The 56,644-nt window shown below is 63.4% G+C and carries 48 protein-coding genes and 4 pseudogenes (1 of these 52 cut by a window edge); 25 read left to right on the top strand and 27 right to left on the bottom strand.

Annotation, left to right across the window (positions count from 1 at the left end; all coding sequences use genetic code 11):
* The 4 genes from ACOQFS_RS13510 to ACOQFS_RS13495 all read right to left on the bottom strand — a co-directional run.
* On the bottom strand, positions 1–311 hold the 5' portion of the coding sequence (locus tag ACOQFS_RS13510) for a 50S ribosome-binding protein YggL (RefSeq protein WP_066784845.1). The gene continues 43 nt to the left of window position 1, outside the view; 311 of the gene's 354 nt are visible here — the first part of the coding sequence; the start codon lies at positions 309–311; its stop codon lies beyond the left edge, outside the window.
* Between the two features lie 110 nt (positions 312–421).
* The gene (locus tag ACOQFS_RS13505; protein WP_066784842.1) at positions 422–811 is read right to left on the bottom strand and encodes a hypothetical protein; all 390 of its coding nucleotides are present in this window, start codon (positions 809–811) and stop codon (positions 422–424) included.
* An 881-nt stretch (positions 812–1,692) separates the two neighbouring features.
* Positions 1,693–3,300, bottom strand: a complete 1,608-nt coding sequence (locus tag ACOQFS_RS13500; protein ID WP_260668947.1) for a hypothetical protein — start codon at positions 3,298–3,300, stop codon at positions 1,693–1,695.
* A 284-nt stretch (positions 3,301–3,584) separates the two neighbouring features.
* The gene (locus tag ACOQFS_RS13495; protein ID WP_260668948.1) at positions 3,585–5,090 is read right to left on the bottom strand and encodes a hypothetical protein; all 1,506 of its coding nucleotides are present in this window, start codon (positions 5,088–5,090) and stop codon (positions 3,585–3,587) included.
* A gap of 274 nt (positions 5,091–5,364) precedes the next feature.
* Here ACOQFS_RS13495 and ACOQFS_RS13490 point away from each other — a divergent pair, with 274 nt between their 5' ends.
* Positions 5,365–8,199 (top strand): SEC-C metal-binding domain-containing protein, encoded by a 2,835-nt coding sequence (locus ACOQFS_RS13490; RefSeq protein WP_421563352.1) that lies wholly within the window; start codon positions 5,365–5,367, stop codon positions 8,197–8,199.
* 387 nt (positions 8,200–8,586) lie between these two features.
* On the opposite strand, the gene ACOQFS_RS13485 is transcribed toward ACOQFS_RS13490, so the two are convergent.
* Genes ACOQFS_RS13485 through ACOQFS_RS13475 form a run of 3 tightly spaced genes read right to left on the bottom strand, consistent with a single transcriptional unit; the run spans position 8,587 to position 12,856 of the window.
* Positions 8,587–10,269, bottom strand: coding sequence for an AMP-binding protein (locus ACOQFS_RS13485; RefSeq protein WP_067511704.1), 1,683 nt, complete (start codon positions 10,267–10,269; stop codon positions 8,587–8,589).
* Positions 10,270–10,304: 35 nt separating this feature from the next.
* Complete coding sequence (locus ACOQFS_RS13480) at positions 10,305–10,745, bottom strand: nuclear transport factor 2 family protein (RefSeq protein ID WP_007854945.1); 441 nt, start codon at positions 10,743–10,745, stop codon at positions 10,305–10,307.
* Between the two features lie 32 nt (positions 10,746–10,777).
* Complete coding sequence (locus tag ACOQFS_RS13475) at positions 10,778–12,856, bottom strand: NADPH-dependent 2,4-dienoyl-CoA reductase (protein WP_066788834.1); 2,079 nt, start codon at positions 12,854–12,856, stop codon at positions 10,778–10,780.
* A 147-nt stretch (positions 12,857–13,003) separates the two neighbouring features.
* Here ACOQFS_RS13475 and ACOQFS_RS13470 point away from each other — a divergent pair, with 147 nt between their 5' ends.
* Positions 13,004–13,534, top strand: coding sequence for a PadR family transcriptional regulator (locus ACOQFS_RS13470; RefSeq protein WP_066788839.1), 531 nt, complete (start codon positions 13,004–13,006; stop codon positions 13,532–13,534).
* A 450-nt stretch (positions 13,535–13,984) separates the two neighbouring features.
* Here ACOQFS_RS13470 and ACOQFS_RS13465 read toward each other — a convergent pair whose 3' ends face one another.
* From ACOQFS_RS13465 to ACOQFS_RS13415, 11 genes are all read right to left on the bottom strand, one after another.
* Entirely contained in the window at positions 13,985–14,665 is a 681-nt protein-coding gene (locus tag ACOQFS_RS13465; RefSeq protein ID WP_066788831.1) for a TetR/AcrR family transcriptional regulator, read from the bottom strand.
* A 96-nt stretch (positions 14,666–14,761) separates the two neighbouring features.
* Positions 14,762–15,913, bottom strand: a complete 1,152-nt coding sequence (locus ACOQFS_RS13460) for an acyl-CoA dehydrogenase family protein (RefSeq protein ID WP_066788828.1) — start codon at positions 15,911–15,913, stop codon at positions 14,762–14,764.
* A gap of 43 nt (positions 15,914–15,956) precedes the next feature.
* Positions 15,957–16,745 (bottom strand): ABC transporter ATP-binding protein, encoded by a 789-nt coding sequence (locus tag ACOQFS_RS13455; RefSeq protein WP_409886579.1) that lies wholly within the window; start codon positions 16,743–16,745, stop codon positions 15,957–15,959.
* 60 nt (positions 16,746–16,805) lie between these two features.
* Entirely contained in the window at positions 16,806–18,056 is a 1,251-nt protein-coding gene (locus ACOQFS_RS13450) for an ABC transporter substrate-binding protein (RefSeq protein WP_082759273.1), read from the bottom strand.
* A gap of 84 nt (positions 18,057–18,140) precedes the next feature.
* The gene (locus ACOQFS_RS13445; protein WP_260668949.1) at positions 18,141–19,199 is read right to left on the bottom strand and encodes a branched-chain amino acid ABC transporter permease; all 1,059 of its coding nucleotides are present in this window, start codon (positions 19,197–19,199) and stop codon (positions 18,141–18,143) included.
* Positions 19,196–20,080 (bottom strand): branched-chain amino acid ABC transporter permease, encoded by an 885-nt coding sequence (locus ACOQFS_RS13440; protein ID WP_056743883.1) that lies wholly within the window; start codon positions 20,078–20,080, stop codon positions 19,196–19,198. Before ACOQFS_RS13440 ends, ACOQFS_RS13445 begins: the two co-directional genes overlap by 4 nt.
* Positions 20,077–22,044, bottom strand: a complete 1,968-nt coding sequence (locus ACOQFS_RS13435; protein WP_421563351.1) for an AMP-dependent synthetase/ligase — start codon at positions 22,042–22,044, stop codon at positions 20,077–20,079. The genes ACOQFS_RS13440 and ACOQFS_RS13435 overlap by 4 nt, the downstream gene beginning before the upstream one ends.
* Positions 22,041–22,838: an ABC transporter ATP-binding protein gene (locus ACOQFS_RS13430; protein WP_066788815.1), complete on the bottom strand. Its 798-nt coding sequence runs from the start codon at positions 22,836–22,838 to the stop codon at positions 22,041–22,043. The genes ACOQFS_RS13435 and ACOQFS_RS13430 overlap by 4 nt, the downstream gene beginning before the upstream one ends.
* A 112-nt stretch (positions 22,839–22,950) precedes the next feature.
* A complete protein-coding gene (locus tag ACOQFS_RS13425; protein ID WP_056642823.1) occupies positions 22,951–23,712 on the bottom strand; it encodes an SDR family NAD(P)-dependent oxidoreductase in 762 nt (253 codons plus the stop codon).
* A gap of 33 nt (positions 23,713–23,745) precedes the next feature.
* Positions 23,746–24,984 (bottom strand): thiolase family protein, encoded by a 1,239-nt coding sequence (locus ACOQFS_RS13420; protein ID WP_066788812.1) that lies wholly within the window; start codon positions 24,982–24,984, stop codon positions 23,746–23,748.
* A gap of 129 nt (positions 24,985–25,113) precedes the next feature.
* The gene (locus ACOQFS_RS13415) at positions 25,114–26,163 is read right to left on the bottom strand and encodes a CaiB/BaiF CoA transferase family protein (RefSeq protein ID WP_421563350.1); all 1,050 of its coding nucleotides are present in this window, start codon (positions 26,161–26,163) and stop codon (positions 25,114–25,116) included.
* Positions 26,164–26,270: 107 nt separating this feature from the next.
* Here ACOQFS_RS13415 and ACOQFS_RS13410 point away from each other — a divergent pair, with 107 nt between their 5' ends.
* The 3 genes from ACOQFS_RS13410 to ACOQFS_RS13400 all read left to right on the top strand — a co-directional run bounded on the left by ACOQFS_RS13410 (position 26,271) and on the right by ACOQFS_RS13400 (position 29,489).
* The gene (locus tag ACOQFS_RS13410; protein ID WP_304305519.1) at positions 26,271–27,083 is read left to right on the top strand and encodes an enoyl-CoA hydratase/isomerase family protein; all 813 of its coding nucleotides are present in this window, start codon (positions 26,271–26,273) and stop codon (positions 27,081–27,083) included.
* A 12-nt stretch (positions 27,084–27,095) separates the two neighbouring features.
* Positions 27,096–28,319 (top strand): phenylacetate--CoA ligase family protein, encoded by a 1,224-nt coding sequence (locus tag ACOQFS_RS13405; RefSeq protein ID WP_066788308.1) that lies wholly within the window; start codon positions 27,096–27,098, stop codon positions 28,317–28,319.
* Positions 28,320–28,388: 69 nt separating this feature from the next.
* Positions 28,389–29,489 carry an MBL fold metallo-hydrolase gene (locus ACOQFS_RS13400; protein ID WP_066788307.1) on the top strand — a complete coding sequence of 367 codons (1,101 nt, stop codon included), beginning with the start codon at positions 28,389–28,391 and terminating at the stop codon, positions 29,487–29,489.
* Positions 29,490–29,800: 311 nt separating this feature from the next.
* Here ACOQFS_RS13400 and ACOQFS_RS13395 read toward each other — a convergent pair whose 3' ends face one another.
* Together ACOQFS_RS13395 and ACOQFS_RS13390 are read right to left on the bottom strand one after the other, a co-directional pair.
* Complete coding sequence (locus ACOQFS_RS13395) at positions 29,801–31,099, bottom strand: Y-family DNA polymerase (protein ID WP_260668950.1); 1,299 nt, start codon at positions 31,097–31,099, stop codon at positions 29,801–29,803.
* A 20-nt stretch (positions 31,100–31,119) separates the two neighbouring features.
* Positions 31,120–31,566, bottom strand: a complete 447-nt coding sequence (locus ACOQFS_RS13390; RefSeq protein WP_057228325.1) for a LexA family protein — start codon at positions 31,564–31,566, stop codon at positions 31,120–31,122.
* Between the two features lie 36 nt (positions 31,567–31,602).
* Here ACOQFS_RS13390 and ACOQFS_RS13385 point away from each other — a divergent pair, with 36 nt between their 5' ends.
* From ACOQFS_RS13385 to ACOQFS_RS13365, 5 genes and pseudogenes are all read left to right on the top strand, one after another.
* A complete protein-coding gene (locus ACOQFS_RS13385) occupies positions 31,603–32,301 on the top strand; it encodes an SOS response-associated peptidase (RefSeq protein ID WP_066786906.1) in 699 nt (232 codons plus the stop codon).
* A 188-nt stretch (positions 32,302–32,489) separates the two neighbouring features.
* Positions 32,490–32,939 (top strand): HNH endonuclease, encoded by a 450-nt coding sequence (locus tag ACOQFS_RS13380; RefSeq protein WP_082759142.1) that lies wholly within the window; start codon positions 32,490–32,492, stop codon positions 32,937–32,939.
* Between the two features lie 412 nt (positions 32,940–33,351).
* Positions 33,352–34,032, top strand: coding sequence for a DNA/RNA non-specific endonuclease (locus tag ACOQFS_RS13375; RefSeq protein WP_260669001.1), 681 nt, complete (start codon positions 33,352–33,354; stop codon positions 34,030–34,032).
* Positions 34,033–34,075: 43 nt separating this feature from the next.
* Positions 34,076–34,414: pseudogene (locus tag ACOQFS_RS13370) on the top strand (HU family DNA-binding protein); the annotation flags it as partial.
* 107 nt (positions 34,415–34,521) lie between these two features.
* Positions 34,522–34,635, top strand: a pseudogene (locus ACOQFS_RS13365) (IS5/IS1182 family transposase); the annotation flags it as partial.
* A 253-nt stretch (positions 34,636–34,888) separates the two neighbouring features.
* Here the strand turns inward: ACOQFS_RS13365 and ACOQFS_RS13360 are convergent.
* A pseudogene (locus tag ACOQFS_RS13360) lies at positions 34,889–35,692 on the bottom strand (MFS transporter); the annotation flags it as partial.
* Between the two features lie 198 nt (positions 35,693–35,890).
* Here ACOQFS_RS13360 and fosX point away from each other — a divergent pair.
* Positions 35,891–36,307 (top strand): FosX/FosE/FosI family fosfomycin resistance hydrolase, encoded by a 417-nt coding sequence (gene fosX, locus ACOQFS_RS13355; protein WP_421563349.1) that lies wholly within the window; start codon positions 35,891–35,893, stop codon positions 36,305–36,307.
* A gap of 172 nt (positions 36,308–36,479) precedes the next feature.
* On the opposite strand, the gene ACOQFS_RS13350 is transcribed toward fosX, so the two are convergent.
* Positions 36,480–37,421, bottom strand: coding sequence for a GSU2403 family nucleotidyltransferase fold protein (locus ACOQFS_RS13350; RefSeq protein WP_421563348.1), 942 nt, complete (start codon positions 37,419–37,421; stop codon positions 36,480–36,482).
* Between the two features lie 196 nt (positions 37,422–37,617).
* Here ACOQFS_RS13350 and ACOQFS_RS13345 point away from each other — a divergent pair, with 196 nt between their 5' ends.
* Positions 37,618–39,039, top strand: a complete 1,422-nt coding sequence (locus tag ACOQFS_RS13345) for a DUF2130 domain-containing protein (RefSeq protein ID WP_421563347.1) — start codon at positions 37,618–37,620, stop codon at positions 39,037–39,039.
* A gap of 123 nt (positions 39,040–39,162) precedes the next feature.
* Here ACOQFS_RS13345 and ACOQFS_RS13340 read toward each other — a convergent pair whose 3' ends face one another.
* Positions 39,163–39,783, bottom strand: coding sequence for a flavin reductase family protein (locus tag ACOQFS_RS13340; protein WP_421563346.1), 621 nt, complete (start codon positions 39,781–39,783; stop codon positions 39,163–39,165).
* A gap of 191 nt (positions 39,784–39,974) precedes the next feature.
* On the opposite strand from ACOQFS_RS13340, the gene ACOQFS_RS13335 reads away from it, so the two are divergent.
* A complete protein-coding gene (locus ACOQFS_RS13335; RefSeq protein WP_421563345.1) occupies positions 39,975–40,367 on the top strand; it encodes a VOC family protein in 393 nt (130 codons plus the stop codon).
* Positions 40,368–40,410: 43 nt separating this feature from the next.
* Here ACOQFS_RS13335 and ACOQFS_RS13330 read toward each other — a convergent pair whose 3' ends face one another.
* Positions 40,411–41,175, bottom strand: coding sequence for a hypothetical protein (locus tag ACOQFS_RS13330; RefSeq protein ID WP_421563344.1), 765 nt, complete (start codon positions 41,173–41,175; stop codon positions 40,411–40,413).
* A gap of 72 nt (positions 41,176–41,247) precedes the next feature.
* Positions 41,248–42,519 (bottom strand): helix-turn-helix domain-containing protein, encoded by a 1,272-nt coding sequence (locus ACOQFS_RS13325; RefSeq protein WP_421563343.1) that lies wholly within the window; start codon positions 42,517–42,519, stop codon positions 41,248–41,250.
* A gap of 605 nt (positions 42,520–43,124) precedes the next feature.
* Here ACOQFS_RS13325 and ACOQFS_RS13320 point away from each other — a divergent pair.
* The 11 genes and pseudogenes from ACOQFS_RS13320 (at position 43,125) to ACOQFS_RS13270 (ending at position 54,100) form a co-directional block, all read left to right on the top strand.
* Positions 43,125–44,900, top strand: coding sequence for an N-acetylglutaminylglutamine amidotransferase (locus ACOQFS_RS13320; RefSeq protein ID WP_421563342.1), 1,776 nt, complete (start codon positions 43,125–43,127; stop codon positions 44,898–44,900).
* 11 nt (positions 44,901–44,911) lie between these two features.
* Positions 44,912–46,666, top strand: a complete 1,755-nt coding sequence (gene ngg / locus ACOQFS_RS13315) for an N-acetylglutaminylglutamine synthetase (RefSeq protein ID WP_421563341.1) — start codon at positions 44,912–44,914, stop codon at positions 46,664–46,666.
* Positions 46,663–47,928, top strand: a complete 1,266-nt coding sequence (locus tag ACOQFS_RS13310; protein WP_421563340.1) for an osmoprotectant NAGGN system M42 family peptidase — start codon at positions 46,663–46,665, stop codon at positions 47,926–47,928. The genes ngg and ACOQFS_RS13310 overlap by 4 nt, the downstream gene beginning before the upstream one ends.
* A gap of 87 nt (positions 47,929–48,015) precedes the next feature.
* Positions 48,016–48,621: a methyltransferase domain-containing protein gene (locus tag ACOQFS_RS13305; protein WP_421563339.1), complete on the top strand. Its 606-nt coding sequence runs from the start codon at positions 48,016–48,018 to the stop codon at positions 48,619–48,621.
* A complete protein-coding gene (locus ACOQFS_RS13300) occupies positions 48,614–49,417 on the top strand; it encodes a tRNA-uridine aminocarboxypropyltransferase (protein ID WP_421563338.1) in 804 nt (267 codons plus the stop codon). Before ACOQFS_RS13305 ends, ACOQFS_RS13300 begins: the two co-directional genes overlap by 8 nt.
* A gap of 21 nt (positions 49,418–49,438) precedes the next feature.
* The gene (locus ACOQFS_RS13295; protein WP_409827808.1) at positions 49,439–49,690 is read left to right on the top strand and encodes a hypothetical protein; all 252 of its coding nucleotides are present in this window, start codon (positions 49,439–49,441) and stop codon (positions 49,688–49,690) included.
* 257 nt (positions 49,691–49,947) lie between these two features.
* The gene (locus tag ACOQFS_RS13290; protein WP_421563337.1) at positions 49,948–50,520 is read left to right on the top strand and encodes a DUF1439 domain-containing protein; all 573 of its coding nucleotides are present in this window, start codon (positions 49,948–49,950) and stop codon (positions 50,518–50,520) included.
* 253 nt (positions 50,521–50,773) lie between these two features.
* Positions 50,774–51,290: pseudogene (locus ACOQFS_RS13285) on the top strand (SDR family oxidoreductase); the annotation flags it as partial.
* 190 nt (positions 51,291–51,480) lie between these two features.
* Positions 51,481–52,086: an exopolysaccharide biosynthesis protein gene (locus ACOQFS_RS13280; RefSeq protein ID WP_421563336.1), complete on the top strand. Its 606-nt coding sequence runs from the start codon at positions 51,481–51,483 to the stop codon at positions 52,084–52,086.
* 467 nt (positions 52,087–52,553) lie between these two features.
* A complete protein-coding gene (locus ACOQFS_RS13275) occupies positions 52,554–53,657 on the top strand; it encodes an SDR family oxidoreductase (RefSeq protein WP_421563335.1) in 1,104 nt (367 codons plus the stop codon).
* A gap of 113 nt (positions 53,658–53,770) precedes the next feature.
* Complete coding sequence (locus ACOQFS_RS13270; RefSeq protein WP_421563334.1) at positions 53,771–54,100, top strand: VCBS domain-containing protein; 330 nt, start codon at positions 53,771–53,773, stop codon at positions 54,098–54,100.
* A gap of 37 nt (positions 54,101–54,137) precedes the next feature.
* Here ACOQFS_RS13270 and ACOQFS_RS13265 read toward each other — a convergent pair whose 3' ends face one another.
* Together ACOQFS_RS13265 and ACOQFS_RS13260 are read right to left on the bottom strand one after the other, a co-directional pair.
* Entirely contained in the window at positions 54,138–54,680 is a 543-nt protein-coding gene (locus tag ACOQFS_RS13265) for a hypothetical protein (RefSeq protein WP_421563333.1), read from the bottom strand.
* Between the two features lie 53 nt (positions 54,681–54,733).
* A complete protein-coding gene (locus ACOQFS_RS13260; protein WP_421563332.1) occupies positions 54,734–55,480 on the bottom strand; it encodes an NIPSNAP family protein in 747 nt (248 codons plus the stop codon).
* Positions 55,481–55,609: 129 nt separating this feature from the next.
* Between ACOQFS_RS13260 and ACOQFS_RS13255 the strand changes: the two genes are divergently transcribed.
* Complete coding sequence (locus ACOQFS_RS13255; protein ID WP_421563331.1) at positions 55,610–56,620, top strand: helix-turn-helix transcriptional regulator; 1,011 nt, start codon at positions 55,610–55,612, stop codon at positions 56,618–56,620.
* Positions 56,621–56,644 lie beyond the last annotated feature (24 nt).

Here is a 56,644-nt window from a genome sequence, read left to right as displayed (position 1 = left end):
TTGATCTCGGCGAGATCCGGCCATCGCTCGAGCCAGCTCTCGAAGGCGGCGCGATCAGCGTCCGTGACGCTCCCGCGACGCGCGGCCACGAAGCCGCAATTGACCCCTCCGCCTAGACTCAGCGCTCTGGGCGCGACGAGGTCCTCGAGCAACTGATCGATGAACCGATCCTGCACATCAATCGACGGTGCCACGCGCCAAGTCAACTCGTAGTCGAATCCCAGCACTTGGAACTCGCCGATGTGCAGCTTCTTGCGAAGGCGCCGGGAGCGAGATCGTTTAGGTGGTGGCAGCACAAGTAGGTCAGTCATGGGTATTTCATGTGGGGGGGTATGCCGTACGTTGTGGCGGGATGTCGCACGACAGGTATAGCCCGGGCTCAATCAACCGAAAAGAAATCGGACACTTCTCCTTGGCGATTTCAGAAGCCATCGGGTTGGTCGGATTGCAAGGCGCCATCACCAACCGCCCACTGCAGCTCATCCACCACCCTGCGCATGATCCACACACACTGCGCATCGGTGCACCATCGCTTGGCCAGCAAGCCTTTCAGCGCAGCCTTGACCGTCGTCTCTTGATTGCCTTCGTAGGTCGCCAGCTTCCTCTGGCAGTACGGGACCATCTGCGACACCAGGTCGTCACACATCTGGAAGACCGTCAGAACTTCGCCCGGCGACATGCCCGGTGCATAGAACCTGCCACCTTCCTCGACCAGGTTCATCTTGGGCTGGGCGCCAGAAACAGCTGCCACGGTTGCTGTCACAGGGAAGTCGTCTGGCACCCCTGGATAGTTGGTTCGGTTCATCGTCATATCGGCTCCATATTGACTGATCCCAATGCCCACGTCGAGCTGCTGCAGGGCATGCTCCCTTCAGGGGACTGTTGGCCCTTTGGGGCGGCGCCAGCCGATTGGTTTGTGCCCCCTGGCCAACGGAGCAAAGCCGTTGCGCCGCACTCGCCCAGAGAACAGCCGCCCCTTCCACACTGGCCCCGGCTTCTTGCTGATGACGAACCCTTTTGACTTGCCTCGGGCGGCGACACTCTTGATGATGGAGAAGTACACCCGGGTTCCGACCTTCCAGTCCATCTCCTTCGGCAAAGCGAATCGGTAGTGGCGATCTATGACGGTCGTTCCAGTGGGTTCACTGCGGCGTTTTACGGCTCTTTGATTCAGAGGCATATCTGTCCTTTGGTGGTTTTCCAGTCTGGTTCGTCAGTGCAGAAACCAGATGCACTTGACCACTGAGCCCACGGCAAGGTGACCACGCGTTTCACCTCTACCTGACCGACCAGACCAGCACACGATACCAGTCGTGGTTGCCAAAGCGTCGCAATGACACCTTCACTCTGCCAAACTTCAGGTCTACTGCGAGGCCACTTTGCATAGACGAAGTGCGCTACGCCTCGAAACTGAGTTCGAGGCAGGCGCATGCTTCTCTCCGGTTTTACCCGAGTCGATTTAAGGTCTTAATCAGGCTGGGAGCTGTCGGTTACGAATCGTCGACCTCATCGCGATACAAGCGAGGGTTGGAGGCCCATCAGCGGGCATTCACCGGGGTCAGCGATCGACCCATTGCTGACACTCTTTGGCAGAAGTCATCACCGCAGAGCGGTCGTTGAACAGCGGGTACGTGTTTGCTTCTTGCCCTGTGCTCGGAACTATTCTGATTGCAAGCGCGAAGCGCCATATGCTTACTCGAGTTCAACCTGAGGTCCGTAGCTAACTGCGTCAATGAGTTTCATCGCCTTTCGGGCCGCAGACTGGGCGGGCACTAGGTCATCATCGCGATGAATCCTAACTAACATCTCTCGGTCCTCGGGATCAGACGCCGACTCAGCCAGAAGACGCGTCCAATATCGCTTTGCCTCTTGATTGGGTAAGCCCATGACCGTTTCAAACGCTTGTCCCGCAACCAATTCGCCTTCGGAAACTCGGCGAAGGACGGCCTCGGCTTCAGGTCCAGCGTCTCGTGCCGTTCCACGATTACGCTCAATGGCTGGAGCAATAGCCTGCCGACGGGTACTAGCTTCGGCGTAGGCCGAACGCACAGTAGCCACGATCGGATTATTTAACGCAAGCACTTGCCCACGACGCAGCGCGTCAATCGCCTCAAGCGTAGGAGCCTGCTGCTGCCGAAGATGCCCCCCGCCACCGATAGCGAACGCTCGGCCCAACTGGGCGACAAGCTGCCCCAGGTCATCCACCATTGAGACCAGGAACCAGAATGGACGATTGATCCTAGGTGACGATAGCGCCGTCACGATGAACGGCCACGCCTCATGCGCCGTCAGTCGCTCGCGATTTAACTCTTGAATGAGTTGGTTGGGTCCAAAGACCCACAAGTCGAGCAGGAAGCTCTCGGGCGGCACGTCTAGATGTCCATCGTTCAGACGTCCATTCGCCGTGCCGACGTAAGCGTCGAATTGTCCGAGCACATCACCAAACGCCCGACGTAGGTGGTGGGGCGCTATTGGAAGCGCGTTCGCATCATTGGGCCGCACGGCGACCGGCAAACCCTGGCCACCAGCATTTAGCCGATGGAATCGGACTGGCGCTGCACGTTCCAGCGTCTGAAGTAAGAGGTTGATGTCATCGTTCGTTGGCGCCACAGCAGATCGGTCGAATGCGTCCAACCACTCGGGAGCTGTCGCCGGAACCTCAGGAAGTACAAGAAACAGGGACCGCAGGGCGGCGCTCCGCTCCCCCAGCGTTTCAGCTTCGATGAAGCGCCGAGCCAAGTCATCGACAATGACCTCTGTATCAAGTGTGCTTTCTGGCGAGCGAGGACGTTGTTCAAGATACGGTCGGACGCGGCTCGAACGCGCTAACAGGTCGTAAAAGACAAGCACCTTCTGCGCCTGCACCATGGCGACGGCACGCGATGGACCTTGACCTGCGTGAAGGCCCGCCGCACGTTCGCCAATAATGAGCGTGAATCCTTCTGTGGCTCTGTGGAGTTCCTGGCGGTGAGCAGCAGCGTCTAGAAGACCATAGGTCAGGAACGAAGCCCGCGGCGGAGGGGCTACCAACAGAGATCGAACGTCTTGAAGCACTTCACGCGCAGACTTGAATTGAGTCCGACTCGCCATCAACGCATCTTCGCCCAGCACCTGCACCAATATGGCGGACAGCGCTTGTTCAACCGCAACACCGATAAGCCCCGCCGACGCAGCGAATTGTGCAGCCCCAACGCGAAGCTCTTGACGTGCAGGCAATCCCAATCCGACAAATGCCAGATGCAATGCTTCCTGGCTGGCTTCAATGAGTCGGACACTGCTGGTTCGGAGATATTGCGGCATCAGAGAACTCGTATTTCTATGTTGAGTGATAGCCTAACTGAAGCAGTCACTCGCGAACTTCCCCTTGTGGTCGGGTGCGGGTGCCGCGTCGGCCACCTGCATCGACCAAAAGCGGGCGTTCAGGAGGGCACCTCCTGAGCGGCAGGTGTAGGACAAGCAATTCGGAAAGTCGTCGGGCTCGACCGGCCACAAACAGTCGTTCAGTATCGCGACGCAATACAGACACTCGGGCGACCGGAATAACCCCAGCTACTCGCCAGCCGGCTGCCGGACAGCTATCGGTCTCACGTCCCGACCGCAATATCCCTGAACCGCGAGATTTCGCCGAAGGCCAAAACGTAGGGGTTCTGCGTTGCAACGGGATAGCGGCTCACAACGAAGTGCTTGATTGCGGTAAGGCCCAACTCCCGCAAGAGCGTTTGCTCGCGCGCGCGCTCCTTCGCGAGGGCCTTCCTGTAGGCCAGGTCAAGAGAGCGGTTGTAGCGAACGAACCTCCGTACGTCGGTCTCGATCCGATTCAAGTCAACGAGGTTGTTCTTGCACTGAACGTTGTAGATCACGCCGTCGAGCGTCGCAACGACGTCGAACTCCGCGCGCTCCACTCTCTTGATCTCCGTAACGTCGAATCCTTGGGTCCGCAGAGCTGCTTTGACCGACTTCTCGAAGATGAATCCAGAGCGGATTTGATATCGACGAACGCGGTTCAGACAGACACTCTTCCAGTGGTTCGCGAATCGATTGAGCAGGGTAATCGAAGTGACTAGGTCGCCGCCGACACGCGTGAACGGCGCGTAAGTGCTGGTGTTGTCGACGTAGTCGGCGCCTTGAACGACAAGCGCCCCTATAAGGGCGTCGGGTAGCTTCTGCTCGGAACACAACTCGTCGAAGCGCTTAACTGTCAGCCGAACGAAATACTCGTCCACAACGAGAGAGAGCAAGCTGCGGATGAACGCGGCCAACTGACCAAATGACGTTTTGTGGAGGTTGAACTCCGCATACGCCGCGGCCATGAGCGCGAGATTGTTCTCCAGCTCGGCCTTGGAAAAAATCAGTCGGCGGTTTACTGAAACACGCTTCACCACGCTGAGGTCGACATCGGCCATTTCGGTGATGGCTGTTCGCTCGGGCTCCAGAAACAACGCGTCCAGTCCGTTGAAGCTGTGACTTGCCAAGATTCCCACCGCGTCGACATCTAAGGCGAAGTCCGGGTACACCAGGGCCAGCATCAGGTTGTGATGCATTGACGTTGTCCCCAGGCCGGCGGTCTCAATGAGGTAGAGGAACTGGTTGAGGCCGTCCAGTTCGTGCAGCCGCTGAGTTCCTCGGCAGACACCAGGAATCGTGTGAAGGAAAGCCAGTAGATGCCGACGGCGGGACTGTAGGTAGCCGATGGCCGTACCGACGGTTGCCAATTCCCGAGCTGCAGGCAGCTGATGCATTGCAAACGACAGGGCGATGGCTTGCAGTTGAATAAGCGTCTGCATGAGCCTCTTCGCCACCAATCGGGAGAAGCGTGACTCCAGTCCTGCTTTGATGGATGGCAGTGCCCTGAGGGCTCCGGCCATGTCCAGGAGAGCCAGTCCACCAATCTCGTCGAGGAGCGGCTCGCCACGCAGTTCTCCCGGTAGGTTGATCAGCTCTTCGATGCCACGGAAGGTCGAGAACCAGACCGCGAATGTGCTTCTTGGCTCGAAGGGCGCCAGGGACGATTCGATGCCGGCACGAGAGTGGGCCAGCGCCCGCATGGCCTCGGTCTGCGCAGCCGCTCCCGTCAATCGTTGTCCTGCCATCCGTCGGATCCCTGGGTAAGGCGCTGAATCGTTGCCCCGCGCTGTCTTGGTGTTGAAGTCGCCCAATATAGAGTAGAGCCGCCCGGGAAGTTGGCTTTCGAGCGCATCGGTCCGGCGTTGGTTGAGGTACGGCTGGGCGGCGAGCCCCAAAATGACATGTACGCTCGCTCTGCCGTTAGCCGTGGGCAGGATAGGTGTTGCATCCCAGATGGGGTGATCAGCTACTGCTGGCAAATGCCCCCCGCGAGGACCGAAACCAAGACTTCTTTCCCATATGCCCCACACCCCGACGCTCGATCCAGCCCAGGAGATCCGCATTGCGGCGGTACACCGGGGCTTCCTCTATCAGCATCTCTATGCTGCCGCGTGCCTTCTGACTTCAGAACAGACCGGCGCTACGTCCGTGGTTGTCGAGCGGGACGAAGATATCGAGCTCGTCACACCAGCGGGGCGCTGCTACATCCAGGTCAAGACGCGTAGCCAGCCGATCATGCCGGCCGACATCAACTCGACGATGGAACGATTCGATAGCCTGCGGCAAGAGCACCAGCAGGGCCGTCGGCAGGGGCGCGCAACGTGCGTGGTGGTGGTCAACCGAGCCTTAGGGCCGACATTGGCTGAACAGGTCGAGACAGGAAAGCTGGCGGGCGACGTAGAGATCCTGTGGCCAGGCCGCGTGTGTTCTGGTGACCTCGGGCAACTTCCACCGGCTTGGGCGAATATCGATGAGGCAGTCGCATGGTGCGTCGACCGAGCCACCGCAGTCCCACTTGCGATGCTGGCGCCCGACTCCCTCGTTTGGAAACTGGCCGGCCGCGTCCAGGCTGCGGCCGCCGGGGAAGCGCCCCATGCGGATCACACCTTCTTGGTCGCGGATTTCCCGTCACTGCTGGACCAGATCCTGATCCAACTGCAGGACTTCCCGGCACCGCCCGAGCAGTACCGCCCGCAGGAGAACGAACCTCAAATCGACTCGAGCTCCCGAGTCCGGATCGTTTCCGGCTTCTCGGGCGCCGGGAAGACTGCGTGGGCTTCACAGGCGGCCGCCTTGAGCAGGCACATCTGCGCGTACTTCGATTGCGCCGAGACGCCGGGGGAGGCCCTCGCCCTCTCGCTGGTGCGTGAGCTGGCCGCCAAGTTGGCCGGCGCCGGACCAGATGCGGTGCGCAAGATCTTGCTGCCGGGCGCCACTGGCGTCGAGTCACTTCGCCAGTTGGACATCTATCTCGAGCGCTTGAGGCTCTCGCCGACCGTTGTATTGGACAACGTGCATTGTGTTTCGGCTGATAGCCTCAAGCGCATGATCGATGCCACGTCGGCGCTGAAGTTCGTGCTCCTGGCGCAGCCGCTTGGGACGTTGCCCGAGATCGAAGCCCTTCTGGGATTGACGCGAGAGCCGCTGAAGGGGTGGGGTGTTGACGATGTTGCGGCGGCGGTTGTCGGTTGGGGGTGTCGAGGGGATGCGGTCACCATGGGGCGCCTGAAGATACTGACGGCTGGCATGCCTCTGTTCGTCAGGAGTGCCGTCACGATTGCTCGCGAAGAGTACTCAGGGCGCATCGACCAGATGTGCGACGCCGTCGAAGCGTTAACGAACCTGACCCAGACCGCACAAGAGGTCATCTTGGCGAAGGTGTTCTACGCATTTCACCCCGCCGCACAACAGACGATTGCGGTGCTGAGCCTGTCCGATATTGGCCTGCTACCAGCCGAGATCAACAAGCTGCTGGACGCGGCCCTTGAGATGAACGAGCAAGCGGTTGCTGGAGTGATCCGGTCACTGCGACCCGCTGGGGTGGTGGAGATCTATGGCAACAAGGAGATCCGACTGCATGACGCCATCCGTGTTGTCGGGAGCCAGCACCTGTCGGGCATGCCCGCAGAGGTCGCATCACGGGCTCGTGTTGCCCTCAAGGATCTGATGGTCATGGCGTTCAATCGTGATCGCAACACGGCGCGCTTCTCGCTCTACACGCGGCTGCTGCTGGCCACTGGGGACGTCAAGACGCTGGTGGACCTTATCGGCGAAGAGATGTTCCACGAAATGGGCGTGGCAGTAGAGGTCTGGCACGGTCTGGAGACGCTGGTCGCCAAAAACGAATCAGATCCGGAGCAGCGGTACTGGGCTCTCGATGGTCTGGTCTTCTCGGACATGAAGCTCGGGCACATGGATCGTCTGGCGCCTAGGTTGGAGGCGATGGAGCAATTAATCGATAGCGGCGCGCTCGGTGAGGAGGAAGTTCTGTCCTTCCTGATGAAGCGCATGCTCCATTTCTCGAATCAAGGTGACGAGGAGGGGGTTTGGCGCGCGATTCGCGAGCTGGACAGCCGATTGCCGGACAAGCCTGTCCACCGACGGGTTTCCCTCTACAGCGCGGCAGCGGCGCTCTTTCGCCTTGAGCGCTACGAAAGCGCGATGGGCGTGGTCGATCAGGTGATCGACGAGACGTTCGCGGTTCTCGGCATTCGGCTCGAGCAGGTTGTCGGCGCGAAGCAAGCCGCGCTCTGGGCGCTCATCAACAAGCCGGGACTTGATCACGCGGACATCAAGCGACTCGCGGATGCGCTCGAACTCAAAGCCATGGTGGCCGGCAAGTTGCACGTGCTCGCGCCATTCGCGCGAATCCATGCCATGAAGTTCTACGGTATCGCCGGCGCCATCGACTCGCTGATACGTGTCGGGCAAGACCTCGCTGACGAGTTCGTCGCACGACATGATTTCGTCGGCGCGCGGGAGATTCTTGAGCAACACGTGATGCCAGTGGTCGTGGACAACCAACTGCTGAATCGACACTTGGATGTCCGTGCGCAGTACGCCGTCGTTCTGGCTTACTGCGGCTTGCACGCAGAGGCTGAGAGCGAGATGGAGCGGCTGCAGGTGTACGCGGCCGGCCTAACGCCCCAGGCCCGGATGACCCTCGCGAGCCAACGCCAACTGATCGCGCGGATCAAAGCCAATCCGCTGCAGCAGTGGCGCCCCGGAGTGCGTCCTCTGGCCATCAGACAAGACACGCCGATTTCCGCTGGAGTAAAGATCGGGCGCAATTCGCCCTGTCCCTGTGGTTCAGGCAAGAAGTTCAAGAAGTGCGGCTGTGGTCTGGCCGGATAACTGTGGCGCGCGCACGAGTGCCATCGTCAATCGCCTGACTACAACACTCCCGGTGGCGGATCACCGCTGGTTTCGCCTTCTTCAGTCCGGCCAATATCGACAGCAGGCCGTTCATGACACGGCCTCTACCGACACATACTGACAGACTGACAGTGTGCGCGCCGGGAGAACCGCCGAACAAAGTTGCACCCCACGATGGACCGCTTCCCGCGGGCGCGGAACGCCTGCTATGGGTCGATCGCTGGCGCTATCGAATGACCGCTGTGCGGCTTCCATCGCCGGCCATGTTGCAGTGCGACCTTTCAGGGTTGACCGGCAGCTCCCGCTGCATTGCCGCCGTACCTGTAAATCGAGTCTGCAAGAGCCGCAGCGCGCATCAGACCACGATCACATTGCTTCGCGCAGCGAAGCCCTGAGGATTTTGCCCACCGGCGACTTGGGCAGTTGATCGCGGAAGACGATCTGTCGCGGCACCTTGTAGGCCGTGAGCTGGGTGCGGCAGTGGCGCTCCACGTCCTCGACCGTGAGCGTGGGGTTGCGCGGCACGACGAAGGCGCGTACGGCCTCGCCGGTGGCGGCATCCTGCACACCGATGACGGCGGCCTCGGCGATGCCGGGGTGGGCGGCCAGCACGTCCTCCACCTCGTTGGGGTAGACGTTGAAGCCCGAGACCAAAATCATGTCCTTCTTGCGGTCCACGATACGGATGTAGCCACCCTCTTCCAGCTGCGCGATATCGCCCGTGTGCAGCCAGCCGTCCTTGATCGCACTGGCGCTGTCGGCCTGCGCATGCAGGTAGCCGGCCACGACCTGCGGGCCCCGCACCAGCAGCTCGCCGCGCTCGCCCTGGGGCAGGTCGCGCCCCTGATCATCCACCACGCGCACGCGGCAACCAGGCATGGGCACACCCACGGTGCCCAGGCGCGGCGTGGCCGAGGGCGGGTTGCACGAGACGATGCAGGACGTCTCTGTCATGCCATAGCCTTCGATGATGGGGCAGACCAGCGCCTGCCAGGCCTGCGCGGTCGATGTACGCAAGGCCGTGCCACCCGAAAACGCGTAGCGCAGCTTCGGTGGGCTGGCCTGGAACCAGGGCTCGGCCATCAGGCCAGCGAACAGCGTGTCCACCCCGGCGGTCCACTGCACGTCGAACTGCTCGAAGGTCTTTTGCAGGTTGGACATGGGGCGCGGGTTGGGCACCAGCAGGTTGCGCGCCCCCACCTGGAAGAACACCAGGAAGTTCACCATGAAAGCGAACACGTGGTACATGGGCAGCCCGGTGAGCATGGTCTCGCCGCGCTGGGGGCCGTCGTAGGCATCCAGAAAATCGCGCGTGATGCGCAGGGTGGCCAGGATGTTGCCGTGCGTGATCACCGCGCCCTTGCTGCGCCCGGTGGTTCCGCCCGTGTACTGATACACCGCCACGGGGTGGCTGCGGTGGTCGACAGGTGCCAGCGCCTTGCCCTGCGCCAGCGCATCGACCATGCGCGGCAGCGGCACCGCGGCGGGGTCGGCAGGCCCCGCCATCTTGGCGCGGATGGCTGAGGCCACGGGTTCCTCAAAAAAGTCCCACAGGCTGGCCGTCAACACCGGCAATCCCAACTCTTCTGCAACAGGCCGCGCCACCGGCAGGAACATGTCGCACACCAACAGCAGCCGCGCGCCGCTGTCTTCGAGCTGCAGGCGCAGCTCGCGCCCGGTGTACAGCGGGTTCACGTTGGTCACGATGACCCCGGCCTTCCACGCACCGAACACCGCGATGGGATAGTGCAGGCTGTTGGGCAACTGCAGCGCGAGCACATCGCCCACCTGCAGGCCCTGCTCGCGCACCAGCCAGACGGCGAAGGCGTCCGACAGGGCATCGATCTCGCGAAAGCTGCGCACCACGTTCGCGCCCGTGGGCAGTACGAATGTGAATGCGGGCTGGTCCCCGTGGTCCGCCGCGGCCTGCGTGGCCAGCTGCGCAGCATTGGCGGGCAGCGCCGCCAAGTCGAGCTGGTAGTTGCGCAGGGCTGGCGGGTAGGAACTCTCCCAAGGCGCGAAAGTTGGCGGTGCGGTGGTGGCGGTCATGGGCTTTGTCTCCTGTCTTTTCTTTTACGAACGCTTCAAGCCTTTGCCTTGAAGGCCGGAAGCTTGTCGCCCAGCCGCGCCCCCATCTCGGCACCCAGGGCCTGCAGGCCGCTCAAAGGGCGCACCATGACTTCGAACTCTGTTATCTGGCCTTGCTCGTTGAAGCGCACCAGGTCGATCCCCTTGAGCTGCTTGTCGCCCACGCGGGCGCTGAACTCCAGCACGATGTTCAGGCCGTCGTCGGTGGCCAGCTGGCGGTGGTAGGTGAAGTCCTCGAACACCTGGATCACCGTGGACAGGGCCAGCATCAGCGCCGGGGCCGAGGTGTAAGCCGTGTTCGCCATGGGCGAGCGGAACACCGCGTCGGGATGCACGATGGAGAGCAGGTTCGACAGGTCGCGGCTGGCCACCATGTGGTGCCAGGTGTCGAGCGAGCGGGCGACGGCGGGGTGGATGTTCTTCGGTGCTTCGGTCATGGTGTGTCTCCTGGGGATAAATCGAAAATCAGTCAGATGGATGCGGCGAGCGTCGTGCCCTGCAGGATGGCGCGCTTGGCGTCGAGTTCGGCCGCCACGTCGGCACCGCCGATGAGGTGGGAGCTCTGGCCCGCGGCCACCAGCGCGTCGTACAGCGCGCGCAGCGGCTCCTGGCCGGCGCAGACTACGATGTGGTCGACGTCGAGCACCTGGGGTGCGCCGCCATCGATGGTGATGTGCAGGCCCGCATCGTCCACGCGCTCATAGGCCACGCCCGAGCTCATGCCCACGTTGCGCGCCTTGAGCGAGGTGCGGTGGATCCAGCCCGTGGTCTTGCCCAGCTGATCGCCGACCTTGCTGCTCTTGCGCTGCAGCAGGTGCACCTGGCGCGCGGGGGCTTCCACCTGTGCAGGGCGCAGACCGCCGGCCTGGGCATAGGCGGGGTCGATGCCCCACTCCTCATTGAACTTGGCAGGTGCCAGCGCGCCGCTCTCGCCTTCGTGCGTGAGGTACTCGCCCACGTCGAAGCCGATGCCGCCCGCGCCGATGATGGCCACGCGCCGGCCCACCGGCTTCTTGTCGCGCAGAACGTCCAGGTAGCTCAGCACCTTGGGGTGGTCGATGCCTTCGATGTCCGGGGTGCGCGGCTTTATGCCTGTGGCCACCACCACCTCGTCATATCCCTGGCCCGCCAGGTCGGCCGCTTCTACTCGGGTGTTCAGGCGCACCTCCACACCGTGCAGCTCCAGCTGGCGGCGGTAGTAGCGCAGGGTTTCGTAGAACTCCTCCTTGCCCGGCACCTGCTTGGCGATGTTGAGCTGGCCGCCGATCTCGCTGCCCGCATCGAACAGCACCACTGCATGGCCGCGTTGGGCGGCCGTGACAGCAAAGCTCAGGCCGGCCGGACCGGCGCCGACCACGGCGATGCGCTTCTTGGCGGCGGTGGGGGCGATGACCAGTTCCGTCTCGTGGCATGCGCGGGGGTTGACCAGGCAACTGGTGATCTTGCCGCCGAAGGTGTGGTCCAGGCAGGCCTGGTTGCAGGCGATGCAGGTGTTGATCTCGTCGGCCCGGCCCTGGCGCGCCTTGCGCACGAAGTCGGCATCGGCCAGCAGGGGCCGCGCCATGGAGACCATGTCGGCAAAGCCCTCGGCCAGAAGGCGCTCGGCCACCTCGGGCGTGTTGATGCGGTTGGAGGTGATGAGCGGTATGCCCACCTGCCCCATCACCTGCTTTGTCACCCACGCATAGGCCGCGCGCGGCACCTTGGTGGCGATGGTGGGGATACGTGCCTCGTGCCAGCCGATGCCGGTGTTCAGGATGGTGGCGCCCGACGCCTCGATGGCCTGGGCCAACTCGATCACCTCGGCCAGCGTGGAGCCGCCCTCCACCAGGTCGAGCATGGACAGGCGGTAGATGATGATGAAGTTCGGCCCCACGCGCTCGCGCGTGCGCCGCACGATCTCCACCGGAAAGCGCATGCGGTGGGCGTAGCTGCCGCCCCAGGCGTCATCGCGGTGGTTGCTGCGCGCAGCGATGAACTCGTTGATCAGGTAGCCCTCGGAGCCCATGACCTCCACCCCGTCGTAGCCCGCGTGCTGGGCCAGCGCGGCGCAGCGCGCGAAGTCTTCGATGGTCTGCTCCACCTCATCAGCGGTGAGCGCATGTGGCACGTGGGGGTTGATGGGTGCGCGCAGCGCGCTCGGGGCCACCAGGTCGCGGTGGTAGGCATAGCGACCGAAGTGCAGGATCTGCATCGCGATCTTGCCGCCCTCAGCATGCACGGCCTGGGTCACCTTGCGGTGCTGCGCGGCCTCGTGCTCGTTGACCAGCATGGCCCCGCCCTGCATGGGCCGACCGCGCTCGTTGGGTGCAATGCCGCCCGTGACGATGAGCCCGACCTCGCCGCGCGCGCGCTCGGCATAGAAAGCTGCCATGCGCTCGAAGCCGTTGGCCACCTCCTCCAGCCCCACGTGCATGGAGCCCATGAGCACGCGGTTCTTCAGCGTGGTGAAGCCCAGGTCCAGCGGGGCATGCAGGTGTGGATAGGGGCTATTGCTGTCAGCCGGAGATTTCAGCGGGGCCGGGGCGGGTTTCAGGATGGCGTTCATCGCAGGTCTCTTTCTTTTTTATGCAACCAGTTGCACAAATATAGCCAGTATCCCGCATTTATGCAACTGGTTGCATAAACAATGAAGAACCCTCCCGATTCAGGCAAGATGGCGGCCTTTGCAGTTTCCTCCCGGCGCACCCTTTCGATGTCCCTGCCCCACGCCCTTCTCACTGCCCTTGTCGAGCACCCCTGCTCGGGCTCGGAGCTCGCCGAGCGCTTTGACAAGTCCATCGGCTACTTCTGGCACGCCACGCACCAGCAGATCTACCGCGAGTTGGCACGGCTGGAGGAAGCAGGATGGATCGAGGCTTTGCCCGCGGAGACGGGCCGCGGCCGAAAGCGCCAGTTCCGCCTGCTGCCTTCAGGTCGCAAGGAACTCCGGCGCTGGATCGCCGAGCAGCAGGACCCCACGCCCCTGCGCGACGAGCTCATGGTGCGCCTGCGCGCCGAGGCTGCGGTTGGCCCCACGGGGCTTGAGAAGGAAATCGCCCGACTGCAGGCGATGCACCAGGCCAAGCTTGACATCTACCAGCGCATTGAACGGCGCGACTTCATCGGCAAGGAGCCTAGTCGCGAACGTCGTTTGCAACACTTGGTGCTAAAGGCTGGGATTCTTCATGAGGAACTCTCGCTGGCGATTGCGAAAGAGGCTCTGGAGATTCTGGAACAGCAGTAGGCAGCTTAGGCAGTCCGAGACCAACGATCCTAGGAAGTGCCATGTCAAGTTGCTGTACGGCATCGAACATTGCCCAAGCTTCGATGTTGCTCAGGCCGGATTGGCTCGTCTTAGTCAGCTAGAAAGTTTCGTTCGAATGCAAACAGAAGTTGACGACATCCAACCCTGAACCTTCAGGCGTGGCGGCTTTAGGCTGGGTGCTGCCGTTCGTACTTGACGGCTGAACGACAGCAAAAGGCTGCGTGCGGTCGTCCAAGTTTTCTTGGTCAATGTCGACTTCCGCCGCAACCTGACCTTTATCGCAATCATCAGGGATCAACCGCTGAGACCCCAGCTAGCGCTGGGCAGCAAGATGCCTATGCCGACAATAAAAGAGTGGCTCGGGGGTCTTATACGCACCTGGTCCAGACGCGACCATATAGTCGCCCGGAATGCGACAAGTAAGCAGATTCACCCTTGATTGGGACGAATACCATGCGCAAGAAAACCGATAAAAATATCGGCCACTTCGTCGCTTCCAAGGCTGCCATCGATATGCATCCATTGGGTAATCGAGCTAACAGCGCCCATGAACCAGAACACCGCCAATTTCACGTTGCACGGGGCAATGGAACCATCCTGAACACCCCCCTCGAGCACTTTGCGCAGCTCTTGATCAAACTTTCGCCGACGCAAAGTGATTTTTTTCTGATCCGCCACAGTCATACCGGAGAAATCCTGGAGGATCGCCGGTGCGCCCATTTCATCCGTTAGCAACGAGATGTAGTTCTTAATGAAGACCGAGATCCGACCGAAACCAGTATTTTCCGAAGCGATCGCGTCTTGCAAGACGCGATCTCCCAAATGCATGGCAAGCTCGTGGCATTCGTAGACAAGTTCCTGCTTGTTCTTGAAGTAGTAGTAAAGGGCAGGCTTGGTGACGTTGAGCGTTTTTGCAATCTCGTCCAAGGAGACATTCTTGTACCCATGGCGGCCAAATGCGCGCGAAGCTTCCGCAATGACAGCTTGCTTTTTGAGCTGGTACTGCTCATCCGCGCCGCTGACCGCATTGTTCCATTTCGCGCCCTTGCCCGATCTCTTTGCAGGATCGCGTGGGCGTGACTTGGGTTTTGCCTCAATTTGCGTACTCATTGATGTTGTATTCCTTGCGGGCATTCGTATCGCTAACTGAGGCAAATGGTTTCGAACTGCTTTCGCCGGTAGGGCTGCGGAGAAAGGCCGTGCTCATCAGCCAGCCAGGATGCTGCGCGCAATGATCAACTTTTGAATGTGACTAGTGCCTTCGTAGATCTTTGTAACGCGCACATCGCGATAATAGCGCTCGACCGGGAAGTCGTTGACATACCCGTAGCCACCATGCACTTGCAGCGCCGCAGAGCAAACCTTTTCAGCCATTTCACTGGCATAGAGTTTAGCAACGGAGGCCTCCTTACTGGTTGGCAGGCCCGCATCCGTAAGACGAGCTGCATACAGCATGTACTGATGCGCCACCTCAACCTGCATGGCCATTTCCGCCAAATCAAAGCTAATGGCCTGCAGTTCGGTGAGTGGCTTGCCATAGGCCTCGCGCTCTTTGGCGTAGCGGATGGCCGCCTCCAACGCTGCACGGGCAATGCCGATGGCCAGGGCGGCGATTGCGATGCGCCCATCGGACAACAGCGATAGTGCTTTGCCATACCCGCGCCCTTCCTCGCCGATCATGTTCTGAACTGGAACACGCATGTTGTCCAGCTGAATCTGAGCCGTGTGGGCCGTGTGCTGGCCCAGCTTCCTTTCGATACGCAAGCATTGGTAGCCTGGATCTTCAGGGTCCGCGATGAACAGGCTGAAGCGGTGACGGGCACCTGGTTCCGCAGTTGCTGCCACGACGAGCGCAAAGCCCGCTTCACTGCCGTTGGAAATCCATTGTTTGCTGCCATTGATCACATAAACGTCGCCGTCCCGCTTAGCCGTGGTCCGGATGGCTGCGGTATCCGAGCCTGCATGGGGCTCTGACAATAAAAAGGCACCAATGCGCTTGCCACTGGCCAGATCCGGCAGATGGCGGGCCATCTGTTGTTCGGTTCCAAAACTACGTAACACGTGCGCAGCTGAGTTGTGGACGTGCATCATGGTGGCGAAGCCACCATCGGCCGCTGCGAATTCTTCAATAGCCAGGCAATACTCCACAAATGAAAGCCCGGAACCGCCGTGTGCTGGCGGGGCGAGCATGCCCATGAAGCCTACGTCGGCAACTGCCTTGATTTCGTCGTGTGGCCAAGCCCCCGTGCGATCACGTTCGGCGGCCGTGCTACCCACCACTTCAGTCGCGACACGCCGGGCAGACTCCCGAATAATGACTTCTTGTTCGCTCAGCAATGCATTGGAAACGATGCTCATAAACCCATCCTTGAAAACTTGGAAAACGGCTGACCCAATGCGGTCAACCCAGCCAGCGCTTGCGGCGGCGGTAATGTTTCATGTCGCGGAAACTCTTGCGCTCCCCATCGACCGTCAGGCCGAGGTAAAACTCCCGTACGTCCTCGTTGGTCTTTAGGCTGCTGGATGGTCCTTCCAGAACGATCCGCCCACTCTCCATCACATAGCCATAGTCGGCCAAGTCGAGGGCAACGCGCGTGTTTTGCTCAACGATTAGCAGCGTCAGGCCGCTCGTTTTGAGGTCATTTAACAAACCATAGACCTCATCGACCATCAACGGGGCCAGGCCGAGTGAGGGCTCGTCAATCATTACCAGTTTGGGCCTGGCCATCAGGGCTCGGCCAATCACTAGCAATTGCTGCTCCCCGCCGGACAAATAACCCGCCGTGCGACTGCGCAAGGCTGCCAGGCGCTTGATGCGGTCGTACACCTCGTCCAGCATTTCCTTGGCCTCGCTGGCGCTGCCCATGTGGCCGCCCACTACCAGGTTCTGCTCCACCGTCATGTGACGCAAAACCTTGCGCCCTTCCATGACGTGCACCAACCCTTTGCGAACGACATCGACTGGGTTCGCACCTGTGATGTCCGCATCATCAAATTTGATACTCCCCGCCGTCACACGACCATCCTCTGTCCTAACCAGGTTGGAGATGGCCTTGAGCGTGGTGCTCTTGCCAGCGCCATTGGCGCCCAGCAAGGTCACGCACTGTCCAGCGGGGACTTTGGCGGTAATGCCTTTGACAGCAAGAATGACGTCGCTGTAGAGGACTTCAACGTTGTTCAGTTCAAGCACGGGTAGCTCCAGATGATGTGGCCTGGGTCTCGGTGGCCCGAGACCCAGGCCGATTTGCAATTACCACTTGTTCAACACAGGAACCGGAACGTTCTGCTCGAGAAGTTTGTACTTTCCCTTTTCGACGGTGCCGATGTTGACGGCTGTGCCCGAGGTCGGGAACGGCGCATCATTGTTGAACTTGATATTGGGCAACAAGCCAAAGCTGCGCTCGGTAGGCATGGGGGTGGACAGCAGTGCAGCGCGAACCTCTTCGCCCGTCACACCGCCAGCACCTTTGACCTTGACAACATTTTCAACGGCACGAACCGTCAACATCGCTTGGCTCATGCCCATAATGCAGGCGGAGTTGTAGGCGGCTTGCAACTTGTATTGGCTGCGCAGTTTCTCGAAGAAGTCCCGTGCCGGTGTTGCGCCTTCGGCGGCCATGGCCATGCCATAGACCTCAAAGTTTCCATCCATTTGGCTCAGGTCACCCAGCGCTTTCCCCGACGAAAGCAACCCGTTATGAGCGCTAACCACTATCGGAATATTGGTTTTTCCAAGGCTTTGCAGGGCGCGCCGTGTCGCCACTACCGATGCTGTATTGTTGAACACCTGCAGTACCGTGGCCCCCTTGCGGACCAGGCGGCTGACCTGCTGGGTAAGGTCGGTCGGCTGTGCTTCGGTATAAATCGTTTCAACGACTTCAATGATCTTCGGATTGTCCTTAGCGAACTTCTCGACACCTTTGTGGATGTCCACGTAGGCCGGCGATACTTCCGATGAAATCACCCCCACCTTGAGAGGAACAGGCGAACCCGACTTCTTCTGCATCCACACATAAAACGCAGCCGCTTCGTGCGGGTAAGTGGCACGGGCATTGAACACCCAGTTATCACCCTTCCAAGCGAATCCATATCCTGCTGTCGACTGGACAAGAGGCACCTTGTCACTAGGCAAGCGCTGCTGCAGTGCATTGGTATCTGCACCGCCCACACCCAGAACAGCCACCGGGTTGAGCTCGGACTTGATGCCTGGCCAGAGGCTGGCCACTTGGGCGACGTCATAGCGGGTGTCGAAATCCTTGATTCGCAATGCCACGCCCTGCGCCTTACCGACCTCTTCGCTCCACCAGTCGAGTACCGCACGGCGGCATCCCGTCATATCTTTCATGATGTCTGCGAAAGGTCCGGTGAAGTCAGCCAGGCCAGCCACGTTGTAAGTAGTCTGAGCTTGTGCCATGCCGCCAAGGCACAAGGTTGACGCCAGCAAAGCGCCGCGTTGCCCCAGCTTGACCATTGCCGACAACTTTGCTCGATTCGTTTTCATAAAAATGTCTCCTTTTGTAGTAGCGCTTTGCATTGGATCAGCCCTTCCCAGCGCCTAAGGTGGCTGCAGAAAACAGGATTGCGGTCAATATGGGTAGGGCCACATGCGATAAGACCGCTTGACGATGTTCCACCGGTGCATCAGACCGCGTGGCTCAAAGATCAGAAAGGCCGCGATGACTCCACCCAGGAAAATATTCATCACTGCGAAAACAACGTCTCCGCTCAGGAAGGAAAAGTTCTCGACCAGTGAAGGGCCCACGATGGTGATCGTCTCCTGGGCAGTACGGATAACAAAAACGCCGATCAGCGCGCCCGTCACCGACCCCATGCCACCCACAATGATCATCGCGATGAACCATATCGAGTGGATCAGGGTGAACTGGTCAATCGCCACGAACCTGACGTAGTAAGCCCAGAGCCCTCCACCGATGCCCGCGTAAAACGCACCCAGCAAGAAGGCAAGTACCTTGGTGCGCACGACATTGATGCCCATCATTCCTGAGGCCACGTCGTCATCACGCACTGCCGCAAAAATTCGACCATGGCGGCTGCGTGCGACGCCGTAGGCGCCCGCAATCATGATGAAGGCCACTACCAGACACAGGTAGTAAATGCGGGTATCGGTGTTGAAAACGAACCCAAGGAACTGTGCTGGTTCCAGAGTGATGCCGTTAGATCCCCCCAGCCATTTGGCAGGCAGGTTGAGCACAAAAAAGTGGAACAAGATCTGCGCAGCAATCGTGGTCAAGGCAAGGTAAAAACCCTTTATGCGCATTGCGGTTAATCCAAACACCAGCCCAAAAAGCGCCGCGCACAGCCCGCCGATGGGCAAAGCCAGCCAGAAAGGCAGGTGGCCTTTCGTCGCTAGGAGCGCTGTTGCATACGCACCAACCCCCATGAACGCAGCTTGGCCCAAATTGATCTGACCCGCTAGACCAGTATTGATCTGCAGCCCCATGACCACCACTGCAGTAATCAGCATAGAGGTCATGATCGCCACCCAGCGGACCTCGCTGATCAGGGGCAGCGCAAACAGCGCGATAACAAACAGGCCCAATGCCACCGCCTGGCTGCGCGTGCGAATTAGTGCTTGGTCTTTGGCGAAAGAAGTCGCGAATACACCTGCGGGATCCATGCTCATACCCTCTCAATGGTTTTCCACCCGAACATGCCGGTGGGACGAATTAACAACACCACCAGCATGATGATGAAAGGAAAGACGGAGCCCAGCGCTCCCCCCACCAGGGGATCGAGATAGGCCGAAGCCAAACCCTGAATCACACCCACCAAAACACCGGCGATCAGCAACCCTGCGAGGGACTCCAACCCAGCCAGCAAGGCCACCGGCAAAGCAGCCAGGCCGATGTCGGAGCTCATCATGTTGATGGAGCGGCCACTCAAATGCACTATCGCCCCCAGTGTGGAAAGCACGGATCCCAGCACCCACGCAAAGGCAATGGAACGCTGCACCGAGATGCCCATGGACATGGCCACCTGGTGGTCTTCCGCCACGGCCGTCATGGTCAAACCAGCCCTTGTCCGGTTGAAAAACCAGGAGAGACCAACGCCGATGAAGATGGTCATAATTCCACCGTAGAGCATCGAACGGGAGACGATGAGATCGCCAACGATGATCGGATCCAGAGGAAAGATGATCGGAAAAGCACGCACCTGTGGGCCAAAAAGCACCAACACAACGCCTCGGATCAGAATCAAGAGACCGATCGTCACCATGACCATCGAGAAGACAGACTCTCCAACCAGACGGGCAAAAAATATCCGCTCAATCATGAAACCAAAAATTGCAGCACTAACGAATGCCACGGGCAATCCGACCCACAGCGGTAGACCCATCTGAATAATCGTCCACCACACCATGTAGCCGCCAAAGACCACCAACTCACCTTGTGCAAAGTTGAACACCTTTGACGCGCGATAGATCACGACGAACCCCATGGCGATCAACGCATACAGAAGCCCTGACAGCGCACCGTTTATCAGGTAATTAATAAAATCGATCATTTCCGTCCTCTGCTTCGGGCTGCGCCCAGGTGGTCTGACCCTGCGGCGTCCGTGTCATGGATGGACACCAGAGCCTCGAAATTGCCGCGCCGACCGTCCTGGTAGGTCACAGGAATATCGATACGCACGGCGTGCGAGCCGTCATATAAACCGTTGATCAGCGTGGCGTATCGCACCTCCAGGAATTCGCGCCGCAGCTTTCTCGAACGTGTTAGCTCGCCCTCGTCCGGATCAAGCTCTTTCGGAAAATTGGCGAATCGCTTGACTCGCGCATGCGCCGGCAAAAACTGGTTCACGCGGGCAATTTCCTGGCCGATCAACTCGGCGATCTCTGGCCGCTGTGACAGATCGGTGAAGGTTGAGAATCCGATCCGCTTGTCTTCTGCCCACCGCGACAGAACAGACATGTCGATATTGATGAGAGCGGCCACGAAGTCCCTTGTCTCGTCTCCCACCGTCATGATGTCCTTGATGAAGGGACTGAACCGAAGGCGTGTCTCGACGAACTGCGGCGGGAAGGTTTCGCCGCTGCGCAAGCGCTTCAAGTCCGACAACCGCTCCAGGAACACGAGCTCGCCTAGCTCCGTTTTCGTTACGGCATCGCCCGTGTAGAACCAGCCATCTTTCACCTTAGACTCTACGGAGCTCTCTCTGCGGTAGTAGCCCAGAAACGGGCTTCCGCCACGGATCTGCAGTTCGCCGTCCGCACTCAAGCGCCATTCCAATGGTGGGCCCGCCTCTGGATGCGCCTTCATCCAGTGTCCTACGGTCTCCAGATCAAATCGGTCACCCTGGTGGCATGTCAGCAACCCGGTTTCGGTGGAGCCATAGATGTTGCGCAGCGGTATACCCATGGCATGGAACATGCGAAACACATCTGGTGCCATGGTGGCACCACCGCAGCTGGCACAGCGCAGCCGGGTCAGGCCGAGCAGATCTCGCAACGGGCGCAGAACCAGTGCATTGGCGATAGGAAACAGCAACCGGTCCAGCAGGCCAACGGGTTTTCCATCCAAGCGCCCCACATTGACGGTGTGACCGATCTTCATGCCCCACTCGTAGACACCTCGTCGAATGGGTCCTGCGTCGAGCATGTGCGCCTGCACAGAGGACGCCATGCTTTCCCACTGGCGCGGAGCAAATGTCATACCTTCCACTGCCAATTCCCGAATGTTGGACAACACCTGCTCCGGGCCCTCAGGGAAGTTCACTACCATGGGCAATCCCAATCCCATGGTGATGCCATATATTTGTTCAGTGGCCCAGGATGGCGCGATGTAACTCAGGTATTCCATACCCGGCCTCACATCCATGGAATCGATCAAGCGCTGCGCGTTGTCGATTAAGAAGCGATGCGTGAGGATGACGCCCTTAGGCTGCCCCGTCGTGCCGGAAGTGTAAGAAAGAACCGCTATGTCATCGGGGGCTCCCGCATCCACTAGCGCGTCGTAAATCTTTCCGTTACGTTGATGGATTTCACGCCCTTGCCGCTGCATGCCATCGAAGGTATGCAGGATGGGGTCGTTATACGACCACATCCCCGTTTCGTCCCAATACACAATGTGGCGCATCTTCAAAGTCTTGTTCCGGACATCCAGGCCCTTGTCAACCTGTTCTTGGTCCTGCGCGAACAAGATGACTGCTTCGCTGTCGTCCAGAAGATAAGCCACCTCCTCCGAAGTGAGGTCCGGGTACATGGATACAACTTTGCATCCCAGTGCATGCGCGGCATACTCGGCCCAGTAATGCTGTGGCTCATTCTCACCAATGATGGCAATGGTCTCGCCCGCTTTGACGCCCGCTTGGTGCATGCCCAGCGCAATCTCTCGAACGTTGCGCTGCACATCCGCAAAGCTGTACTCCCGCCAAATTCCGCGCTGCTTATGGCGCTGGGAAAGACGGCTGGGATTGGCATGCGCATGCTTGCGCAGCAACTGGGGAAGAGTCGCGATTTCGAGTTTCATTGGACGCCCTCTCCAAGGTAGGCTTTAAGCACAGCGGGATTAGCCTGGATTTCCTTGGGCGTTCCATCGGCGATCTTGCGTCCAAAGTCCAGCACAGCGATGCGGTCAGCTAGGTCCATCACCACACCCATGTCGTGCTCCACCAAAACAATAGGAATGCGCTTTGCCTCGCGCACATCCAGAATGAAACGTGCCAGGTCTTCCTTCTCTTCCGTATTCATACCGGCCATAGGCTCATCCATCAGCAGAATCTTCGGGTCTTGGGCCAGTGCGCGCCCCAAGTCCACGCGCTTGCGAAGCCCATAACCGAGGCTGCCCACCGGCACATGCCGGATGGATTCAATTTCAAGAAACTCAATGATTTCTTCCACTACCTCCCGATGCAAAACTTCTTCGCGCTTTGCCGGGCCGAAATGGAAAAACGACTGCACGAGATTGGCCCGCATGTGCATGTGGCGCCCCACCATCAGGTTCTCGATAACGGTCATGCCCGAAAAAATGTGCGTACCTTGAAAAGTGCGCGCCAGGCCCTGTGCCGCCACGTCGTGAACCGCCATGTCGCGCACGTTGCGCCCGGCCAGGGATATCTCGCCTTTCTTGGGGCGGTAGAACCCGCTCAGGCAGTTCATCAGAGAAGACTTTCCCGCTCCGTTCGGCCCGATGATTGCCAGCAGCTCGTCCTTGCGCACATCAATCGAAACATCATTCAGCGCCACAACTCCACCGAACTGCAGCAGCAGATTCTGGGCTGTCAGCACCACGCCTTCCCGCTGGCTTTGAATGGCTGCATTCATTGGCACCTCCACTCTGAATTCTTGGCTTTGTCCATCGAATTTCCTTCATAAGACCTTTGCAGGGTCTACGCATCCATTTGCGGGAATGCTCGCAGCGATCAATGGACCACGACTAACAACGGACACCCGCATCCAGGCTGATCGTGGTGGCATTCAAATAGGCGTTTTCCACAACGTGCCGAACCAGTCCACCGAACTCTTGTGCCTGCCCCATGCGATGAGGAAAGAGGATGACGTTGTCAATAATGTTTTGCGACACCTTCGTTGGCATGCCTGCAGACATGGCGGTCTCAAACAGACCAGGCGCCACGGCCACCACTCGGATTCCGTGTTGCGCAAGATCCCGCGCCACCGGAAGCGTCATTCCAATGACCGCCGCTTTGCTGGCGCTATATGCGGCCTGGCCCACTTGACCCTGCCACGCAGCACCAGATGACGTGTTCACGATGACCCCCCGTTCACCGTCGACATTGGGCTCGTTCTGCGACATGGCCAACGACGCATAGCGCACCACGTTGAAGGTCCCGGTCAGGTTGATGGCGATCACCCGGTTCCAAAGATCCATCGGGAATAACTCGCCCTTTGAAAGCGTCTTGCAGGGACCCAGAATTCCCGCGCAATTTACCGCCACATGCAGCGCACCAAATTCCGCCACTGCCGCGTCTACGCCAGCCTTCACACTGGCCTCGTCCGAAACATCAACCTTCTGGATTCGCACGCGCTCGCCCATCGGCAGCACCTCGCTCGCAAGGCGCTCTTCGTCCAGATCAACCGCCATGACGCTCGCTCCGGCCGCAAGCAATGCCTTGCAAGTGGCGAGCCCCAGGCCTGAAGCAGCTCCTGTGACGAAGGCAATGGTATTTTTGACATCCATACTATTTCTCTTGTCTCTTATTGAGTGCAGCGCTCAGCGCGCCAAGATGGTGATACAGGCAACAGCTTCTTCAATGCCCTCAAGACCGCCACCGTTTTCTGCCAGCGCAATCCTTGCGTCAGTCACCTGCCGCAGTCCGGCTTCCCCGCGAAGCTGAGTTACCAACTCATGGACTTGGGCAATACCGGTGGCCCCAACAGGGTGCCCCTTAGACTCCAGGCCGCCGGACGGATTAACGGGAATGCGGCCACCAATCCGGGTATCACCCCGCTCGGCAATCACACCGCCCATGCCGAACTCACAGAAACCGAGGTTTTCTGTCTGAATGATTTCACCCATGGCCGTGGCATCGTGCACCTCGGCCACCGAGATATCTGCTGGGCCAACACCCGCCAGCTCATACGCCTTGCGCGAAGCCAAAGCCGTGCAGTGGTTGGTGTAGTCGTCCTCGCTCCGGTCAGAACCGCTTTGCACCACGGCCGCCAACACCTTGATGGCACGTTTTTCATCGATGTTGAGGCGTTTGAGCGCCGAGCGTGTGCACAGGACGGCCGCTGCTGCGCCGTCAGACACAGGAGAGCACATGGGCAGGGTCAAGGGATAGGTGATCGGCGGCGCAGCAAGCACTTCCTCGATGCTGTAGGCCATCTGGTACTGCGACAGCGGGTTGTGCATGGAATGCGCATGGTTCTTGGACGACACGGCAGCCAACTGGCGCTGCGTCGTCCCGAAGGTGCGCATGTGCGATCGTGCAAACGCGGCATACACGTCCATGAAAACGCTGTACGGCCTGGGTGAGGTACTCCCCTCAGGCACAGCCACGTCGCGTCCCATCTTCATCAGCTCCGCACGGATCTCTTCTGCACGCGAGAGATCCCAGGCACTGTCAAACACCGAGAACATCTTGAGCTTGTCGGTTGAGAACATCTTCTCTGCACCAACGGCCAAAGCGACATCGCCAGCACCCGACTTGAGGTGATTGCAGGCTAGAACGAACGCCGACGAGCCGCTTGCACAAGCGTTTTCGACGTTCACCACCGGAATGCGCCCGATGCCCATTGCCCGTAGCGCAATTTGCCCACGAATCATGTGCTGGCCATCCATATGCCCTTGGGAAGTGTTGCCAAAAAAGGCGGCTTCCAGGTCTTCCTCTTGCAAACCCGCATCCGCCAAAGCAGCTGCAGTGGCCTCACGCGTGAGCGCCTTAATGTCCTTGTCCAGATGCCGACCAAAGGGCGTCATACCGACACCGACCACATAGATATCTTCCATCTTTCTTCTCCTTGGCAGGTTTCATGCAATCCATGCAACCAAAAAATTACTCTATATAAAGTTGTTTTACTTTAAAGTAAAATTAAAAAAAATTTGCTAGGGAAATCCCTTGGCAATCACATTCGCTGCTCAGCGCAGCGGCAGGAATCGCATGCCCCGCATGGTCTCAATATCGCCCTGCGCAGTCACGCCGTACAGGCCACGGGCCACGTTGTGGGGATGAGAGGCGGCTTCGGCCATGTTGAGCACCGGCGCGAAGCAACTGTCAGTGCCCTCCATCAGTGCATTCCAGTGCACACTGGGTTGCGAAGCAAAGCGCTGCGCGATCCGCGCCTTGAGAGACGGCCACGAAGACTTGTCCATCTGCTGCGCGGGATCCACATCCGTCAGCTCCAACTGCTTCAACAGCAAGGCATAGAACGGGGGCTCGATCGCACCGACCGTGATGTATCGGCCGTCGCTGCACAAGTAACGGTCGTAGAAGGGCGAGTCATGGAAGACACTGGGTTCACTGCCGTCCACGCCACCGCCTTGGCGAATCAGCTGCACAAGCGGCGACAGCATGGCCAACACATCCACGATGGCGCCGTCGACTACGCAACCCTGCCCAGTATTCCGGGCGCCAAGCAACGCCGACACCATTCCAAACCCGAGCCCAAGCGCACCGGCAGCATCCCCGACCACCGTAGGCGGAAGCATGGGGGGGTGTCCCGGCTGCTCGGTGAGCGACATCAGCCCCGTAAGAGCGACATAGTTCATGTCGTGCCCGGCTGCCTGGGCCAGCGGCCCATCCTGCCCCCAGCCTGTCATGCGTCCATACACAAGCCGCGGGTTGCGTTCACCGCATACATCGGGGCCCAGACCCAAGCGCTCCATCACACCCGGGCGGTTGCCTTCAATCACTCCGTCGCTTTGCGCGACCAACTCCAGCGCCTGCGCCTTGTCCTCCGCCCGCTTGAGATTTAACGTGACGCGCCGTTTACCACGAGACAAGAGCGCCCCGTCTTTCGGCGTTAGCTCGTCAGGCAGTGAGCCCGCACCGGGCCGCCCAACCACGGTCACGTCCGCACCCATTTGCATCAGCATGAACCCCGCCAAGGGCCCTGGGCCAATTCCCTCGAACTCAACGATCTTGATTCCAAGAAGCGGAGGCATTGGCGATCGCGTCTGAGTTTTCATCAAAAAATTCCACAAATTTAATTTTTTACTCTAAATTAAAATAATTGACTTGATAGTAATGGAAAACCCCATACCCACGAAAACCGAGGCAAAAGCAGAATCGACCCATGAACACACAAGTCACCAATGAAAGACAGATGTCGACGCCGGTTGTTATTTCAGAGGTCCGAAAAGGCAGCATGTGGATCCGCCTGAACCGGCCTGAGGCAATGAACTCACTGACCCCAGAGGTACTTCGAGGGATAGACCAGGCACTCAACGAAGCACAGAACCGGGCGGACGTGAGGTCCGTCGTCTTGACGGGCACTGGCCGGGCCTTCTGCGCAGGCGCCGACCTAAAGTACGTCAAGACACAAACGGGCGAAACTGGCACCATCGGCTTTCTGGACAGCGTTCTGGTCACCATGAACCGCATCGATCGCTTTCCAAAACCCGTGATCGCAGCCCTGAACGGCATCACCCTGGCGGGCGGACTAGAACTGGTGCTCTGCTGTGACCTCGTGCTGGCGGCACGCAGTGCCAAGATTGGCGACGCGCACGCCAACTACGGTCTACTCCCAGGCGGTGGAGGCTCGGTGCGCCTGCCACGAGTTATTGGCCCCACGCGCGCCAAGTACCTTCTATTCACGGGTGACTTCGTGGACGCAGCAGAACTGGTGGAGGCGGGCCTCGTCAACCAGGTGGTGGACGACGACCAACTCGAAAGCGCGACGCAGGCTGTGGCTGACAAGATCGCCAGCAAGAGCCCTCTGGGCCTGCGCCGCATGAAAGCGCTGATCGACGATGGCTTGCAACAGCCCCTGGACACTGCCTTACGGCTGGAGTTGCTGGCATCCGAAGTGCATGCACATAGCGCCGATCTCCACGAAGGCCTGGCCGCCTTCAACGAGAAGCGCGCCCCGCGCTTCACGGGCCACTGAGCCGGCAACGCCATGCGTACGTCCCCGACCACCAACCGATTCGAAGCGCTGCGCGCTTCGCAGCAATTCGCCTACGACCGCGCCCCCTCCATCCGCGCGGTCTATGAGCTTGCGACAATGACACCGCAAGATCTCCAAGGCCCGGCCGACCTCGCGCGACTCGCCGTCACAAGCAAGGATGCACTGCTTGAGAAGCAGCGCCAGTCACCGCCATTCGGTGGGTTTCTGGCGGCCGACGACGCATCCATCCGTCGGGTCTTTGTCTCACCGGGCCCCGTCTACGAACCCCAGTTGTTCGACGACGACACTGGCCACGGTTTTTCGCATGCATTCCGTCAGGCAGGCATCGGCCCGGGTGACCGCGTTCTCAACACATGGTCCTACCATCTTGTGCCAGCCGGCCTTTTGCTGGATGCGGGCATTGCCGCTACCGGAGCAACGCTCATCCCCTGCGGACCCGGCGGCGCCGAACAACAGGCGCAGCTCATCATGGAACTGGGCATCACCTGCATTTGCGCCTCCACATCCTTCTTCGTGACCTTGGTCGAAACGCTTGAGCGCATGGGCTACGACCTGCCTTCTCAATGGAAGGTCCGCTCCGCAATGCTGGGGGGCGAACTGGGTGACTGGATGGGCAAGCGCCGCAGGCTGGAGGAGAAGTACGCCATCCGCACGTTCTCAGCCTACGCCACCGGCGACTTCGGGCTGATTGCCTACGAGGAACCAGGACAAGTGGGCTACACGGTTCAGCCTGACCGGCTTGTCCAGATCTGCGACCCCCGCACCGGCGCTCCCCTTCCCCTGGGCGAACCAGGTCAAATAGTGGTCACCACGCTGGACAGCGGCTGGCCCCTGGTCCGCTTTGGCACAGGCGATGTGGCGCAAGCGCTGACCCATTCACCGGATGGTCTCGTCGAACGCATCAGCATGTTGCAAGGCCGAGTGGGCCAAGGTGTCAAAGTGCGCGAAATTTTCATCTATCCACGCAACGTGGAAGAACTGCTCATCCGGCTCCCTGCTATCGAACGTGCCCAGGTCATCGTTGGAAAACAACAGCATCGGGAAACCGCGACCTTGCGCGCAGTACTGACGCCAGGGGCCTCTCAGGACGCCACACAAAGTGACTTGATGGAAGTATTCAGGCAACTGACCCGCCTGAAGCTCGACTCAGTCGAGTGGCTAGTCCAGGAAGATATGCCCACTGACGCCCCCTTGTTGGTTGACAACAAGCATTGAAATCCTAAAAAGCGTTTGGTCTGATGCACCAGGTGGCTACACCGTCGCTCACCCCATGAAACGATAGTAATGATTGATCCCGCAGCCAATGCACTGACCTACCCATTCGAGCCACCAACACCACGCCACTGGGTCGAGGTCGCCCCTGGTGTGCGCTGGATCCGGCTGTCCATGCCATTCCGGCTCGACCACATCAATGTATGGGCCATAGACACCCATGATGGCTGGGTACTGGTAGATACCGGCCTGAACACCCCCGACACCGTTGCCGACTGGCTGGCCCTCATGGCGCAGGGGCCGCTGGCACGGCCGCTCCAAGGCGTGTACGCCACACACATGCACCCCGACCACATCGGCCTAGCTGGTTGGTTCACGCGTCGCGTTGGTGTGCCGCTGCACATGAGCCGCCTGGAATACCTGACCTGCCGCGTGATGCATGCCGACACTAACCGCGAGGCCCCGCCCGACGGCGTGCTCTTCAATAGGCGCGCCGGCTGGTCGGAGGCAGCCATTGAAAGCTACCGCAGCCGATTCGGCAGCTTTGGCAAACATATCCACGCTCTGCCCGAGAGCTACCGACGCTTGCAGGACGGCGATCACGTCCAGTTGGGTAAGCATGACTGGCGGATCATCACCACCGGCGGCCACTCACCAGAACATGCTTCTCTGTACTGCCCCGATTTGAAGCTACTGATCGCCGGCGATCAGGTACTGCCGAAGATTTCGTCGAATGTGTCGGTGTTCGCCAGCGAGCCACAGGCCAATCCGCTGAAGGAGTGGTATGGGGCGCTCGACAAGCTGATGAGGGATGTTCCCAACGATGTGTTGGTCCTCCCCTCTCACAACGAGCCCTTTTATGGACTGCATGAACGCCTTGAATCGCTCAGGTTGGGTCAAAATAGTGCTCTGGAGCGGCTGCGTCAGTCACTGTCTACCGGACCTCAACGGATCGTCGATGCGTTCGCTGCCCTCTTTAAGCGCGCCATCGGAGAGCAGGATCCGCAGCAACTGAGCCTGGCAACAGGTGAGGCCGTTGCTTGCATGAACTTTCTCATTGCACAGGGCACCGTAGAGTTCATGATGGACGAAAACGGGGTCGCGTGGCACTCAAAAAAGCTTGAAGGCGCTGTCGCCGAGGTCAAACGTTCTCCACGTGCCAACTTTGACTGACCCCGTCTCGATGGGGCGATAGCTATGGCGTCTGCTCTGAAGTCACCCTGCAATCCGCATGAATGCTGAGGCTTCTTGTGTATGCTCATCTCACGCTCACTGGGCGTACATCATGCTTAGCATGCATCGGCGTTCATCGCAGTCGCCAGGAGGCTGCTCGTAAACGGCCGCTATGAACCGCCCCGGGATTTAGGAACTCGTTTGGAGTCCGTTCAATGACTGCTTCGTGGCGAGTAGCGTGAGTCCGGCCACCGGTTGCCACCGTCCGCAACCGCTGCAGAGCCGACTCGAGCGCGGGAGCTCCCTCACGCTTAGGCCCGTGCCACAGGCACATCCTCCCACCGCGTCGTGTACTGCGGCGTGCGCCTCTCCTGCTTCATCCCCCAGCCCTTGCCCTTGTTGGTGCCGCCCGTGGCACCTGAGTGCACGGTGCCTTTGCCATAGCGCTGGTTGAGCGCATCCAGCGCCGCCATCAGCTGGGTTCGGTCCCGGTGGTCTTCATCCTCCAGATCCAGCTCGCCCTGCAGCACATTGCCCGGCACCAGGTCCAGCAGCATCACCCCGGCCTTGGCCATCTTGTAGCCAGGCTCGTACATGCGGCGCATGCCAGCAACAGCCGCCCACACCAGCTTGCCGGTGTCCGCCGTAGGCCGGCGCAGGGGCACCACCACAGACTTGTTAAAGCGCGGGCCTGGGCGGAAGGGGGATGTGTGGCTGAACACCAGCAGCTGGCTGGCCAAGCTGCCCTGCTTGCGCAGCTTCTCCGCCGCGCGGCTGGCGAACTCGCTCACGGCCTCCACCAGCGGCGGCAGCTCGGTCACCGCCTGGCCGAATGACCGGGTGCAGGCGATTTCCCTCTTGGGCTCGGGCGCATCATCCAGCTCTATGCACTGCATGCCCTGCAACTCCCGCACGGTGCGCTCCAGCACCACGCCCCAGCGCCTGCGCACCATAGCCGGGTCCAGCCGAGCCAGGTCCAGCACCGTCTGCACCCCGCACTGATGCAGCTGCGCGCCGATCTTGCGGCCCACGCCCCAGACTTCTTCCACCAGCGTGCTGGCCAACACATCGTCCAAGTCCTGGGCGGGAAGGGCGGTCAGGTTGCACACCTGGGCCAGCTCTGCGGGATAGCTCCCCGGTTTGCGCTCGGCCGTCTTGGCGATGTGGTTGGCCAGCTTTGCCAGCGTCTTGGTGTGACCGATTCCGATCCCGCAAGGTATGCCAGCCCATTGGTGGATGCGCGCACGGATGGCGTGGCTGCGGGTGGTCAGGTCGCCGCGCATGCCCTGCAGGCCGATGAACGACTCATCGATGCTGTAGATCTCCTGTGAGGGGCCCAGACCCGCCGCGAGGCTCATCATCCGATTGCTCATGTCGCCGTACAGCGTGAAGTTGGCACTCAAGGCCACCAGGCCGTGGGTCTCTTCCATATGCCGTATCTGGAACCACGGCGCCCCCATCTTGATTCCCAGGGCTTTGGCCTCATTGCTGCGGGCGATGGCGCAGCCGTCGTTGTTGCTCAGCACCACCACCGGGCGGCCGTTCAGGCTGGGGCGGAACACCCGCTCGCAGCTCACGTAAAAATTGTTGCCATCCACCAGCGCATACATGCTGGCCTCCGTCCATCAGATCAGGTGAGAAACAGCTTCACGCAACCACTCACCACGCCCCACACCTCAATGGTCTGGCTGTCGCGGGGGATGATGTCGGGATAGGTTGGGTTGGCCGCGCGCAGCTTGATCCGGCCGGCACGCTGGTGCAGATACTTCACGGTGCATTCGCCGTCCACAATGGCCACGACGATGCTGTTGTGCTTGGGCTTGATCGCCCGGTCCACTGCGATGATGCTGCCGTCCTCAATGCCCGCGTCCCTCATCGAGTCGCCACGCACGCGCCAGAAGTAGGTGGCCTGGGGATGCTTCACCAGCAGCTGCATGATGTCCAGCCGCTCCACCACGAAATCGTCAGCTGGCGATGGAAACCCCGCGCGCACGCTCACCCCGCACAAGGGCAAGGCCAGCGACTGCGCCGCCGTGTCGTACGGCACGGGTAGCGGGGAGTTCCAAAGACTGTACATATTTACAGTATAGCTCCCTGCTGCCAGAATGTTGCCATGTGTACCTACTACGAGGTCCCGGGCCGCGAGCAGCTGGTGCTGCACTTTGGCGACGTACCCGAAGAGGAATGGCGCGACAAGATGAGTCCGCTGTACCGAGGGCCGTTCCTGCGGGCAAAGGGGGCGGTAGGGCGCGAGCTGGTGGTGGGCCAGTGGGGCATGATCCCGCCGCACTCCAAAACACACATCCCCACCGGCAAGGACGGCAAGCGCCTGAGCACCGTCAACGCTCGGCGCGAAGGGATGGCCAAGTCATGGACCTACGGCGGTCCTTGGCGCAAGGGGCAGCGCTGCATCATCCCCGCCCAGTTGTATGTCGAACCCTACTGGGGGACCAAGAAGCACATCCCCTGGCAGTTCGAGCGGGCCGATGGCGAGCCCTGGGGCCTGGCGGGCCTGTGGAGCGAGTGGACCGACCCGGCCACGGGTGAGGTGCTGCCCAGCTACACCATGATCACGCAGAACTGCGACGACGTGCCGGTTCTCAACCTGATGCACCGGCCTGACCCCAAGCGCGCGCCCGACAAGCAGGACAAGCGCACGGTGGTGCCGCTGGAAAAGGGGGATTGGGATACCTGGCTGCACGGCACCATCGAGCAGGCAGAGGCGCTGATCAAAGTGCCGCCGCTGGAGCTGTTTGTGCATCGGGCGAAGGACCCGGCACAGCAAGTCGAGTTACCTGTTGAGTCAGCATGACGCATGCGTGCAACAGCCGGTACTTGCGCCGACTGGACGCAGCAATATAAATTATTGGGTGTCCGGGCTAACGCGAACCCGGCCGCGTCCGGGTTACCTGGCGCATAGCCGAGTGGTGCGATGCCCCGGCGCCCGACCTGTCCGGCTATCGGCAACGGGAGTAGCTTCAACACTACCCCTGGTGCCAGATGAACAAGATAGCCAAACTCCGTATCCAGTCCGCGCTCATCCAACAATGCCGTTGTTTCTACTGCGGTTTGGCAATGATCGAACCTGCGTTGCCTGAGTTCACGCCCAAAGAACTCAAGCCTAAATTCCAAAAGTACCTTCGTTGCACGGCTGAGCATCTAACTGCTCGCCAGGATCAAGGGCGCGATTCCGCACAAAACATCGTTGCTGCATGTTGGTGGTGCAACACTCGGCGACACAAAGGGCGTGAGGAGAATGCGCCAAATCCACAGAAATATCGGCAACGGGTGCAAAGCTTGATGAAAAAGGGCCGTTGGCACCCAGTTAGCGCGATAGCTGCCGCTTTCCGAGCCAACGCCTACGGAGTGGGCGAGCCTTCAAAACCAAGGGCAAGCGTGACTTCAGCAAAACTGACGAACCTGCAGGCGTTCCCGCAAGGCGGCTTGTGAATGCCTGCGTATCTGGCAGACCAACTGTTTGAGTTGGATTAAAGCAGTTGCGGGACTTCCATGGCGGTGGCACTTCGCGCGGTGCGGGTGCTGCTGCCATGGGAAGTATTAATTGAATCGCAGGGGCGGGCAGGCAGATCGGGCTCCCTTTGGGGGGCCCTCTCTGTTAGTGGACTCCATCTCTGCAAGCAGCTGTAAAACCCTGCGGGATCCGAGCATTCGGGCCAGAAGCGAGAGGTGAACGGTGCTCCAATCGGGCTCCGTCAAATTCGACTCGAATGCCTCTTCTGTGAATCGCTTCCTCTCTTGGCCAGGCCGTGTGCGCCTGGCAGCTGTGCTGGCCCTGTCTCTCGTCAGCGTTGCTCTCCCGAATCTTTCCTGGGCGCGGTCTCCGCAGTTCGACAGCACAGCCCTGCTCACACCCGAGCCCAGCTCCTTTGCGCAGTGTCCGCAGTTCTTTGCGAACGGCGCGCCACCCGCCATCACGCCCCGGCCGCAGCTGCGCGAGCTTTGCTATGAAGCCTTTGCGGTCCTGCACTCTGGCGCCACAAAGACACCGGTGTTTGTGGCCCAGCGGTTGAACCGCAGGCTCATCGAGGATGCCGATGAGAAGCGGGCCAAGCGGTTCTTTGCAGATGCGCGACTCCCGAGTGGCGAGCGGGCGGAGCTGGAGGATTACAAAAACTCAGGCTATAGCCGTGGGCACATGGCCCCTGCAGGAGATATGCCAACGCCAACGGCCATGGCGCAAAGCTTCAGCTTGGCGAACATGGTTCCCCAAAACGCTCAGCACAACGGGGGCGCCTGGAACAAGATCGAGCAGGACACGCGGCACTATGTGAAGCGGGCCAAGGGAGATGTGTTTGTGATCACGGGGCCGGTGTTCACGGATGCGGGGCCACGTATTGGGGCCAATGGGGTGAAGGTGCCGACCTATCTGTACAAGCTGGTCTATGACGCCACGACCAACAAGGCCTGGGCGCATTGGCAGGAGAATCGCGAGGGCGAGACGGTGGGGCGGCCGATCAGCTACCAGGAGCTGGTGAAGAGAACCGGAGTGGAGTTTTTGCCAAGAAGTGCACTGCAGCATTGAGTGGTAGCAAGAGCCGTGTCAGGGGCGGCGGTATAAATCGGTCCTTTCCAACCTCTACACGCGAGCATCCATGAACCGCGCAGAACTCGTTGAAATCCTGGCTTCCAAGAATGATCTGTCCAAGGCCGCAGCCAATGCGGTGCTGGAAACGCTGATCGACACCATCCAGACCGCCGTCAAGAAGGGCGACGCCGTTCAGCTGGTGGGCTTTGGCACCTTCAAGTCCGCCAAGCGTGCAGCACGCACGGGCAAGAACCCATCGACTGGTGCTGCGCTCAAGATCCCTGCGAGCACGGTGCCGAAGTTTGTGGCGGGTGCGAAGTTCAAGGCGGTGGTGGACCCCAAGGCTGCCAAGCGCAAGGCGGACAAGGCTGGGAAGTAAGTACAGCGTTCTCGGTCGCTACCAAAACAAACCGCCACAGGCTCTTGCCGCTGGCGGTTTTGTTTTTGGGGGGCGCAGAAGGATTGCGACACCGGCTGTGCACCAGATACACCAAGGTGCGCTACCGGGGGCTGAAGAAGAACACGCTGCAGCTCAAGACGCTGTTTGCGCTGTCCAATCTGTGGATGGTGCGCCACCAATTGCTGGGGGCGCAGGGATGAGTGCGCCTGAAAACAGGCAAGGGGCCGCGAAAGCGGTGCAAGCGCCCCGAAATGGGGCCGCAAAACAAGGCTCAAGTGCTGCCAAAACGGCATCCATCGCCTCATCTGAAAACATCGGACTTGTAGCACTCACGAATCCGAGTTATTCAGGACATCCTTAGAGCAACGCGATCCATTCGACGTTGAGAACACCAGAGTACCCCATGGTTGAAGTATTTGAGCAATTCTTCTTGGGAAAAATTTCAAAAATACCGTTGACACATTCCATAACGCCATGCGGCATCGCCATGGCCACGCAGCAGGCCACACCCGCCACACACAGCAGCAACTGCGCATGCAACGGGCGCAGTCCAAACGGGCGGCTGCGGTTAAGCCGCAACGGCAAGGGCGCGGCACCCGACGCGACCGGTGTCATCGCAACCGATGCTGCATCAATCTGCACCATGGGTGCGCGCTGGCGCATGCGCAGTGCCAGCAGCAGCATGCCCACGCCACACACCAGCCCCAGCAGCACATAGGTGTGGCGCCAGCCGATCAGCTCGATACCGTGCTGCACGATGGGCGGCCACAGCGCGCCCGCAATGTAGTTGCCGCTGGCGCAGATCGCCACCGCAATGCCGCGCCGCTTGTTCCACCACAGCGCGGTGTCGGCCATCAGCGGCGCAAACGTGGCCGATGCACCAATCAGCCCCATCAACCCATGGGCCAGCCCAAACCCCCAAATGCTGCCCGACAGCCCCGCCCACACAAAGCCGCCACACACCGCCACCGCCCCCAGGCACAGCACCGGCATCAGCCCATGCCGGTCGGCCATGCGCCCGGTCCAGATGCCGCCCAGCCCCAGGCACACCATCATCATCGTGTAGGGCAGCGACGCATCGGCACGGCCCACGCCAAACTCGGCCTGCACGGCGGGCAGCACCACCGACACCACATACATGCTGCTGTTACCCAGGACGACGAGCCCCAGCGTGGTCAGCAGGCGCCACGCGGCCTGGCGGGAGTCGATGAGGGGTGCGGGGGCGACGGCCGCGAAGGGTGAAGAGGCGCTCGGCATGCGGGGCAATTTACCTGACGGCACCGCAGAGCCTTGCAGGGCCGTGCCAGTGCTCGCAGGTCGCAAGTCGCAAGAATGAGTTTGGTCGATTGATATGATTTTTATAGCATTTAGAGATTACTAGATAAGCGCAAGATTTCAATTTCGTTTCACCCTCTGACCTGCCGCGCTAACGATTGAGCGATTCGACTTCCATCCATGTCCACATCTCCCATCCTCGGCCTAAGTCACCTCACCTTCATCGTCCGCGATGTAGACCGCACTGCCCGCCTGTTCTGCGAAGCCCTGGGCGCACAAGAGGTGTACGACAGCCAGGGCCGCAACTTCTCCCTCTCGCGTGAAAAGTTTGTGCTTCTGGGTGGGCTGTGGCTGGCGTTCATGGAAGGCGAGCCACCATCAGAGCGCAGCTATCGCCATGTCGCCTTTGCCGTGGCCGACGAAGACTTGCCCACCTGCGAGGCGCGGCTGAGGGCGCTGGGGGCCGAGGTGAAGCCGCCCCGCCCACGGGTGGAGGGCGAGGGGCAGTCGCTGTACTTTTACGACTTTGACAACCACCTGTTTGAGCTGCACGCCGGCACGCTGGCGCAGCGGCTGGCGCGGTATGCGCAGGGGTAGGTGTGGTGTGGTGCAGCAGAGGGTTGGCTTGGGAGTGCGGTGTTCTTCGCCGCATTTTGTGCGGTGAATAACGCTGCAAAGCGAGCCAAATGCGGATGTAGAAGCGTTTATTTGCTACGCTTTTCGTAGCTGTTTGCGCTTATCCTGATTGCGCTAGAGGCCGATTTAATACTCAGACCTGCGGCAAATACTGCTCCAGCAGCACCTGCGCCGCATCGGCCTGCAACACATCCCGCCGCCGCTTCAGCGGGTCGCGGTCAGGCTGCCCCGCCATCCACCGCTTGAACGCCACAAACGTGGCCGGGTGCACCGTGTTCATGCGGGCCATGGTGCCGTTGGTGGCGACGATGACGGCAGAGAACCCCGGTGAGTCCAGCAGTACGCTGGCGCGGCGGGCCTGGGCCACCCAGAAGTCATCGTCGGCGTCGCTGAGCTTGATGGGGTGGGGGTCGTCGTCGGTGCGCTCGCGGCGGATGATGTCTACCTCAAAGCCGTCTTTGTTCACTGCGGTGTACTTTTGGCCCTGCCTGATGCGAAAGGTGGGGTCCACTTTTTTCAGCACCCCCAGCATGGAGCTGTCTACCCGGGCGAGCTGGGTGGAGAAGGTGATGCGTTTGCGGGTGTCCCACAGCAGGTCAATGTCGCGGGTGGCGAGGGCGTCGGCCTCCAGCCGCACGCCGGCGGCGGCTTCGTAGGCATACAGGGCATGGGTGCCCACCACGCGGAAGTGCTCGCTCAGGTGGGTGCTGGCCAGGCGGTTGAGCAGCGCCACCACCAGCGGGTCTACCCTGCCGACCCGAAGGGCGCGGTTCATGCGCTGTTGCTGATCTAGCGCGGCTTTCAGGCCGGTGAGCCGCTCGGCGCTGGAATGCTTTCGTTGCATGAATTTGTCGTAGATGGCCTGAGTCTCGGGCGTGCGGGGGCCGAGGCTGGTTTCGGCCCCGGCGGGCGAGGTGCGCACCAGGTATTTCGATTCGGGCGATGACGCTGGCCCCGCGTGCCAGTACATGCCGCCGCGCACCTGGGCGGCTTCTTCGGTGGCTTCGGCCAACGCATCGAACACGGCCACGGCGTCGATGTACTGGCGGGTGATGGCAGGGCTGAGTTCGAGCATTTCGGTCTATTTTGGTATTTTTGTATTTTTTACCGAAAAGCTAATAAAAACAATGCCTTAGATGATTTTTATGTGCTGCCCTCATGGGTTGGCTAGACATCGGGACGCGATGTGCGGTCGCCTTGTTCGCAACGCCCAGCGACGAGCCCGGCGCTATGCTCCCCCCCAACGAAACACGACACACACGCTACCCGCCATGCACGAAATCATCTGCCCCCACTGCAGCAAAGCCTTCAAGATCGACGAGGCGGGGTATGCCGACATCCTCAAGCAGGTGCGCGATGGCGAGTTTGAGCAAGCTTTGCACGAGCGCCTTGAGTTGGCCGAGCGGGAAAAGCGCGACGCGATTGCCCTGGCCAAGGCCGAAGTGACCAACGCGCTGCAAAAGGCGGCGGCGGCCAAAGACACCGAGATTCAGGCACTGAAAGCCCAGCTGGACGCGGGCGAGGTGGAGCGCAAGCTGGCCGTCACCGAAGCCCTGGGCACGGTGAGCAAAGAGCGCGATGCGCTGGCGAACGAGCTGGCCCAGGCGCGCAGCGCGCAGCAGGCTGCCGCCCAGTTGGCCGAAGCCAAGCTGGCCCACGCGCTGCAGGCCGAGGCTGCCAAGAAGGACGCCGAGATTCAAGCCCTGCAAGCCCAACTGGCGGCCAGCGATGTGGCGCGCCAATTGGCGGTGACGGAGGCGGTGAACCAGGCCGTGGGCGTGGTGGCCCAGGAGCGCGATGCCTTGAAGGGCGAGCTCAGCCTCATCACCGTCAAAAACCAGCTGGAAGAGAAAGCCATCAAGGAGCAATTTGCCCTGCAACTGCGCGACCGCGAGGGCGAGATTGAGCGCCTGCGGGACATGAAGGCGCGGCTATCGACCAAGATGGTGGGCGAGACGCTGGAGCAGCACTGCGAGATCGAGTTCAACCGCATCCGTGCGGCGGCCTTCCAGCGCGCGCACTTTGACAAGGACAACGACGCCCGCACAGGCAGCAAGGGCGACTACATCTTTCGCGAGGCGGATGAGCACGGCACCGAGATCGTTTCCATCATGTTTGAGATGAAGAACGAGAGCGACGAGACGGCCACCAAAAAGAAGAACGAAGACTTCTTGAAAGAGCTGGACAAGGACCGCACCGAGAAGGCGTGCGAGTACGCGGTGCTGGTGTCGCTGCTGGAGCCGGAGAGCGAGCTGTACAACAGCGGCATCGTCGATGTGTCGCACCGCTACCCCAAGATGTATGTGGTGCGGCCGCAGTTTTTTGTGCCGCTGATCACGCTGCTGCGCAATGCGGCGTTGAACTCGCTGAAGTACAAGTCCGAGCTGGCGACGGTGCGCTCGCAGAACCTGGACATCACCAAGTTTGAATCGCAGCTGGAGGAGTTCAAGGGCGCGTTTGGGCGCAACTGGCGGCTGGCGTCAGACGGGTTCGAGGAGGCCGTCAAGCGCATTGACGAGGCCATCAAGGACCTGGAGAAAACCAAGGAAGCGCTGCACAAGTCAGCCAACAACCTGCGCCTGGCCAACGACAAGGCCGAAGACCTGACGATCAAGAAGCTGACCCGCGGCAACCCGACGATGGCGGCCAAGTTTGCGGAGGCCAGGCAGGCGGGGCTTTTGGGCGAGGAGTGAGCCGGTGGGTGCCCCTTCGTGTGGGGTGGGAACTCCTGTTTTTATAGCTGTCGGCGCATATCCAGTAAGCGCTGAAGGCTGATTTGGATCGAATTCTGCAGATCCCCAGGCCACTGTGCCAACTCACACCTTCACCGACGCCCCCGTGGCATAGAACTGCCCACCCGCCACGTAGTGCAGCGTGCGCAGGTCATCCGGCGCGGTGTCGAACTCCCAGTGCCCGTTGCGAAACACCCGGTCGTCGGCCCAGGCGGCCACCACTTCACCGATGAAGAGGTCATAGGCCTGCTGGTTGTGCGGCTCGGGGATCACGCGGCACAGCAGCCAGGCGGCGCAGCCTTGCACCAGCGGGGGCGTGGTCTGTGCAGGCTGGCCGGGCGCCGCGAACAGGGCCACGCCATGGCGCTGCAGCTTGTCGGGCACGGTCTTGGCGCTGTCGGTGCCGATGCCTACGGTCATGGCGGCCTGGGGCACGGTGGGCAGTTGCAGGGCAAACATGCCGCTGGCCTCGACCAGCTCGCGCGTGCGCGTGGCCTTGTCCAGCACCACCGTGATCTTGGGCGGCGCAAAGTCCAGCGCGCAGGCCCAGGCGGCGGCCATCACGTTGTGCTGGCCCGCATGCGCGGCCGACACCAGCACGGTGGGGCCGTGGTTGAGCAGGCGGTAGGCCTTGTCGAGCGGGACTGTGGCGATGTGCGGGAGGAGGGCGCTGTCGGGCGGGTGCTGCGGGGTATTGTTGCTCATGATTTGATAGCTCTCAGCGCTTGATGGGTAAGCGCTGGAAGGCATTTTTACCTCAAAGCTTATCCAACGATGCAGGCAAGGCTACGGAAGACGCGGTGTCGCCAGCGCGCATGGCGGGGCGCGGCGCACCGGTAACATGCCCGGGCTAATCAACCAACGCCCCGATCGGGGCACTACGGAGACAAGAAGCTATGTTCAGTCATGTGATGGTCGGCGTGAACGACCTGGAGCGGTCCAAGAAGTTTTATGACGCGCTGCTCGGCGCACTGGGCGTGGCGCCCGGGGTGGCCAACAACAACCGGTACTTCTATCGCAGCCCCACGGGCACCTTCGGCATCACCACGCCCATCAACGGCGAGCCCGCCACCTTTGGCAATGGCGGCACCATCGGCTTTGCCATGCAGTCGCCCGAGCAGGCGGACGTGTTTCATGCCGCGGGCGTGGCCAACGGCGGCACCACCTGCGAAGACCCGCCGGGCTGGCGCGAGGCGTCGGCCGGCGGCAAGCTGTATCTGGCTTACCTGCGCGACCCCGACGGCAACAAGATCTGCGCGCTGCACCGCCCGCCCAAGCCGGCGGCGTGATGGCCGAGGCGGCAGGCGCAGCGCACCCTCACGTTTCTGATCTTCAGGCGGCCCTGCGGGCGCCGGGGCGCAGCACCGCGCGCACCTTGCCGCTGCCTCCGCCGCCGCAGTAGAAGAGGCCTGCCCCGTCGGATTCGAGCCCGCTCACCCCCACGCCTGCGGGCATGTCCAGCTGCTGCAGCACGGCGCCGCTCTGGGGGTCGATGTGGCGCAGGCTGCTTTCGTCACCCTCCCAGGTGCCGTGCCACAGCTCGCCGTCCACCCAGGTCACGCCGGTGACGAAGCGGTTGGATTCGATGGTGCGGCGGATGGCGCCCGTGGCGGGGTCGATCTGGTGGATCTTGCGGTCACGGTACTGGCCCACCCACAGGCTGCCTTCGGCCCAGGTGAGGCCCGAGTCGTTGCCGCCGCCCGGCGCCGGAATGCTGGCCAGCACCTGGCCCGTGGCCGGGTCGATCTTGTCGATGCGCGCCTCGGCGATCTGATAGAAGTGCTTGCCGTCAAACGCCGTGCCGGCGTCGCACACCACGCCCAGCGTGTGGGTGGTGGCGCCGCTGGCGGGGTCAAACCCCACCAGCTGTTCGCCCGTGGCCGCCCACACGCGCTGGCCGTCGTGCGTCACGCCGTGAACGGTGCTGGCGCCGTTGAAGGGGCCGTATTCGCGCACGACCTCGGCGGGGCCGCGCTGTGCGACGGGCAGATGCAGCAGGGATGCGGCCGTGTCGCCCAGCTGGCTGCCACAGGCGGTGTCTCGGGCAGTGTTGCAGGCCGTGTCACGGGCGGATGTTTGCTGTGGGGTGGCAGACATGTCTAACGCTCCAGTCAGGAAGGAATGCCCGTTGCACGCTGAAGATGGGGTGCGGTGGGCGGTGCGGCCACTTTAGGGATTCGGCTGCACGGTGGGGAGTAACAAGATCGTCGTGAATCCCAGCAGTGGCGCGGCCACCCAGCGGCGTGCGCGGGCCTGGCCGGTGGCGCGCACCCGGCCCGTGGCTTCCAGGTCGGCCAGCGCGCGCTGCACGTTGCGCTGGCTTTCGCCCAGCGCCAGCGCCAGGGCCGATGTCGACCAGGCCGCGCCGTCGGCCAGCAGCGCCAGCAGCGCGCCGGGCTCGCCATCCACCGGCGGCACCAACAGCGCCACGGTGCGCCCGCAGTGGGGGCGCAGCACAAACCCGCGCGCCGTCGCCTCCACACCCGCCAGCCCCGCGATGTGCCGGCGCAGGCGCCCTATCTCCACGCGCAGCCGGGCGCGGTGCGTCTCGTCCGGGTGGCGCGTGCGGAACACGGCGGCGATCAGCGCCTCGCGGCCCGCATCGCCGGGCCACGCCTGGGCCAGCGCGCGCACCAGCGCAAACAGCACCGGGCGGCGGGCCAGCGCCAACGCGGCATCGCCCGCCTGCACGGCGTGGCGGCACGCGTCCACCACCAGCGTGTGGGCCGATGCGCGCAGGGCCGCCACTTCCGCCAGCCGCAGCGTCCGTTCGCCCTGCGGCGCCAGCAGGCGCGCTGCAGGCTGGGCCAGCAGCGCGGCTGCCTGGGTTGCCTCCGCCTGCAGGGCAGGCACACCGGCGCGCATGGCGGCCTGGCGGGCCTGCTCCAGGGCGGCGTGGGCGGCGTCGATGTGCAGGGCGCGCAGCGCCAGCTCGGCGCGCGTCAGCGCCTCCACGGCGGCCAACGGTGCGTGCAGTGCGTGCAGCGCGTGCAGTGGGGTGGCCGCGTGGGCGGGTGCCGCGCCCTCGCCAGGCGGGGCCGCCAGCACCTCCGCGGCTTCTGCCAGGCGCCCCAGCAATACCAGCCGCCTCGCGGCCACCAGCCGGGCCTGCTGGGCGTTGGCCAGATCGCCGTGGGCGTGCAGCGTGCGGGCGGCCGCCATCAGCGGCGCCAGCCCCTGGCCGCCCAGGTCGCGCTGGGCCAGGGCCACCTCGGCCTCGGCCACCACGCAGCGGGCGCGGGCCACGCTCTCATGCGCGCCAAAGCCGCGTGCGGCCCGGCGCAACAAGGCGCGGGCGCGCGGGTGTTCGCCCAACTGGGCCATGGCAGTGCCGCGCAGGGCCAGCGCGGGCGGGTCGTCGCGCAAGGCCACGCGCTGCAGGGCAGTGAGCGCGTCGCCCGCCGCCAGCGCCCGGGCGGCGGCGGAGATCAGCGAGTCCATGTGCGGCGATCGTGCAGCCGCCCGGCGGCGCGCCCGTGACGGGCGGCATATTCGGAAACCGCCTTCCATGCACTGCCGACATATCGCCGAAATGCCCGCGAGTAATGCGCTGAAATATGCTTGACCATGGGGAGTTATTCGGGGTGGGTTGACTTGCTAATGCCTGCGGGTTACAATAGCAGCTTCTTTTAACACCTGTGTGCACTCAATAGCTGCCACTAGCTGCCCACAGCGCCGGAGTATCTCTCTTCGGGCTGCCGGGTTTACCAGGGTATTTTCCCTGAATGGCTGGCGCCCTGCCAGTCATGGGGATGGCCTGCATAACTCCCTGCGGTCCGTGATAGCGCGGGCTCGGGCGGTCCGCTGCGTTGCTTTTCTTGCCAATAGCCGGGCTATTGGCTGCAAAAAGACGCCTTGCGGCCCATCCCGATCCGCACTACCACGCACTCGCGAGGATTATGCAGGACATCCCTGGCTTTTTGCGGTTGTGCACCTGCCGCTTTTCCCGCCAGATTAATGCCAAGCCCGATATTCATCGGGCATGCCATTTCACGTCTGGATGATTATTCAACGGGAGACGCGGAACTCACTGGAGGAAATGGCCCATGTGCGGTTTGGCGGGAGAAATTCGATTTGATGGCGTAGCGCTGGATATTGCCGCGCTGGAGCGCATGACGCAACACCAGACCCGCCGGGGCCCCGACAGCTTCGGCATGGTGGCCACGCCCGAGCGCGGCTTTGGCCACCGGCGCCTCAAGATCATGGACCTGACCGACGCCGCGCAGCAGCCCATGGTGGACCCGCTGCTGGGCCTGGGCGTGGTGTTCAACGGCGCCATCTACAACCACGCCGACCTGCGGCGGGAGCTGCAGGCCAAGGGCTACGTCTTCTATTCGCACGGCGACACCGAGGTGCTGCTCAAGGCGTACCACGCCTGGGGCGCCCGGTTCGTGGAGCGGCTCAACGGCATGTTCGCGTTTGCTCTGTGGTCCCGCGACACCGGCCAGGTGCTGCTGGGGCGCGACCGCCTGGGCATCAAGCCGCTGTACTACGCCGAGGTGCCCGGCGGCCTGCGGTTCGCGTCCACCCTGCCCGCGCTGCTGGCGGGCGGCGGCATCGACACCTCCATCGACCCCGTGGGCCTGCACCACTACCTGTCGTTCCATGCCGTGGTGCCGGCCCCTTACACCATGCTCAACGGAGTGCGCAAGCTCGCACCGGGCACGCTGATGCACATCGCGCCGGACGGCCAGCGCACGGAGACCCCCTACTGGTCGCTCAGCTACGCCCGCGATGCCGAGGCCGAAAACCGTTCGTTTGACGACTGGAAGGACATCCTGCTGGATGCCCTGCGCCAGTCGGTGCGCCGCCGCCTGGTGGGCGACGTGCCGGTGGGCGCTCTGCTGTCGGGTGGTGTGGATTCGAGCCTGATCGTGGGCCTGATGGTGGAGGCCGGCGTGCAGGGGCTGCGCACCTACAACGTGGGCTTTGAGGATGTGGGCGGAGAAAAGGGCAACGAGTTCGAATACGCCGACATCGTGGCGCAGCGCTTTGGCACCGTGCACGAACGCATCTTCGTGCCCGAGGCGCAATTGCTGCGCCGCCTGCCCGAAGCGATCCGCGCCATGAGCGAGCCCATGGTCAGCCACGACTGCATCGGGTTCTACCTGCTGTCCGAGGCCGTCTCGCGCCACAGCAAGGTGGTGCAAAGCGGGCAGGGCGCCGACGAGGTGTTTGGCGGCTACCACTGGTATCCGAAGCTGCAGGACAGCACCCAGCCGGTGCCCGACTACCTGGAGGCGTTTCGCGACCGCGACCACGGCGAATACCGCCGCACCGTGCAGGACCGCTACCTCACCAGCGATGCGTCGGCCGCCTTTGTGGACGCGCAGTTTGCCGCGCCGGGCGCGCCCGACCCGGTCGAGAAAGCCCTGCGCATGGACACCACGGTGATGCTGGTGGACGACCCCGTGAAGCGGGTGGACAACATGACCATGGCGTTTGGCCTGGAAGCCCGCGTGCCGTTCCTGGACCATGAACTGGTGGAGCTGGCCGCGCGCATCCCCGCACGCCACAAGCTCGCCGGGGGCGGCAAGGGCATCCTGAAGGAAGCGGCGCGCCAGGTGATCCCCAGCGCCGTGATCGACCGGCCCAAGGGCTACTTTCCGGTGCCGGGCCTGAAGTACCTGCAGGGCGATGTGCTGGCCAATGTGCGCGACGCATTGTGCGGCCGCGCCGCCCGCGAGCGCGGCCTGTTCCGCCAGGACTACGTCGACCAGCTGCTGGCCGACCCGGGCGGCCACATCACGCCCCTGCGCGGCTCCAAGCTCTGGCAGCTGGGCCTGCTGGAGCAATGGCTGCAAACCCACGTACCCGCATGAAGGAGGACGCCGTGAAGACACGCAAGCACGCACAACGCGCCCTGCGCCTCGCCCGCAAGCCCATTCCCCAGGCCGAGGGCTTGCGCACCATGGTGCGCCCCGAATCGGCGGCCAACGCCGTGGTGGACTGCGGCTGGGGACGCCTGATTGCCGGGCACACCTTTGCCGACCCCGCAGACATCGCTGCCGAGCTGCTGCAGGAGCGCCCGGGCGACCGGGACATCGCGTTTTACCTCGACAAGCCGCACGTGGTCGTGGCGCAGGCGCCGCAGCAGCTGTTTGTCGATCCCTCCGAGGCCTTCCGGCTCATGCTCAACAGCTACCAGCCCGCGCGGGCGGTGCGGCGCGGTTTTACCGTGCGGCGCCTGCGCACGCGCTCGGACCTCGCCGCCGTCAACGCCATCTACCGCAGCCGCCGCATGGTGCCCGTGGACCCGCAGCGCGTGTGGGGTTCGCGCGCCGACCGCCGCACCGTGTATGTGCTGGCTGAAGACCGGATCAGCGGCGAGGTGCTGGGCGTGGCCATGGGGCTGGACCATGCCGAGGCCTTTGGCGACGCCAACCCCGGCGCGAGCCTGTGGGCGCTGGCGGTGGCACCGCAGGCCGCGCACCCGGGCATTGGCGAGGCGCTCACGCGGTACCTGGCCGAGTACTTCCATGCGCGGGGGCGGGCCTACATGGACCTGTCGGTGATGCACGACAACCAGTCCGCCATCGCCCTCTACACCAAGCTCGGGTTCCAGAACGTCCAGGTGTTTGCGGTCAAGCACCGCAACGCCATCAACCAGCCGCTGTTCACCGGCCCGCCGCACAGCGACGAGGCGGGGCTGAACCCTTATGCCCGCATCATTCTGGACGAGGCGCAGCGGCGCGGCATTCTGGTCGACGTGATCGATGCGGAGCATGGCTACTTCAAGCTCAGCCACGGCGGGCGCAGCGTGACCTGCCGCGAGTCGCTGACCGAGCTGACCAGCGCGGTGGCCATGAGCCGCTGTGCCGACAAGCACGTGACCGTGCGCCTGCTGCAGCGCGCAGGCCTGCAGGTGCCGCAGCAAGCCCTGGCGGGCGACAGCGAGCACAACGCAGAGTTTTTGCGCCAGCACGGGGCCATCGTCGTCAAGCCGGTGGACAGCGAGCAGGGCAAGGGCATCAGCGTCAACATCACCTCGGCCGACGAGATGGAAGCGGCCATTGAGGCCGCGCACCAGCACGACGACCGCGTGCTGCTGGAGCAGTTCTGCGAAGGGCAGGACCTGCGCGTCGTGGTCATCGACCACCAGGTGGTGGCCGCGGCCATCCGGCGCCCGGCGCAGGTGGTGGGCGATGGCCGATCCACCATCGCCAGCCTGATCGAGAAGCAAAGCCGCAGGCGCGCCGCTGCCACGGGTGGCGAGTCGCGCATCCCCGTGGATGCCGAAACCCGGCGCTGCCTGGCGTCGCAAGGTTTCGCGCTGGGTGACGTGCTGCCGGCAGACCAGGCGCTGGCCGTGCGCAAGACGGCCAACCTGCACACCGGCGGCACGATCCACGACGTGACCGCGCAGCTGCACCCCACGCTGCGATCTGCCGCCGAACACGCCAGCCGGGTGCTCGACATTCCCGTCACCGGGCTGGACTTTCTGGTGCCCGCCGTCGACGGGCCCGACTACGTGATCATTGAAGCCAACGAGCGCCCGGGCCTGGCCAACCACGAGCCACAGCCCACCGTGCAGCGGTTTGTCGACCTGCTGTTCCCGCGCACCCGCCTGGAGGAAACCACGCCATGACCCTGGACCCATCCCTGACCCCTGTTGCAACCCAGAAGGTGCCCGCCGTGCTGGACCCGAATCACCCGGTGGCCCTGCTGCCGCCCATCGACCCGGCGTTTCTGGAGGAAACGCTGCTGCAGCTGATGGCCATCCCCAGCCCCGTGGGGCTGACCGATGGCGTGGTGCGCTATGTGGCGGGGCGGCTGGATGCCATCGGCATTCCGTACGAGATCACGCGCCGCGGCGCCATCCGCGCCACCTTGCGTGGCCGTGAGGCGCGCCCTGCGCGCGCCGTGGTGGCCCACCTCGACACGCTGGGCGCCATGGTGCGCGAGCTCAAGCCCAACGGCCGCCTGGGCGTGGTGCCCATCGGGCACTGGTCGTCGCGGTTTGCCGAGGGCGGGCGCCTCACGGTGTTCACCGACACGGGCCAGCTGCGCGGCACCTGCCTGCCGCTCAAGACCTCGGGCCACGCGTTTGGCGCCGAGGTGGACACGCAGCCCTCGGATTGGGAACACGTGGAAGTGCGGGTGGATGTGGAGTCGCGCACTGCGCAGGACCTGCAGGATGCCGGCATCCATGTGGGCGACTGGATCGCGTTCGACCCGCAGCTGGAGATCCTGCCCAATGGCTACATGACGTCCCGCTATCTGGACGACAAGGCCGCCGTGGCGGCCCTGCTGGCCGCGTGCAAGGCGCTGGTCGACAGCGGCCTGCCGCTGCCGGTGGATGCGCACCCGCTTTTCACCATCACCGAAGAGGTGGGTTCGGGCTCGTCGGCGGCGCTGCATGGCGACATTGCCGAGATGGTGAGCCTGGACATCGCGATTGCCGCGCCCGGGCAGAACACCGACGAGCATGCCGCCACCATCTGCTTTCAGGACATGTCGGGCCCCTTCGACTACCACCTCACGCACAAGCTGGTGGGCCTGGCGCAGCTGCACGGCATCGCCCACCGCAGGGACGTGTTCAAGTTCTACCGTTCCGACTCGGCCGCGGCCGTGGAGGCGGGCAACGACATCCGCACCGCGCTCATCGGCTTTGGCGCCGATGCCTCGCACGCGCACGAGCGCACGCACCGCGACGCGCTGATGGCCCTGGCGCAGCTGAGCGCCGCCTACATGCTGTCGAGCCCCGTGGCTGCGCGCGACCGCAAGTCGATGGGGTCGCTCGAAGGGTTCACCGAGCAGCTGCGCCCTGGCGACATGCTGGTGCCCGTCACGCCGCTGCCCGACCCCGAGGGCTTTCTGGCCGCTGAAAATCCCGCAGAGGGCATCTGAGCCATACTCGCCGCCCGCAGGCAATGCCCTGCGGCGCGGGGCCGCGCGGTGGATGGTCGGCCCGGTGCAGGCAAAAGGATGGAACGCGTGAAATCAGCAAGTGCAGCAATCTTTGACGAGGCGTATTACCAGCGCTTCTACTTCGACAAGAAGACCAGCGTGGTGGACCCGCAGCACATGGAGCGCCTGGGCACCTTTGTGTGCAGCTACCTCAAGTACCTGCGCGTGCCGGTGCACCGCGTGCTGGACGTGGGCTGCGGCATCGGGCTGTGGAAGGACATCGTGGCGCAGCACTTTCCTGCGGCCAGCTACCAGGGCGTGGAGTTCAGCCCCTACCTGTGCGAAAAGTTTGGCTGGCAGCAGGGCTCGGTGGTGGACCATGTGGCCGACGAGCCGTTTGATTTCGTGATCTGCCAGGGCGTGCTGCCCTACCTCAGCCCGCCCGACCTGAAGTCCGCGTTGCACAACCTGGGGCGCCTCTCCAAAGGCGCGCTGTATGTCGAGGCCGTCTCGCGCGAGGACTACGAGCAGGGCATCATCGACGAAGACCTGACCGACAACCGCGTGTTCCGCCACCGGGCGGATCTGTACCGGCGTGGCTTGCAGCAGGGCGCCGTGGAACTGGGCGGCGGCCTGTGGCTGAGCCGCCGGGCCGAGGTGCCGTTGTTTGCGCTGGAGCATGTGGATGGGTGAGCACGCGGCCGCCGCGCCCCACGCCGTGTCGCGCCTGCGCAGCGAGCGCCTGGCCCGCAGTGCCAAGCCCTTTCTGGCGCGCGGCGGCCCCAAGGGCGAGCGCTGCGCGGGCTGCCGCCTGGTGCCCAGCCACTGCATCTGCGCGCTGCGCCCGGTGGTGCCCACTCGGGCAGGCATGTGCCTGCTGATGGCCGACATCGAGCCGCTCAAGCCCAGCAACACCGGCTGGCTGATTGCCGATGTGGTGGCCGACACCTTTGCCTTTGGCTGGGCGCGCACCGAGGTGCAGCCGGGCCTGCTGGCGCTGCTGGCGGACCCGCAGTGGCAGCCGGTTGTGGTGTTCCCCGGCGAGTTTGCAGAGCCCGGGCGCGTGGTCACGCAGGTGGAGAAGGGGGAGGGCAAACGCCCCTTGTTCATCCTGCTGGACGCCACCTGGCCCGAGGCGCGCAAGATGTTCCGCAAAAGCCCATACCTCGACCGCTTTCCGGTGCTGAGCCTGCAAAGCGAGCAGATCTCGCGCTACCAGCTGCGCCGCTCGCGCCGCGACGACCATTTCTGCACCGCCGAAGTCGCCTCGCTGTGCCTGGAGCTGGCGGGCGAGCCGCGCGCGGCCAGCACGCTGGATGCCTACCTCGACGTGTTCACCCACCACTACCTGCAGTCCAAACACCAGCTGCCCGTGGCGGCCGATGACCCCACGCACCTGCGGCTGGAAGTCTGCGCGGCAGCCGATGCTTTTTCTGCTACGCAGACTCCTGGGGCTTGCCGTACAGTAGCGGCCCCGCGCATCCCCTAGCGCATCCGCCCAGCCCCCCCCATGACCAAAGACCTGGCCCGCCAAAGAGAACTTCAACCCATGGCCCTGTGCGAGCCCTGCCAGGGCATCCAGCGCAACTGGCGCAAGGCCCCGGGCCATGCCGAGCTGGTGCAGCGCGGCAGCCGCAAGGAAGACCGCGACCACGGCCCCGTGACCTTCACCCGCTATGTGTGCGACCGCTGTGGCACGGCCTGGGAGTACGAGAACGACAAGACCAACCAGCAGGCGGGCTGGGCGGTCGTGGGGCGTTGAGTAGATCAAAAAAGATAGCTGCCAGCGCTTGATAGGTAAGCGTTGGGGGCGTTTTTGGCTTGATATTTACCGTGTGGCAGGCGGCTGTCAGTAGGACGGCCCCTCTCTCCAGCCCGCTCCCGCGAGGGGAGAGGGAGTGCCGGTGCACTCGGCGGTGGGCGCGGGCGGTACGGCTTGCCTGCGGCCTGCCGACGTCGCGAGGCACCTTTTTCTGCAAAGCGTGTCCCATCGCACTGCGCCACTCCGGACATACCTCCATGCCCCATCGCCGCCAATTCCTGACCGCCGCCGTCCACCGCAGCATCGCCCTCGCGGGCATCGCCCTGTTCATGGGGTGCGGCGCGCTGGCTCAGCCCAGCTACACGGTTCCGCTGGCGCAATTGCAGGAGATGGTGGCCGCCAGGTTCCCGCGCAACGTGCCGGTGCAGGGCCTGTTCGACCTGACCCTGCAGGCGCCCCAGTTGCGCCTGCTGCCCGAGGTGAACCGCCTGGGTGCCACCATGGCCGTGGACGCGGCGGGCGTCGCGCTGCGGCGCAGCCACAGCGGCACCTTTGATGTGGAGTTTGCGCTGCGCTACGAGGCCAGCGACCGCACGCTGCGCGCGCACCAGATCCGGCTGGGGCGGCTGGACTTTCCCACCCTCAAGCCTGCCGTGACCGAGCTGCTCAACGCCTACGGCCCGGTGCTGGCCGAGCAGGCCCTGCGCGAAGTCACGCTGCACCAGCTGCGCCCGCAGGACACGGCGGTGTTCGATGGCCTGGGCCTGCAGCCCGGGCCCGTCACCGTCACGGCCAGGGGGCTGGAGGTGGCGTTTGTGCGCAAGCCGTAGGCGCGCTGCGCGTTCAATGGAACGCTCACTCCGGTTGTTGCAGGTCGCGTTCGTTTTTGATCGCCCTGGTGTTGGCTGTCACTCCCTCTCCCCTTGCGGGAGAGGGCTGGGGAGAGGGGGTGATGAGGCACAACGTCCCGCTCAGGCCCCTCTGCCCGACCCTCTCCCGCAAGGGGAGAGGGAGGCAGGACCGCCCTGCGCTCCTTCGGTTCTGCCGCCACCCGCCGCACCGCAGCAAACCGGCTCGCGGACGGCGTGCAGGGGACTGGGCCGCATCGACATCCTGGAGAACAACGCGATGGTGGCGGCGATGGGCGAGATCGACGGCTTTGCGCTGGCCGACTTCGACCACACGCTGAACGTGAACGTGCGCGCCGTGTTCGTCGCCACGCAGGCCGCCGTGCGCCACATGGCCCAGGGCGGCGCCTGTGGCCGCGTCATCACCATCGGCAGCGCCAACGCCCAGCGCGCGCCGTGGCCCGGCTTCAGCGTCTATGGCATGAGCAAGGCCGCCATCGTGGGCCTGACCAAGGGCCTCGCGCGCGACCTGGGCCGCGCGGCATCACGGTGAACAACGTGCAGCCCGGCCCCGTGAACACCGACATGAACCCGGCAGACGGCGCATGGCGGGCGACATGCACGGCCTGATGGCGCTGGACCGCCATGCCCACCCGGATGAGATCGCGGGCATGGTGGCCTACCTGGCCGGGCCTGAGTCCGGCATGGTGACCGGGGCGAGCTTGCTGATGGATGGCGGCTTCGCGGCCTAGGAGGGGTGTGGCGAGGGCGGGCCCTGCCATGGCGTCCGTCACCGGTGTCAGCGCCTGCCGCACGTACGCTTGGGGTGTCGTCCGCCAGGAGGGGGACAGACGCGGCGGCACGCTGGGGCCTCCCCCGCGGTGCCATCGTTGTGCCGCTGCCATGCGTATTCCGCTGCCACTTGAACCTTCCATCCCGCCCATGTCCGTTGCTGTTGCGCCTGTCCCCGCCCGCCCCGAGTCTCTGGGCGATCTGCTGGATTGTTTTGAGTCGCTCGGCCGCCAGCGTGAGGCGGTGTCCGTGGGCGAATTGATCGACGTGGTCGGCACGCGCAGCTATGGCCCGCTCCTCGTCATTCCGGCGCTCATCGAGCTGTCCCCGCTGGGGGGCATACCCGGTGTGCCCACGGTGCTCGCAGCCATCGTCGCGCTGTTTGCCTTGCAGATGCTGTGGGGGCGCCGCCGCCTCTGGGTGCCCGCCTGGGTGGCTGCGCGCACCCTCGGCGCGCGCCAGGTGCTGCGCGTGGCCCGGGCATTGCGGCCCACGGCGCGTCGCATGGATCAGTGGTTTCACGGCCGCCTGCAGCTGCTGACCCTCGGCCCTGCGGTGCGGGTGGCGGCCCTGGCCTGCCTGGCGCTGGCGGCGCTGGTTCCGCCGCTGGAGTTGCTGCCGTTTGCCAGCTCGGCGCCGATGGCCGCGATCGCGCTGTTTGGTGTGGCGCTGATGGTGCGCGACGGCCTGCTGATGATCGTGGCGTCGGTCCTGGCGTGCGGTGCGGTAGGGCTGTCGGTTTCGCTGATGGTCTAGGGATGTCCTGCACAACTCCCTGCGGTCCGAGATAGCGCGTCTCGGGCGGTCCTCTACGTTGCTTTTTTTGCCAATAGCCGCGCTATTGGCTGCAAAAAGGCGCCTTGCGGCCCATCCCGATCTGCACTATCACGCACTCGCGAGGGTTATGCAGGACATCCCTAGGGGTTTCCGGAAGCCACGCCATGGGCGGGAAAACGACCCCTTGCGGCTCAAACCTGGCGGTCCGACCGGCTGCCGGTGCATCTGCGGCCTTGGGGGGCAATCCGCGTATTGCGGGCCCGTCCTACACCGGCAAGGCGCGGCGGGCACTACAACGGCAGGATGTGCGTGCCTGTGCTGCAGCTGCCGCAGCCGCCCGCCCGCAAATGGTGCCGGCCCGAGCCGGCGGGGCGCATCCCCACTGCCCCGCCATCCCGTTACCCGCTGACCGCTGCCGTACCGGCTTGTGCGTACCCCACACCGTGATGCTGTCCATGTTTCCCACCCGCCACACCCCGACACCGACCACTGCTTCGCCCTCCGACGCGCCCTCCCATGCGGCCTCCAGTGCGCCCCCGTCACCTTTGGTGGTGGTGGTGACGGGCGCCTCCAGCGGCATCGGGCATGCCACTGCGCTTGCGCTGGCGCGCACCGGCGCTCGCCTGGTGCTGGCGGCGCGCAATGCCGACACGCTGGCCCCCGTGGCCAAGGCCTGCCGGGCGGAGGGCGCCAGCGCCGCGCTGGCCGTGCCCACCGACGTGACCGATGCCGACGCCGTGGACCGTCTGGCCCGCACCGCCGTGGGCCACCACGGGCGCATCGACGTGTGGGTGAACTGCGTGGGCGTGGGCGCCCTGGGAGAGTTCCACCAGACACCCGTGGCTGCGCACCGCCGCGTGGTGGAGGCCAATCTGCTGGGGCATCTGTATGGCGCGCACGCAGCGCTGCGCCAGTTCCGCGCGCAGGGCCAGGGGCGTCTCATCAACCTGGTCTCGGCAGGTGGCTGGATCCCCACGCCCTTTGCCGCGGCCTACACTGCCAGCAAGTTCGGGCTGCGCGGGCTGTCGGCCGCGTTGCGTGCCGAAGTGGCCCACCTGCCCGGCATCCATGTGTGCGACGTGGCGCCTACGGTGGTCGACACCCCTGGCCTGTCGCACGTGGCCAACTACACCGGGCGCAACATCGACCCGCCCCTGCCCATGCTCGACCCCCGCCGGGTGGCCGACGCCGTGGTGGGGCTGGCGCAGGCGCCGCAGCCGCGCGCCACGACCTGGGTGGGCGCCGCAGCAGCACCGGCGCGCGTGGCCCAGGCGGTGGCACCGCAGGCAATGGGCGCCTTTCTGCGCTGGGCCACCGAGAAGGCCCTGCACATGGCCGGCCCGGCCCGGCCATCCGATGGCAACCTGTTCGCCCCTTCGCGCAGCACGGCGGTGGACGGCGGGCAGCGCAGGTCTCTGCAGCACACGCTGGCCCGAGCGGCGGCGCTGGGGGCCTTCGGACTGGTGCTGGGGGCCTGGGCCGCACGCCAGCAGCGGCCCGCGCCTGCGCGCTACCCCGCAGCCGGGGCGCGCGACGGCAAGGCGCCTTGAGCGATCCCCCCATCACAAGCCTGCCCCATCCACAGCCTTTCAACACCCCCGCTTTCAGGAGCGCTCCCGTGGCCTTTGACCGATCCGTCCGCTCACACTCTTCGCCCGCTGCCATGGCGGCACACGAGCCTGCGGGTGTGCCGTTCACGCTGTATGCCTTGCGCGGCAGGGTGCTGGCCAGCAACGTGCGTGGCAAGCTGGTGGACCTGGGGCAGCTCGCGCAGGAGGGCGACGGAAGCTGGTCCTACCGGCTGGACGGGGACCAGTCCACCGGCAGCGCGCTGGGCTCGGCCGACGAGGCGCTGGACCACATCGCCCGCACCACCACCTTTTTGTTCATGGACGGGCAGTTCACCGCGCTGGAAGACCTGGGCGGGGCCGGGCGCCCCGACCTGGCGGCAGCGGCGCAGCGGGCCGTGCTGCTCAAGCCCGGCGTACTCTGAACGGCGGGCACGCGCACGGCCAAGCTGCCTTCCCGTCTCATGCCGGCGCGCGCAGCGGCCGTGTGAAGTCCATCACCCAGTTCACCTCCCAGTGCGCGCCGCCATCGTCTGAAAACGCCTGCTGCCAGCGCGGCGTGGGCGTGTGCATGCCCGTCCATTCAAAGCGCACCCGCACGGTGCGGCCTTCGAACAGCTCTTCGCCTTCAAAGCGGCCTACGCCGTCGGCAAAACCGCCCACCACGGGCGGCCGCAGGCAGCCCGTGGCGTCCAGGCCACCGGTGGCGTTGTCCAGCCAGTAGATGCTCCAGCGCTGCGTGGCGGGGCTGAAGACGCGCAGCGACATGCCCACAAAGCCCGCGTTCCAGGCGAGCGGCGTGAAGTCGTCGCAGTTGCCGATGCCGCCGGGCAGGGCGCGCGCGCTGCCGGTCGCGTCAAACACCTCCCAGTCGTTGCAGCCTGCCAGGCGCCGCACCAGGCGGGTGTTGCGGATGTGCCAGGGGCCCATCAGGAAGTCGAAGTCGTGTGCGGGGCCGGTGGCCGCTGCGGGCGAAGGGATGGGAATGAGATGGGGCGTGGGCATGGGGGCTCCGTGGAGTCAAGGAGACGAACAAAAATGGGTGGGGCCAGCCAAGATCAAGCGCGCAGCGCGGACCGGCCGGTGGTCTGCAGCCGCAGCACCTCGGGCGCGCGCGGCGACAGCCACGGGGCCAGGTCTGCGGCCACCTGCCGGGCCCAGGCCCCGCTGTCCGCAAAGGCCTGCAGGGCCGCCGCATCGCGGAACAGGGCCAGGCCCAGCAGCACAGGCTCGCCTTCGCGCACGGGCAGGCGCGCAAAGGTGTTGGGGCTCTCCTCCGTGCAGTACCAGGCCTGCTGCAGCGCGCCGCCCCGCTGCAGCACGGGCGCCATGCGGTGGCGGCAAAAGTCGAGCAGTGCGGGGGTGGCGGGCTCGCGCAGGTGGAACACGGTGGCGTCCACCACGCCACCCGCGGGCTGCAGCGCGGCATCGGTGCCGGCGGCGGGGCGCGTGTGCTGCGGCAGCGCGGCGGTGGCGCCGGGCCACGCGGGGCGCAGCAGCAGCACGTTGTCGGAGTCGACCATGGTGGCGTTGGCCGCATCGCGGTGGGCGGCCCACACGGGGCCGCCATAGAAGCGCGCGAGCGCACGGTGCCGCGCCGCCATGTCGGCAAAACCGCGCAGCCACACAAAGCGGTCGGGCGCATCCAGGTCGCGGAACTGGCCCAGCACGCGCATGCCATGGGCCTCTTGCGTCTCCACGAACTCGCGGTCGAACAGATCGATGAGCCCATCGCGCTGGCCGGGGTGCAGGGTGTACTGGCGCAGCTCGACGATGGGGCAGGGGTCGGTGTGGTGGGCAGGCATGGGGAATCCTTGGGTGGGAGCAGTGTTGAAGAAGCCCGCAGTGTGCAAAGCAAATCCTGCCAACCCATGGCAGGTATTTGGGCTATCGTTGGCATTTCGTTCTTCCGCCACCTTCCCGCTTTCCACCCCATGCGCGCCAGCCGCCTGCTTTCGCTTCAGATGCTGCTGGAGACCCGCGGCCGCATGAGCGCGCAGGCGTTGGCCGAAGCGCTGGAGGTGTCGGTGCGCACGCTGTACCGCGACGTGGACCAGCTCAGCGCCGCAGGCGTGCCCATCTACGCCGAGCGCGGGCGCCACGGCGGCTTCGCGCTGCTGCCGGGCTGGAAGACCACGCTCACTGGCCTCACGCCCGGCGAGGCGCAGGCCGTTTTCTTGAGCGGCCTGCCCGGCCCCGCGCGCGACCTGGGCCTGGGCAGCGACGTGCAAGGGGCGCAGCTCAAGCTGCTGGCGGCGCTGCCCGCAGCGTGGCGCGACGACGCCCAGCGCGTAAGCGCCCGCCTGCACCTGGACCCGGTGGACTGGTACCGCGACACCGAGCCCACGCCCCACCTCGCCACCGTGGCCGCCGCCGTGTGGAGCGGCCACCAGGTTCGCCTGCGCTACGAGAGCTGGACCGACACGGTGGAGCGCACCGTGAGCCCGCTGGGCCTGGTGCTCAAGGCGGGGGTGTGGTACCTGGTGGCGCTGGCTGCGGGGACGGGCGCCGAGGCGAAGGCGAAGGCCGCGCCGCGCACCTACCGCGTGGCCAGCATCCGCGCGGCAACGGCCTTGCCCACGCCCGTGCGCCGCCCGGCGCGGTTTGACCTGCCGCAATACTGGGCCGCGTCCATCGCGCGGTTCGAGGCCGAGATCTTCACCGCCGAGGCCGTGGTGCTGGCCACGCCAGCCGGCCTCAAGGGCCTGCGCGCACTGGGCAGCGCCGTGGCGCGCGCGGTGGCCGCCGCGCCCGCATCGCGGCGCCCGGACGGGCGCGTGGCGGTGCGCATGCCCATCGAATCGGTGGAGCACGCCTGCGGACAGCTTCTGCGGCTGTCGCCCCAGGTGGAGGTGCAGCGGCCCGCCGCGCTGCGCCGCGCGCTGGTGCAGCGGCTGCAGGCCACGGCGCAGCTGTATGGGCTCAATGTGCTACCTAAAAGATAGCTGTCAGCGCTTGATGGATAAGCG

The sequence above is a fragment of the Paracidovorax sp. MALMAid1276 genome (assembly GCF_049198005.1).
Taxonomy (GTDB): domain Bacteria; phylum Pseudomonadota; class Gammaproteobacteria; order Burkholderiales; family Burkholderiaceae_C; genus Acidovorax.
Note: the sequence above shows the minus strand (reverse complement) of the source record. Positions and strands in the feature narration are given on the sequence as shown.

Coding starts and splice junctions, on each gene's coding strand:
- ACOQFS_RS13505 (WP_066784842.1), bottom strand. CDS start 811: ATGACGATGAACCGAACCAACTATCCAGGGGTGCCAGACGACTTCCCT.
- ACOQFS_RS13500 (WP_260668947.1), bottom strand. CDS start 3,300: ATGCCGCAATATCTCCGAACCAGCAGTGTCCGACTCATTGAAGCCAGC.
- ACOQFS_RS13495 (WP_260668948.1), bottom strand. CDS start 5,090: ATGGCAGGACAACGATTGACGGGAGCGGCTGCGCAGACCGAGGCCATG.
- ACOQFS_RS13490 (WP_421563352.1), top strand. CDS start 5,365: ATGCCCCACACCCCGACGCTCGATCCAGCCCAGGAGATCCGCATTGCG.
- ACOQFS_RS13485 (WP_067511704.1), bottom strand. CDS start 10,269: ATGACCGCCACCACCGCACCGCCAACTTTCGCGCCTTGGGAGAGTTCC.
- ACOQFS_RS13480 (WP_007854945.1), bottom strand. CDS start 10,745: ATGACCGAAGCACCGAAGAACATCCACCCCGCCGTCGCCCGCTCGCTC.
- ACOQFS_RS13475 (WP_066788834.1), bottom strand. CDS start 12,856: ATGAACGCCATCCTGAAACCCGCCCCGGCCCCGCTGAAATCTCCGGCT.
- ACOQFS_RS13470 (WP_066788839.1), top strand. CDS start 13,004: ATGTCCCTGCCCCACGCCCTTCTCACTGCCCTTGTCGAGCACCCCTGC.
- ACOQFS_RS13465 (WP_066788831.1), bottom strand. CDS start 14,665: ATGAGTACGCAAATTGAGGCAAAACCCAAGTCACGCCCACGCGATCCT.
- ACOQFS_RS13460 (WP_066788828.1), bottom strand. CDS start 15,913: ATGAGCATCGTTTCCAATGCATTGCTGAGCGAACAAGAAGTCATTATT.
- ACOQFS_RS13450 (WP_082759273.1), bottom strand. CDS start 18,056: ATGAAAACGAATCGAGCAAAGTTGTCGGCAATGGTCAAGCTGGGGCAA.
- ACOQFS_RS13445 (WP_260668949.1), bottom strand. CDS start 19,199: ATGAGCATGGATCCCGCAGGTGTATTCGCGACTTCTTTCGCCAAAGAC.
- ACOQFS_RS13440 (WP_056743883.1), bottom strand. CDS start 20,080: ATGATCGATTTTATTAATTACCTGATAAACGGTGCGCTGTCAGGGCTT.
- ACOQFS_RS13435 (WP_421563351.1), bottom strand. CDS start 22,044: ATGAAACTCGAAATCGCGACTCTTCCCCAGTTGCTGCGCAAGCATGCG.
- ACOQFS_RS13430 (WP_066788815.1), bottom strand. CDS start 22,838: ATGAATGCAGCCATTCAAAGCCAGCGGGAAGGCGTGGTGCTGACAGCC.
- ACOQFS_RS13425 (WP_056642823.1), bottom strand. CDS start 23,712: ATGGATGTCAAAAATACCATTGCCTTCGTCACAGGAGCTGCTTCAGGC.
- ACOQFS_RS13420 (WP_066788812.1), bottom strand. CDS start 24,984: ATGGAAGATATCTATGTGGTCGGTGTCGGTATGACGCCCTTTGGTCGG.
- ACOQFS_RS13415 (WP_421563350.1), bottom strand. CDS start 26,163: ATGAAAACTCAGACGCGATCGCCAATGCCTCCGCTTCTTGGAATCAAG.
- ACOQFS_RS13410 (WP_304305519.1), top strand. CDS start 26,271: ATGAACACACAAGTCACCAATGAAAGACAGATGTCGACGCCGGTTGTT.
- ACOQFS_RS13405 (WP_066788308.1), top strand. CDS start 27,096: ATGCGTACGTCCCCGACCACCAACCGATTCGAAGCGCTGCGCGCTTCG.
- ACOQFS_RS13400 (WP_066788307.1), top strand. CDS start 28,389: ATGATTGATCCCGCAGCCAATGCACTGACCTACCCATTCGAGCCACCA.
- ACOQFS_RS13395 (WP_260668950.1), bottom strand. CDS start 31,099: ATGTATGCGCTGGTGGATGGCAACAATTTTTACGTGAGCTGCGAGCGG.
- ACOQFS_RS13390 (WP_057228325.1), bottom strand. CDS start 31,566: ATGTACAGTCTTTGGAACTCCCCGCTACCCGTGCCGTACGACACGGCG.
- ACOQFS_RS13385 (WP_066786906.1), top strand. CDS start 31,603: ATGTGTACCTACTACGAGGTCCCGGGCCGCGAGCAGCTGGTGCTGCAC.
- ACOQFS_RS13380 (WP_082759142.1), top strand. CDS start 32,490: ATGAACAAGATAGCCAAACTCCGTATCCAGTCCGCGCTCATCCAACAA.
- fosX (WP_421563349.1), top strand. CDS start 35,891: ATGTCCACATCTCCCATCCTCGGCCTAAGTCACCTCACCTTCATCGTC.
- ACOQFS_RS13350 (WP_421563348.1), bottom strand. CDS start 37,421: ATGCTCGAACTCAGCCCTGCCATCACCCGCCAGTACATCGACGCCGTG.
- ACOQFS_RS13345 (WP_421563347.1), top strand. CDS start 37,618: ATGCACGAAATCATCTGCCCCCACTGCAGCAAAGCCTTCAAGATCGAC.
- ACOQFS_RS13340 (WP_421563346.1), bottom strand. CDS start 39,783: ATGAGCAACAATACCCCGCAGCACCCGCCCGACAGCGCCCTCCTCCCG.
- ACOQFS_RS13335 (WP_421563345.1), top strand. CDS start 39,975: ATGTTCAGTCATGTGATGGTCGGCGTGAACGACCTGGAGCGGTCCAAG.
- ACOQFS_RS13330 (WP_421563344.1), bottom strand. CDS start 41,175: ATGTCTGCCACCCCACAGCAAACATCCGCCCGTGACACGGCCTGCAAC.
- ACOQFS_RS13325 (WP_421563343.1), bottom strand. CDS start 42,519: ATGGACTCGCTGATCTCCGCCGCCGCCCGGGCGCTGGCGGCGGGCGAC.
- ACOQFS_RS13320 (WP_421563342.1), top strand. CDS start 43,125: ATGTGCGGTTTGGCGGGAGAAATTCGATTTGATGGCGTAGCGCTGGAT.
- ACOQFS_RS13310 (WP_421563340.1), top strand. CDS start 46,663: ATGACCCTGGACCCATCCCTGACCCCTGTTGCAACCCAGAAGGTGCCC.
- ACOQFS_RS13300 (WP_421563338.1), top strand. CDS start 48,614: ATGGGTGAGCACGCGGCCGCCGCGCCCCACGCCGTGTCGCGCCTGCGC.
- ACOQFS_RS13295 (WP_409827808.1), top strand. CDS start 49,439: ATGACCAAAGACCTGGCCCGCCAAAGAGAACTTCAACCCATGGCCCTG.
- ACOQFS_RS13290 (WP_421563337.1), top strand. CDS start 49,948: ATGCCCCATCGCCGCCAATTCCTGACCGCCGCCGTCCACCGCAGCATC.
- ACOQFS_RS13280 (WP_421563336.1), top strand. CDS start 51,481: ATGTCCGTTGCTGTTGCGCCTGTCCCCGCCCGCCCCGAGTCTCTGGGC.
- ACOQFS_RS13275 (WP_421563335.1), top strand. CDS start 52,554: ATGCTGTCCATGTTTCCCACCCGCCACACCCCGACACCGACCACTGCT.
- ACOQFS_RS13270 (WP_421563334.1), top strand. CDS start 53,771: ATGGCGGCACACGAGCCTGCGGGTGTGCCGTTCACGCTGTATGCCTTG.
- ACOQFS_RS13265 (WP_421563333.1), bottom strand. CDS start 54,680: ATGCCCACGCCCCATCTCATTCCCATCCCTTCGCCCGCAGCGGCCACC.
- ACOQFS_RS13260 (WP_421563332.1), bottom strand. CDS start 55,480: ATGCCTGCCCACCACACCGACCCCTGCCCCATCGTCGAGCTGCGCCAG.
- ACOQFS_RS13255 (WP_421563331.1), top strand. CDS start 55,610: ATGCGCGCCAGCCGCCTGCTTTCGCTTCAGATGCTGCTGGAGACCCGC.